The organism is Saccharobesus litoralis (genome assembly GCF_003063625.1).
GTDB lineage: Bacteria > Pseudomonadota > Gammaproteobacteria > Enterobacterales > Alteromonadaceae > Saccharobesus > Saccharobesus litoralis.
The window spans coordinates 980,413-1,038,083 of the sequence record NZ_CP026604.1; the positions used below are offsets into that span (position 1 = coordinate 980,413).

A 57,671-nucleotide genomic window follows, 5' to 3' on the forward strand; every position below is an offset into this window, starting at 1 on the left:
AGCCATACCAGCCCGCTGGCCATTTTAAGCCAATATTAGCAGTAGCCGTTGGCCCCCAGTGAGTATAAAGGCCTAATTTGGCGTCTTGAAACCATTCTGGGATATGGTTAACTTCAGCTAATGAATCCCAATCTTCCTTATAAAAGTCCCCTTTTTGCTCAGTTGTTGTAACATCAGCCGCTTGTTTTGTAGCAACGCCTGTTGTGGCGTTAGACGCTTTGTCAGCATTACAAGCAGTTAAGCCGATAACCAAAGCAAGTGTTGTTAAGCTTGTGCTCACGCTTTTTAAACTAGGTTGTTTATTTAGTACTTTCATCGTTATCTCTAAATTTTTTCTATTAATATTTTTATTAAACCCTGTTGGGCGCACTAGGCTCGGTTTTATACCGACTAACACTGCGTATCTATCCAAGCCTACATTCGCAGAAATAAATCCTGCCCTACATGCATACCTTGTAGGGTCGGTTTTATACCAACTAACACAGCGCATCTATCCGAGCCCACATTCGCAGGGATAAACCCTGCCCTTTTATTAAACCCTTGTAGGGTCGGTTTTATACCGACTGACACAGCGCATCTATCTAAGCCAACATTCGCAGGGATAAACCCTGCCCTTTTATTAAACCCTTGTAGGGTCGGTTTTATACCGACTAAAACAGCGCATCTATCCGAGTCCGCATTCGCAGGGATAAACCCTGCCCTACATGAATACCTTATAGGGTCGGTTTCATACCAACTAACACAGCGCATCTATCCGAGCCCACATTCGCAGGGATAAACCCTGCCCTTTTATTAAACCCTTGTAGGGTCGGTTTTATACCGACTGACACAGCGCATCTATCTAAGCCAACATTCGCAGGGATAACCCCTGCCTACAAAAAGAATGCGTAACAAATCACCATGACGACAACCAAGGCTAAGGACATAATGCGTGGGTCAGTTACACCTGATATTGGTTTTTCGGTTAGCACCATCATTGGACTCTTCCAACAGTAACGGGCAACAATTTCGCGATCAGGCTCTGGGGTTAAATAGCTAACCACAACTAAAATCGCACTGCTGATAACGAATAACCACCAAGCTTGGAGCATAAATGGAATACCCATATGGTCAGTAAAGAAACGGATCGCATCGCCATTGGCGTCATAGCCCATAAATAGTCCAGATACCGCAGGGAAGTCTAAACAGAAAACTAAAATACCGCAGGCAAAGCCACCAATCAGAGTCCAAAGGGCAGCTGTTGCTGTACCGCGCGCCCAGAAAATACCCCAAATAAATACCGCACTAATAGGTGGTGCTAATACGGCAATCATTTGATTGATTCCTTCAAAAATACCACCAAATTTTTCGCCTTGTGTTGACCACGAGATGGCAAGCAGAAGAACGATTGCAACCGTAACCCGACCATAGAAAACTAGCTTTTTATCTTCAGTATCAGGGCGCACACGTTTAATAATGTCGATACTCACCAATGTCGCGGTTGAGTTTAAGCCGCCAGCCACGGTACTCATTAACGCCGCTAAAAGCCCAGCAACCACAATACCCTGTAGGCCAATCGGTAATAATTCTTGGATCATGATGACCAAGGTTGCGTCTTTGTTATCAGCAATTTGTTCTTTAAATAACACGTAAGCAATAACACCCGGCAGTACCATAAATAGCACAGGCAAAATTTTAATAAAGCCAGCAAAAATAGGACCTAACTGGGCGTCTCTCTCGGTTTCGGCACCTAATACACGCTGCACAATGGTTTGGTCGCTACACCAGTACCAAATACCTAAAATGGGATAGCCCAACGCCATGGCATACCAGCTATATTCTCCTTCGGTACGCACCATACTTAGCTGATCTGGTTTAACCGCTTCTTTTAGCTCACTTAACGAGGTAATACCGCTGTCGCCTAATGCCATAAAAGCAAAGATCGCAACCGCACCAGAGCCAAATAACAAGGTCACTGTTTGCACAGCCTCAGTTACCACCACCGCTTTTAAACCACCTAACGCTGTGTATATAAGAGTCAGAGCAGAAATGATAAGAATTGACCAGATGATGTCGATATCAACAAAGCTTTGAAAAACAACGGCACCAGCATAAAGAGTAACGCCAATATGGATAAATAAGGCACCAATGACTCCCATAATAGCCAACACCGTTCGCGCACCCGGACCATATCGCCCTTCCACATATTCAGGTAATGTCGAAATTTTGCTACGGAAATAAAATGGCGCAAATACCAAACCAAGTAGAATAAGTAAGAAGGGCGCTAACCATTCAAAGTTACCGACAACCATACCTTGGTCGTAACCCGATGCAGCTAGGCCAATTAAATGTACTGTTGATATATTGGTTGCGAATAACGCCAAACCTATCATAGGCCAACGTAGTGAACGACCAGCTAAAAAGTAACTGCTACTGGAAGAAGCCGAACCTCGCCCAGAATAACAACCTAATGCCGTAATACCCACGAGGTAAACAATGATTATCGTTATATCAAGCCAATGTATATTCATACTCTCACCTGTTAAAAACCAATTGCTGCACCACCGTCAACCGGTATGCATTGGCCTGTTATAAATTTTGCGGCTGGCGAACATAAGTATGCTGCCATCTGAGCAATATCTTCTGGATCACCCATTTTTTGCATTGGCGTACGGGTAAGCACTTTTTCTTTTCGCGCCGGATCATTCGAGAAAGCTTTGTCTGTCATTGGCGTGTGGATCCAACCAGGCGCTATCGCATTCACCCGTATACCTTGAGATGACCACTCTGCCGCTAAACCACGAGTTAAACCTAAAACCGCTGACTTAGCAGTGGTATAAGCGATGACATTAGGTACACCCATATACGAAGCCATCGACGCTAAAAAGATAATGCTACCTTTTTGATTCTCGAGCATGTTAGGCGCTACCAGCTGTGATAAGGCAAATGCGGCTTTAACATGCGTATCTAAAACGGCATCAAAATCTTCAGCACTGACATCAAGCGCGGGCTGTTTAATATTTTGCCCTGCGTTGTTAACTAAAATCGAAATAGATTGGCCAAACTGTTCTGTCGTGTGAGTGACCATGGCAGTTCTATGTTCTGCACGGGTGACGTCACCGGCGTAAAACGTTACGTTTTCACCAGTCTTACCCAGCTCACTAATTGCCGATTCAAGCATGTTAGCGCGGCGGCCAGTAATACAGACTTTACAGCCGGCTTCGATTAGAGCTTTAGCAATCGCGAAACCGATACCACTACCACCGCCAGTTACAAGGGCGACTTCACCCGTTAATGAATGTTTGTCTGAAATATTAATCATTTTTCTAGTCTTACATTTGTAGGTTGGGCTGAAGAATGAAGCCCAACAAACCTAGGTAATGTTGGGCTTCGCAAGCTCAGCACCAACCTACGCTGATTCAAACCAATTAGCCTGAGCGAGAAGACTATACCCGTCTATAACCAAGCTCCGCACCACCCGATACATGCAAAATGTGGCCTGTCACAAAACGCGCATCGTTGGACAATAAATAAACTGCTGAAGAGGCGATCACATCACCTTCAGGGCAATAACCCAAAGCATGAATATCATTTAAATAGTCTTCCATGGCTTGCGGCTCTGCTTGTTCACTAACCCACTCTCTTAACATGGGTGTCCATACACCCGCTGGGCATATAGCATTAACGCGAACACCTATTTCGGCGTAATCCAAAGCCATGGATTTAGTCAAGGCGTTCATGCCGCCTTTGGTTGCTGTATAAGCGGCATGATTAGCTTGACCTAAAACCCCTGCCATGCTCGACGTATTAAGAATGCAGCCCTTAGTTGCTTTTAACGCCTCTAAGCCATGGCGGGTGGTTAAAAACACACTTTTAATATTGGTATTAAATACCTTATCCCACTCATCCATTGTCGTTTCATGAATGGGTTTAGTTGGCGCACCTACACCGGCATTATTATGAATAACATCTAAACGTCCGAACGCTTCTAAAACAAAAGTAATAGCCGCTTTAACTTCACTGTCATTTGACACATCACAACGAATACCATAGTGCGTTCCCGCTAGCTGGTTGGCTTTTTGCTGGGCGTACTGGGCGTCTAAGCCGCAAATGACAAGCTTTGCCCCTTCATTGGCATAAGCTTTGGCGCATTCCCAACCAATACCATCAGCGCCACCGGTTAAGAAAATAACCTTATCCTTTAACCTCATTTTTTACCCTCTAGCCCTGATGTCGTTATTGGTGTCGTTATTTGTGTCATTTGCGACCAGTTACCTTCACCATGCAGGTTAATTAGGCACTGTTCCGTGTGTTGCCACCATCTTTGAGTTGTTGGGTCTTTGGCCATTTTGGCGTTATCTTTTTTGATATTTTCGCCGATGTATTCTGTGTAAGTGAACAAATAGAGCTCGCCTTCTAGTTCAATCAAAAACGTTGTCCAGTTACGGTAATTTGAGTTAACCATGCCATCGACAACACCAGGCCAGTTCGCTTGATGTAGTTGGCGATATTGCAATTCCAATTCAGGTTTAAGGCCGCTCATTAAGCCCATTTTTTGTACATTGGGTTGGGTGTGCGGAAACACTTCTGTACTGGCAATTAAATTCATCCATTCCATGCGCAACCAAACTTGCCCTTTGGCAGCGCGTTTATGTGGTGTTAAATATTTAGTTAAATTGGCCAACTCAGGGCTAGCATTTGCCAATAACGCCTCCTTTCCTTGGATTGACTTGTCTAAACTTTCGAAATAGGCAAAAACCACAGCTCGATTATTCACTTCGCGCACATACATGGATAAATTAAATATGCCTTGCTGGCTTAACTTGGCATCGTGTTGGCTAACCTTGCTTACCAAGCTTTGCAGTTTTTGCGTTTGGCTGGGCTTAACAAATGCAATCAAACCTATGCGCTGGCGATCTTCAAAGCGCATACGGTTTTCATAAGGCGAAAAAGCCAACGCTTGTGCGCCAAGCAAAACTAAAAAGGTGAGTATCAGCAGTTTTTTCATCATGCTAGTCTTATCTAAAATTAAATTTTATTTATGGTTGCTAACGCTTCGGCGGTTGGTTCCATACCTGCACCCGCCGCTTGCGAAGCGACATAGTAACCGTCTTTCACTTGGGCTGGGTGTTTCATCCAATTGCTTAACCAAGGAATATATTCCAATAAATTACACGCAGGATGTGCCATACATAAGTGTTGATGCACTTGTCCCATATCGCCAACGTGTGGCACAACAGGTAAGTTATTAGCATGGGCCAGCTCAGCTACAGTCCACCACTCGGTAATACCCGCCAAGCGCACAATATCGGGTTGCACATAGTCCACCGCACCCGCTTGAACAAAGTCGCGGAATTGCTGCGTTAAGTATAGTTGCTCGCCAAGCGCGATTGGCGTTGACATGGCATTGGCTAAACGTTGATGACCTTTAACATCGTCAAAGCCCATTGGTTCCTCGATCCAGCTAATATCGAATTGGGCAAGCTGGTTACCTAAACGAATAGCATCGGGCAACGACCAACGGCCATTAGCATCTGTCATAATACGGACTTCATCACCTAATGCATGCCGAACCGCTTCGATGCGACGCAAATCTTCAGTGCCGGAATCACCACCAACCTTAATTTTAACCGCGCGGTAACCTTGCTCTTCCACCATACGTTTGCAGTCTGAAACTAAATCTTGTTTCGACCAATTTAACCAACCACCATCAGTGTTATAGGCTTCAAGTTTCTCTTTGCCTGATGCGCCTAATAGATGCCAAAGCGGCATATCTAACGCTTTACATTTTAAATCCCATAGCGCAATGTCAATCGCCCCTAAAGCTAGATGAGTAATGCCTGAGCGGCCAACCCAATAGATCTCGCTCGACTTATACATTTTGTGCCATAAAGCGCGAGTGGCTAATGCATCTTCACCGATTAACAAAGGGCCAAAACTATCTGTAATACATTCAACGATTAGCTTGTCAGTAGGCAAGTGTGCGTGTGTGCCTGAAAAGCCATAACCAACATGACCAGTATCAGTATGAATGGCCACACCCGGTGCTCCCCAATGGGTAATGGAATGAGTACTGTCTTTAATGCCACCGCGCGTAACCGGTGCATGTAAAATAATGGGTTCTAATTTAGTAATTCTCATGGTTTACCCTAATGTTTAAATTCTTTTCTCTTTCGTAGGTCAAGGTTCGACTTAATCCCCAATCATAATCAAACACATTCACCCTGAGCGAAGTCGAAGGGTCGTGTCTATCTAACATACTGAAACCCTTCGACTGCTCCGCGCTCAGGGTGAAAGTACAGTGCTGTATGGAACCAACCCTCAGTTCTCAAACTAATACTCAATTAATGCTTTGATTAACCCTGGCTGGCCAATTAACTCTAGTAGTTGAGTATCTAGCTGATCAAACTGCAAGGTTTGGCTGATCATAGGTGTGGGATCAATAGCCCCAGATGAAATCGCGTCGATAACCTGTTTAAAATCGTCTGAAATAGCGGCGCGACTTGCCGCCAAGGTAATGCCTTTATTAACAAAATTTTCAACGTCGATTTTGACTTGCCCTAAATGCAAACCAACAAAAACGACATGCCCACCCACTTCCACTAAATCAAAACAAGCATTCATTGAATGTTCGTTACCCGTTGCATCGATAATACGCTCTGGCAATTGGCCAAAATGCTGATAAATATCGTCTTGTAATGTCGCGCCCACTTTGTAGGCTTTACCTAATTGCAGTGTGTGTTCGGCAAACTGTAAGCGATTGTCATCAACATCAACCACAAGCAAATTAGCGCCCGCGGCTTTAGCAAATAATGCGGCCGCTAAACCAATAGTGCCCATGCCTAAAATCACCACAGGATCACCCTCGCTAATTTCAGCGCGTGACACGGCATGCGCACCAATAGCTAAAGGTTCGACTAGCGCGGCTTGCTCAGGAGTTAATTGATTAGCTTTATGTAAATATTGCGTCGGCACAGTCATAAATGGCGTATGACCACCATCAAAGTGAATGCCTAATACTTGCAGGTTAGAGCAGCAATTTGTTTTGCCAGTGCGACAAGCAAAACATTCGCCACAGAAATAATAAGGTTCGACGACACAACGGTCGCCCGCTGTGAGTTCACTGCCTTCAGCTGGGCTGACCACTTCAACACACAGCTCATGACCTAAACGGCGAGGATAAGAAAAGAAAGGTTGCTTGCCAGACATAGCATGAATGTCGGAGCCACACACACCACAACTTAAAACTTTAACTAAGGTTTCCCCAGCTAAAGCTTGCGGCATAGCAACCTCTTGAAAACTAAATTTACCCGGCTCAATAAGGTTTAAACTTTTCATTATTAGCGCAACTTATCTATTTCAAATTTAAATAGAGCTCTTCAACAATTGCGGCTAATGTTAACAGGAGGTAAAACTTACATCTTGCACTATTGAATTTATGGTAAATATTATAAAAAATAGCCAAAATTGAGCTGCAGGCCAATAAAATAGGGAGTTAAAGTCACTAGCTCAGCTAGTAAATTGCAACAAAAAAGTTCTATAAACCCAGTTTTCAATCACAAAAATGACATTAATTTAAATAACCTCGACTTACTCTCGACTTATTAGTGGTAATAAATACAATTAAAAAAAATCAAACGATTAACAAATAAATTCCTAGCATAGAGTCACAGCGCTAGGGTTATAGAGGCTGAACTCAAGTTTCAAACAAATCCTACGTACTTACAATCCATGTAACGCGCAACGCGATAAAATACACCTTTTTTGTTCATAAATTTAAAGATGCACTTTCATATTTTAAAGGAAATTTATTATTGTTTAAGGCAAACTATACTATCGGTATCGCATTCTTATATCCCAACAGAGCATGTATTTAGAGCTTAACAACATCACCTTTCAGTATTTTTTAATGCCGATCATCTCGTCGCAATTACTGTTAATGGTGTTGTTATACTTTGTGGTGATTTATCGTGGGGTGCTCAAAGGCCGTAATTTATTCAGTTGTTTTTTAGTCGTTTTTATTACCTTTTTACTTTGTCGCTCGGTGCAAGAGTTTGCTCAAGACACTACCAAGCTATTCTTATTGTATTTCCGAATAAGTTTGCTGTTTTCGATAGGTTTTCCCACATTAATAGCCGCACTTTTCCTGCAAAGCAAGATACAAGTAGATCGGCTGACTTGGGTAATTCTGTTCGGTGCCGGTTCGTTTATTTCTTTGTTTTATTCAATGTCACACGATGTTGCCCACCATGGTGTTTATTTTTCAAAACAAATAGCTAATTTTTTACCTTTTGAACTAAGTACCCATACCCACCGCTATACCTCGACAGTGGGTATTTGCGTGATGTTGCTATTACCTTGTTTGTACCTGCTATACAAACAACTGATGGATGAGAGAAATAAGATCACACTGGCGTTTTTAACAGGCGCTTTGTGCTTTGGCTTTTTCTTTTTAATGAGCATGTTCCTATTTCGCTTTTACTGGATCTACGGTATCGGCGCTGCATTACTGGCGGCATGTTGGAGTTATGCGGTCTATCTCGACATTACAGAGATGAAAGGTAAAACCTTTCTGCTAACCGAAGAGTTAAACCTGCTACTGCGTTCCGGCAATAAAAATATTCAACCTGAATTACGCCAGATGTTAGAAAACATCGAACTGCAATCTCAAGGCGATTTGGATCACTACAAACTTAAAGTTAGAGAAATACTTAGCCTATTAACAGATAGCACGATCGACGCGGGTGGTGATAAAAAAGCCTTGCTAGATCGTAACGAGCAAAAGATTAATGCCATTAGCCAAAGTCAGGATATTGCCGCCGTTCGCCAGCTTGCTACTTGTGAAGTTATTGAGCTGTCCGCGACTATTTCAGATATCCCAACTAAACGCAGTGAACAAGTTGTCGAGCAAGTCACTCGCTATATTCATGAGCAATTTAGTGGGCAGTTTGATTTTAGCGAGCTATCAAAACAGCTGGGCATGAGTGAATCCTACATTCGCCGTATCTTTAAAAAACAAACCAATCAAACTATCAATCAGTACTTATCTGACTATCGTATTGAGCAAGCAAAAATTCTACTGCAGTCGCTATCAGTTACCGACACCGCCTTTTCCGTTGGTTTTAACGATGCCAATTACTTTAGTACCGTATTTAAAAAGCTAACTGGGCAAAGTCCGACCGAATATCAACAGTCTTTGGTTTCGACTTAGATAGAGCCATCTTATACTAGAGCCAGAAGAAAATGGGCTGAAGAGCGCTTTCACACTGAGCGCGAAGCAGTCGAAGTGTCGGTAAGTTAAAAAGTAAGAAGACTTCGACGAGCTCAGCCTGAAGTTGTTTATATAATCGAAATATTTGTATAAACATCACATAGTTAGTCATTTCTGCTTGCCGAGCTGAAAAATCGAATTGTTCATTTCTTTTTTAAAAATCCCTAACACCAACAAACCACCAAATATTTTTTATATAAATCTACCATTTATATAAAAACCACAAACCGAAACAACTAGACGACATATCAATGTTATTTGTTAACAACAAATTAACTTAAGATACCTAATAATCCGCCAGTCTTAATTTAGAATGTTAAAGGTTTAACAATGAAACATGCCATCCAAATGTTGGTAAGTAGCTGTCTCGCATGCTTACTTACAACGGTAAATGCGTTTGCTGGGCAAGCAGATCAACAAAAAGTGCCAGATAGCCTAATGCTGTTCGATTTTGAAAAAGGCTTTGAGTTGGGCTCAGCCATCACTAACGATGCCAAAGTTAGCTTGGTCAACAAGCACGGTTCGCAACAGCTATTGTTGGAAACAGGTATGAAATCGGGCGCACCGGGTGTCACGATTAAAAGACCAAAAGGCAGTTGGGACTTAAACGCCTACTACCATGTAAAAATGGATATCACTAACGCTGGTGAGCACCCTGCTCGCATCATCTTTAAAGTTGGCGATCCTGCAGATGGTATGGAAGCATGGCAAATGGAGATCCGCTTTGATTTAGCGCCGGGTCAAACCAAAACCGTAGCCGACGATATTATTACCTCACCTTGGCGTTTCTCAAAGCCGCTTGAGTTAGTCGCCATGCGCGCCGCACCCGGCCAAGCAAAATCAGATTTAAGTGCGATTAATCAGGTTAAAGTCACCATTAACTATCCTGACAACAATCATAAACTATTAATTGATAATATCCGCGCTACTAACCCTGTACGCTGGGTAGACCCAGAAGGTTTCTTGCCGTTTGTGGATCGTTTTGGTCAATACAAGCACGCACATTGGCCGGGTAAAACCTTATCGGTTGATGATTTACGCCAACAAGCGATTGATGAAGATCGTGAATTAGCCGCGCAGCCTGGACCAAAACACTTTAATAAATACGGCGGCTGGCAAAACGGCCCACAGCTTAAAGCGACAGGGTATTTTAGAACTGAGAAATACAATGATGTTTGGTGGTTAGTCGATCCGCTAGGACGCTTGTTCTGGTCACATGGTGTTGGTGTAGTATTCCCCGGTACCGCGATCACTGGCACAACCGACCGCGAAAGCTACTTTGAATGGTTACCCGAAAAAGACTCTGCCTTTGGTGCTTTTTATGGCAAAGCTGGTCGCGCTTCACATGGTTACTATAAAACCTTAGCTGAACGCGAAACCTATAACTTTACCGCTTCTAACCTTTATCAAAAGTTTGGTGACAACTGGAAACAAGAATTTGACCGCGTCACCCATGCGCGCATTCGCAGTTGGGGCATGAACACCTTAGGTGTCGCGTCTAACCGAGAGCTAAGCAAACAGGGTAAAACACCTTACACAGAAACGGTTTGGGTTTGGGGCACCAAAAAAATCGAAGCCTCTAAAGGTTATTGGGGACAATTCCACGATGTGTTCGATCCTAGCTTTCGTCGCCAATTAAAGCGAGCTTTAGCAAACCGCGATCACGCAATCGATGATCCTTGGGTATTAGGTTTCTTTGTCGAGAACGAATTGTCATGGGGTGCTGAAGGTTCTTTAGCGATTGCAACGTTAGAAAGCCCAGCCAGTCAGCCAGCTAAAAAAGAGTTTGTGAAAGATTTAAAAGCCAAATACAAAACCATTAGCAAATTAAACAAAGTATGGGGTACTAAGCACAGCTCTTGGAACGCATTATTGCAATCGACAACCCCACCCAATAGAGCAAAAGCTTGGCAAGACATTAGCCGTTTTTACAAAAAGATAGTCGAAACCTACTTCGCTACTGTGCGTGATGAGTTAAAAGCCGTCGCTCCAAATGGCTTATATTTAGGCTGCCGCCTTGCTTGGGCAAATAGCGATACCGTAATTCGCACCGCCGCTAAATATACCGATGTTATCAGCATGAACAAGTACCAATACCATGTGACCAATGTGGGTTTACCTAAAGGTGTAGATAAGCCGATTATTATTGGCGAATTCCACTTTGGATCGCTTGATCGCGGCGCATTACACCTAGGTGTAGTTGAAGCAACTAGCCAATCGCATCGAGCGGAGTTGTATACGGATTACGTTGAGAGTGCGCTATTAAATCCCTATATCGTTGGTACTCATTGGTTCCAATACGGCGAGCAGCCCCCTACTGGCCGAGGCGATGGTGAAAACTACAATGTGGGTATTGTCGACTTAGCCGATAAACCTTTCCCGGAGCTGGTTAAAAGCATTCGAGAAATCGGTTATCGCATGTATAACTTCCGCAGCTCAGCAGCCGAAAATAACCAGATAGTTCAACCGAAAATGCCAGTGAAAAAAGATACTGTGCAAGTGGATGAAGACGCGCATACGCGCTCTAATTAGAAGGGATTTAGGAGCAATGGATTGCTCCTAAGCGCCGCGGGTCGCGACATTTAAATGGTGGGAGTCGTTCGTCTCCGGCCACCCTACTTGCTATATTACTTTTCAGTTTGCACTAAACTAAACCAGTTGCCGGAATTATCTAAGCCCATAGCTTCAACGCCATATAGCTGTTCTGTCGGTGGTTGGATAAACTCAACGCCTTTAGCCACAAGCTCTTCGTACGTTTTTTGACAATCTTTAGTTTTGAAAACGCCCGCACCAAACGCGCCTTCCTTTATCAGACTTCGTATTTTTTCAGCTGAGTCTTTGGTAAACATAGGTCCTTCTTTTGGCTCTGCTAAAACCAGCTGAAGTTGTGATTGAGATTTCGGATACACAGTTAGCCATCGGAAACCACCTTCCACTTTCATATCATCACCGACTTCAAAACCGAGTTTGTTCTTATAAAAATCAAGTGCTTCGTCTTGATTAAGTACGTATATTGTTGAATGCGCTATGGACGTGATCATTTAAATATTCCCTGTTGTTAAGTCATCGTTATCTTATAGCAATAATCAAAGTGATATTTCTCCAATATTGCTCACTTTGGCAATTTACCCCCAAAATAGGTACTTCTGATAATACTCGATGTTCATTATTTTCGAAGCCATGGAATGTATGTTACTTAAACAGCTAGAATTCATCTTCTAGACGTTCCAAAACAGAAAATACTTTCTTAAACAAAAAACTATGGCTGGCAAACCCAATTCGAATGATGACACCAAACGACCCTACATGCCCTTATATGTTGATGATTTCCAATGTTTATTTAAAGGGATATAAAGAGTAAACTCCATTGAAAAATGATTAAACGCTGCGTTTGCTGCAGCAAAATAATGTTTAAATGGAGCTTAACTTGAAAAATACCATGATTTGCTCACTTCTACTCTCTCTAGCTAGCTGCGGAGGCTCTGGTGGCAAAGATACATCTAACGATTACTCGGAACAATATAAGAACCTAGTAGGAAAATGGACTTCGAATTGTTTTCTTACACCTGAACAGCAATTTAAAGATCCTACAGAGCCCAAAGTGGTTGATATCGATTTGTACGTTAGAGAAACATTGGAATATACGGATACAACCTTCAAAGCAACAAGGCTATTTTATTCAGATCCTAGCTGCACTAATTCCGTTAATTATGTTTTGGATCCTGATTCGGGGCAGACTGGTGTCTATGATTTTAAAAACAGCTTTGAAAGTTCAGATGGATTAACGTCGAATTCATACAAAATGGAGTATTCGTTTGACTACAGCATAACTGGAGCCATTAAGTTGAATAGCAAAGGACAACCTGTACCGCGTTTATTTGAAAAATCATATTATTTTGACGTAGAGAAAATGTACCCGGTTTTACGTTCGCAAGAAAATTTATATGTTAATTTTCAAATTGAATATACTTTGCAGTAACAAAGTCTTTGTGAGGTAGCAAACCTCACTATTGTGTTGAAAACGTCTAAAAACCAAAAGCTAATCTGGTGTCCGAGCAGGCACCAGATAGAAATGCAAAAATGATATTGCTCACTTAGGCAATTTACCCAAAAAACGGTAGGCGAAACAGGCTGGGATCACTTGTGCGGGAAAACGGAACGGCTCAGCTGACATAGCCCAAAGTTTACGACGATATAAAGTCGGCACCATACCCACTTGTTTTAGAAACAATGAAGAAAAACTACCTAGGCTTGTGTAACCGACTTTTTCGCATACTTCTGAAACACTAAAATTTTCGGTTATCAGCATTTTCTTAGCTTCTGCAACTCTTAGCCGAATCAAGAATTCGTTAGGTGTTTCACCATAGGTATCTTTGAAAACACGTAAGAAATGATACTGCGACATATATGAATTCTTAGCGATGCCGGATAACTTGAGCGATGCTTGAAAATTATCCGCAATATAATCTCTACTAGCGTTTAGTCTTTCGAACTTATAGTTGGTAGCCATAAAAATCACTCATTAAGTCGAATAAAAAGCAATAGGGTCTTTATATTTGCATTAACCTCCTTTTACAATAAATAAAAGCCTAAATTCAAGATTCAACAGTTGGCTCTTTTACTTTAGACAGGATTTAAGCCATTGATTTTTATATAAAATTAATATGAAAGACCTAACCCTAGAGTTCTATTTCAATGTTCTACGGAATAATTATTCGCATGTACTATTTTGATAATCAGCAACACAACGTGCCTCATATTCATGTGCATTACCAAGATCACGCTGCAATTATAGAAATACCTGAAGGCAATATTTTGCAAGGCAAATTACCGACTTCTAAACAAAAATTAGTTGATGCTTGGATTGAGATTCATAAAGATGAATTGATGGCTGATTGGGAACTTGCCATTAATGGTGAATCTGTATTTAAAATTGATCCTTTAAAATAGGCTACCACCAAGCAAACAAATGGTTGATGAATTTATTAATGACCAAAGTGCCAATGCCTATGAAAACTTGGTAGAGCGTTTACTTAGTTCGAAACATTATGGCGAGCGCATGGCCATGGACTGGTTAGATGTGGTGCGTTATGCCGATACTTGGGGTTATCACAGCGACAACGAACGCGAAGTTTGGCCATATCGTGACTACGTTATTCAAGCGTTTAACGACAATATGCCCTTCTCTACTTTCACTAAAGAACAACTAGCGGGTGACTTGATGCCAGAAACGGGTTATCGCGGTTTAACGGCGTCAACCTACAATATGCTAATCAACATAACCCAAGAAGGCGGCGCGCAAGACAAAGAGTTTTTAGTTAAATCCTTGGTTGATAGAGTCACTAACGTTGGCACGACTTGGCTAGGTAGCACGACAGGTTGTGCGGTTTGTCATGATCATAAGTTCGATCCCTATTCCGCCAAAGATATATACAGCTTAGGCGCGTTTTTCGCCGATATCGACGAAAAAGGTTACTGGGGTAGCTCGCGTATTGGCAGCAATATTTTTAATAAATTCCCTGTCGCGATAGTCGGAAACCAGCAAGAACGCGATATGTTTAGCACACTGTTAGCTCAGCATGAGCAAGACAAAAAGCAACGCTCGATTAAACCTTTTGGTCATTGGCAACAAGCGAAAAAAACCGAAGAAGGCAAGCTAACACCTTCTTTACAGGCGTTTGATACCTTAGCCGGTATCACCATAGCTAAACCTTTAACTGGCTTTGAGCAATGGCTAACTAAGTTACGTAAATTTGCCAATTCATCAGCCAACACTACAAATATCAGTAACGAGAAAGACAACGACAAAAGCCTATGGCAACCAGTACATATAGACTCATTACAAACCGCCAATGCCAGCGCCAACTTAGAAGATAACAGCATTGTAAGAAGTGACTGGATTAAACCAACTCAGCCAGAACAATATGTTATTCAGAGTAACGGCAAATTCCCTAATCAAATCTCGGCACTACAATTTGATTTTTTAAGCGAAGAGCAAGATCCAACGAAAAACTGGGCAGCTAAAAATGTGCCATTTGCCATTAAGCAATTAACTGTCAGTGTCACTCGACCAAACGGTAAAAGTGAACAAAGCCAAGTCGAGTATCAAGTGCAAACCGACCAGCTTAAATCCTTGGACTTAGGTTACTACATGATCCCTCGTGCTGGGTTAGAAGTTAATTATCGCCATGAATATAACCTTGCCAGCCGTAAAAACTTGCTTGGCAAAGACATGGTACTGTTTTTAGAAAAACCGCTTAATTGGCAAGCCGGTGATAAAGTTGAAATCAAGCTCGATCTGACTTGGCAATATGGTGTCGAAAATATTGGCGCTGCCATTTTACCTTCAACCAAAATCAAAGCGACCCATGCCCAATATTTAGGGCCGCTACCGGATGAAATTTTAGCCTTAGCCAACCAAGCTAAACATACAGAGCTAGAAACCGAATACCTCACCAAGTACTACAACCTATACAGCCAACCCGCTGTCGCGCTAGAGCGAAAAGTAGTCAGTGGCGATGTTGAGCTCGTTAAATTAGGTAAGCAATTACCACGCACTTGGATCACTAAAACGCGCAAAGAACCGCGCCAAACCAGAGTATTACCACGTGGTGACTGGATGGATGAAACTGGTGAAATAGTCACACCAGCTATTCCAGAGTTTTTAGGTAAACTCGATATTAATGATCGCCGCGCTAACCGTCTCGATTTAGCTAACTGGCTGGTATCAGCCGACAACCCATTAACGGCTAGAGTGACAGTCAATCGCTTATGGAAAAAGTTTTACGGTATTGGGTTATCGAAAGTGTTGGACGATGTTGGCTCGCAAGGTGAATGGCCAACTCACCCAGAATTACTTGACTGGCTAGCGGTTGAATTTATCGAATCCGGTTGGGATATCAAACATATGGTGCGCTTGATGGTGACATCAGCCACCTATCGTCAGTCGTCCATTGTCGATTCTAAAACCCGCCAAAAAGATACGCAAAACCGTTATTTTGCGCGCCAAGCACAAGTGCGTTTACCAGCCGAAATACTACGTGACAATGCTTTAGCGATAGCAGGTTTGCTGGATAATCAGATCGGTGGCAGCAGTGTGCGCCCCTATCAACCAGCGGGCTATTTATCGGATTTAGAATTCCCTAAACGCTATTGGCGTACCGAGCAAGACAACCAGCAATATCGTCGTGGTCTTTATACCTTCTGGCAACGCACCCGCCTGCACCCTATGTTGCAAACATTCGATGCACCTGCGCGTAGTGAGGGCCATGCCGACAGAGTGGTATCTAATACGCCACTGCAAGCCTTAACCCTGTTAAATGATCCGAGTTTTGTCGAAGCAGCACGTGTATTTGCCAGCCATATAATGCAACAACCGGGTACAACCGAAAGCAAAATAGATTGGGCATTACAAACTGCCTTAGCTCGCACTAGCCAATCGCAGCAGGAACGCAATACCTTGGTTGAAGCCTACCAAACTAACCTTGATTACTTTACGCAAACACCGCATGAAGCCAGCGCGTTACTTGACCAAGGTAATCAAGCCAATCCACAAAATCTTGAGCAAAACCAGTTAGCCGCATGGACATCCGTCGCACGCATTATCTTAAATTTACATGAAACGGTTACCCGCCTTTAGGAGAAAATCATGACGATTTCACGCAGACATTTTTTAAAACTTTCTGCTGCCAGTGCGGCAACGGGCTTGGGTATGGCGAATGTTTTTCCGGCACTCGCCGCGGGAGACGCTAGCAAAATAGGTAATGGCCAGCTTGGCAACAACAATGGAAAATGGACTGGCATACTCAATCAATACCATACGACGCCACGTGCTAAACGGGTAATTTGGTTATACATGGCAGGCGGGCCATCGCATGTTGATCTATTCGATTACAAACCGGACTTAATCAAGTATCACGAAACCGATATGCCAGAATCGCTTACCAAAGGACAGCAGTTAGCTCAGTTGCAAGGTAAAGCGTTGAAGGTGCGAGCACCAACTTTCGAGTTTAAACGCTACGGCCAATCAGGGTTACATATGTCGACCCTATTGCCGCATATCGGCGAAAACCTCGCGGATAAAATGTGCTTAATCAACTCGATGAAAACTGACCAAATTAACCATGCCACAGCGCATAATTTTATGAATACCGGCCATGGGGTGGCAGGCCGACCCAGTGTTGGTTCTTGGGTAGATTATGCATTAGGGGCGGACGCTAATGATCTACCACCTTATGTGGTGATGGTCTCTAAAGAGCTAGCAGGTAGCCCACAACCTTTGGCGGCCAACCAGTGGCATTCCGGCTTTTTACCCAGTCGTTTTCAAGGTATTGAATTTCAATCGGGTGCAGTGCCGGTTCATTATTTACAAAACCCGGGCACAGCTCGTCCGCATCAAGGGCGATTGATTGACTACATTAAACGCATGAACAAAATGGCTGGAGATCGCCTGCAAGATCCAGAGCAAATCACCCGCAGCTTGCAATACGAAATGGCGTTTAAAATGCAGCAAAGTTTACCGCAACTCGCTAACCTAGAAACCGAACCCGATTACATTAAAGATATGTATGGTATAGGCCAAGGCAACGACAGCTTTGCGCGCAACTGCTTGTTAGCGCGTAAAATGGTTGAAGGCGGCTCGCGCTTTATTCAGCTTTATCACCGCGGCTGGGATCATCATGGCAATATTGACGGTCAACTGCCAAACGTGTGTAAAACTGTCGACCAAGCGTCAGCCGCACTAGTATTGGATTTAGAGCAACGCGGCTTATTAGAAGACACCTTAGTGATTTGGGGTGGCGAATTTGGCCACACGCCGATGTCGCAAGGTACTGGCCGCGACCATCATATTAATTGCTTCTCAATGTGGATGGCTGGTGCTGGCATTAAACCGGGCATGGTATACGGTAAATCAGACGATTTTGGTTATGGTATTGTCGAAAACCAAATGCATGTGCACGATTTACACGCGACCTTGCTGCATTTACTCGGTATTAACCATGAACAGCTAACCTACCGCAGCCAAGGACGCGACTTTAGATTAACTGATGTTCATGGTCATGTGGTTAATAAAATATTGGCTTAAAGACTAGTACATTTTCAATTTAATTTTGATTAGTGGAAAACATTAGTGATCACTTTCACACTGAGCGCGAAGCAGTCGAAGTGGCGGTAAATTAGAAAGTAATAAGACTTCGACACCAAAAGTAGGCGCCTTAAGCGAGCTCAGCCTAAAGTTGTTTATTTAATCTAAATATGGTTAAAAACATCACGAGTGATAGTAAATTATGCGAGTGATTCACCTGATCATTTTTTCTGGAAACACTACTATTGGCACAAGAAAAATCAGTCAGTATCCATAGTATTGAAACTAAGATAGTTAAGCGCAGTACCTAGACATTCTTAGTTTCCGACTTTGAAGCAAGGCGTTAAGTCGTGTGCTACGACTTAACATTAAACTTAAGCACCCTGCCCCATTTACTGTATTCAGTAATCAGTAAATTGCCTTTGGCATCAAACGCAATGCCATGCGGTGACGTAAATATGCCGTCTTGCCAGTCTTTTGGAGCGGTACGATCATGGCCAATTTGCTTAGCATTGTCATTAGTGCCTATGGTGTTAACTATCTTGCCATTAATATCGAGAATACTGACACGACCGCGGATCTCAGCAACTGCTAATTTATCTTTATAAAAAGCCACAGCACTCGGTTTACGTAGGTCGGTGGCATAATCACCAATCAAGGTGCCGTCTAATTGCATATGCACCAAACGATCGTTATTGCGATCAGTACATAACAAGCGTTTGGGTGTGTAGCGCGGATCAATAGCTATTTTGTGGCAATTGCTAAACTTCCAAGGTTTGCCTTTACCCGCGAAGGTGGTTAGATAATTGCCTTTGCCATCAAACTGGTGAATAAAATCACGGCCATAACCATCGACAATATACATCTCGCCGCTATCTGCTACGGCTATTCCCGACAAGCGTAACTTACGTTTATCTGTCCAGTTTTTATGTACCGTAATTTCATTATGGTAACGCTCAGGAATAGTTTTAAGTGCATCAATTTCTAGCACTTTATTACCTTGTAAATCCATTTTAAGGATTTTGTAGCTAAACATAGTGGGCGCGTAGATAAACTCTTTATCACCTTCTTGTTTAATCACTAATGCATGAATATCCCAAGGGGCTTTAGGTAGATTGCGCAAGTATTTACCTTGTGGTGAAAACACTTGAATACCACCTTGCTTACCCATCACGCTAACGTAAATATCTCCATTTTTAGATACGGCGATCTCACCATGTGACTGGCCAATATGTTTTTGACCTTCGGCGGGTTTTAACCAGCCTTTTTCATGGCTATAGCCATGATGCTTGTCATGTGCCGCAACATTAAACGCGGTAATAGGAGCCGTTAAAGTAGCGATTAGCAGTAGTGCTAAGCGACGGGTAATGAATTTCATAAATTGTTGCCTTTTTGTATTTTGTTGTAGGTGAGCATTTATGCTTACAGAACCAAACCTTATCTTTGTAGGCGAGCATTTATGCTTGCAGAGCCTGCAAACCTTACCTTTGTGGCGAGCATTTATGCTTGCAGAGCCTGCAAACTTTACCTTTGTAGGCGAGCATTTATGCTTGCAGAGCCTGCAAGCCTTACCTTTGTTGCGAGCATTTATGCTTGCAGAGCCTGCAAACCTTACCTTTGTAGGTGAGCATTTATACTTACAGAACTTGCAAACCTTACCTTTGTAGGCGAGCATTTATGCTTGCAGAGCCTGCAAACCTTACCTTTGTAGGCGAGCATTTATGCTTGCAGAGCCTGCAAGCCTTACCCAAAAGAGCAAGACTAAAGTCTCTCTACAAGTTGGTATTAAAGGTATTAATTTTTAAGTTAGATCGCTCAGTAAAAGCCGCTAAACCTTGCTTGCTGATTTGCGTATTGGATAAATCTAGCTGGGTTAGTTTTTTCATCTCAGCTAATTGCTTTAATTGCTGGTCGGTAACTGAGCTTTTCGCCAGTTTTAACCATTTAGTTTGCGCTTTAGCTTGCAATAAAGTAGCTATAGTTTGCTCATGAATATCTTGTTTAACCTTGGCGTAAATCAAGCTGACATAAGGTTTGCCTTGCTGAATACGGCTAACGTGAAAACCAGCTTGTTCAAGCTGAGCAACGACATCAGCCGGTAGTTCAGCGATCTGCTCTTGCTCCTTTTCTGCAAATTCACCAAGTTTTAACTCTTGAGCAATTAGGGTATTTATCTTGTCCTTGGGTTGTAATTCAGCCACGCTCACTTCGTTTTGTGCACCGTTTTCAATCCACCAAGCAATCAGTTGCACTTGTTTTTCCGTTAGAGGTGTTTTGCCCTCAGCAGGCATAAACTTTTTGTCATGGCTATCAAGCGTAATGCGTTTATACAGTTCACTTTCAGCACTGTTATTGGCGACGACAACGTGTGCCATGGTTGCTTCATAACTCGCAACACTAAGCTTACCTTTGGCTTTTTGATCGTTATGACAACCACTACAGCGTTGCATCAGTATTGGTTCAATCACATCAGGATAAATTTGCGCTTGCGCTACCGATGTCACTGGCTCACGCACTTTGAGCCCTGCCATTTTTTGCACAAAAACCGGGGCATGCTCAACAAGGTAGGTTTCACCATGCGTCATATTGGCACCATAATGGCCAGTCGAGAACAACAGAAATAGCTGCAGCACACTAAGCGCAACGATCTGTTTACCTTGTCCTTGTTGCTGCCCTGCTTTCTGTCCATCTTGCTGTCCTTCTTTCTGTTTTAGGGTTAAACGCCCTAAATAAAACCAACAGAAAAACGAACAAACAATCACACCAATTGCCCAGTTTCTGTGAGTCGCGATAGCGTCTTCACTATAGCCACCGCCAAGTGATAACAGATAACCTAAAAATGCCGCGCCTATGGCGCTAACCGCACCCCATAACCAAACCGTTTTGATTAAAACATTACGTGGCTGTTTTTTATAAACCCAGTAAATCTCGATAAAGGCCGCCATAAACAAAATGCCAATCGGCAAATGCAGTAGCAATACGTGAAAACGACCTAAAAATTGGATGATATCCATTGTGAAAAACCTCTTTGTAGGTCGAGATTTGCCTGCATGGATGCAGGTACTTAGGATTTGTCGGGAACAAAATCCTGTATCTCGACAATCTAACCAGTCGAAATAAATTTCGACCTACAGTAATTAAGCGCTCAGTGTGAAAAATCACGCCAATAAATCTTTAACCACGTGGCCATGAACATCCGTCAAGCGAAAGCGGCGGCCTTGATACTTGTAGGTTAAACCTGTGTGATCGATCCCCATTAAGTGCATAACGGTGGCTTGCAAATCATAAATATGCACGGCACCCGGCACATAGTGATGCTTGTCAGCGGCGATAGGCTGACCACTGTCATCAACAATGTTGTAGCCGTAATCGTCAGTTTTACCGTAGATCAAGCCAGACTTGGTGCCGCCGCCAGCCATAAACATGGTGAAACAGCGAGGGTGGTGATCACGACCATAGGTCTTGTCGGTAAGTTCACCTTGGCAGTAACTGGTGCGGCCGAATTCGCCGCCCCAAATCACTAGCGTGTCATCCAATAAACCACGTTGTTTTAAGTCCTTAATTAAGCCCGCTGTGGCTTGGTCGGTGTCTTTAGCTTGTACCGGCAGTTTTTCTGGGATCTCTTTATGTTGATCCCAACCTGTGTGATAAAGCTGGATAAAGCGTACATCGCGCTCGACTAAGCGTCGCGCCATTAAACAGTTGGCAGCGTAAGTGCCAGGTGTTCTGGCATCTTCACCATACAAGTCAAAAATATGATCCGGCTCTTCACTGAGGTTAGTCGCGTCCGGAATCGATTCCTGCATGCGGTACGACATTTCGTATTGAGAAATACGCGACAAGATCTCAGGGTCGCGACTGCGTTCATACTCTTTCTCATTGAGCTTTAATAAACGATCTAGCGTGCGACGACGTTTCGCACCATCAATGCCATTCGGGTTATTCAAATACAGCACCGAATCAGCACCCGGTCTAAATTGTACGCCTTGATAAACCGAAGGTAGGAAACCACTGCCCCATAAGCGTGAATACAAGGGCTGACCTGCAGGGCGACCACCTGGGCTAGAAGTCATAACAATAAATGGTGGCAAGTTGTTATTGGTCGAACCTAAACCATAACTGACCCATGCACCTAAGCTTGGCCGTCCTGGGATCATAAAACCGGTTTGCATTAAGGTTATCGCAGGGTCGTGGTTAATGGCATCCGTCGCCATCGAGTTAATCGTACACAGCTCATCCGAGATACTTGCCATATGCGGCATTAGCTCACTGAACCAAGCACCATTTTCACCATATTGCTTAAAGTCCCACTTGGAACCACATAGCGGGAATGAAGCTTGATCCGACGACATACCGGTTAAACGCTGACCATTGCGCACCCAATCAGGCAATTCTTCTTTGTGTTTCTCTCGTAGCAGCGGTTTGTAATCAAACAAGTCTTGGGTCGACGGCGCGCCACTTTGGAATAAATAGATCACCCGCTTGGCTTTAGGTAAATGATGCGGCGCACCTAATACACCGTGATCCATAGCAGCATTCGCAGTAAAAGACGACCCCAATGCCGCGCCACCGAGACAGCCAGCTGAAAGCCTTAAGAAATCTCGACGATTTAAATCTTTATTAAAAGTCATGATTTATCCTTTTACCCATCTTCCGTACTTTAATCTCAAATGTTGAAAATTTAGCAAGTCACTTTATTGTGCGAAATAGATCACAAGCATTGAAGTAAAAGATCACCCTTATTCACGCTACAGATCACACAGTATTTCAAACAGCTTCGCTAAGATAACAATATCCTTGTCATTATATTTATCAGATCCATTAATGCCCCAAATCAAACAAGTCTCTATTCAATCTATGGATCACCTTGGTTTAGTCGCTGCGTTATTGAAAAAGTACAAAATTGCACAGCGAATTGACCTGATGCTGCCGATTAAATTGGATAAACGAACCAAGTCTACGTATGGGCAGCGGATCTGCGCGCTAATCCTGAATGGTCTTGGGTTCACCAATGCGACTTTGTATATGACCCCAGACTTTTTTAAAGACAAACCGATAGAGGCATTGATAGCGCCAGGGCTTTGTGCCGATGATATGAATGAGGATGCGCTGGGTCGATGTCTTGATAAACTGAATCAACACGGGACGACACGTTTATTTAGTCAGTTAGCTTTTGAAATTATTCAAGAGCATGGCTTATTAAGCACCAGCCATCATTTAGATAGCACCAGCTTAGCCTTATTCGGTGAATACAATGGTGATTGGAAGCATGCCCCAATACCTAAACAAGGGTATTCCAAAGACCATCGCCCCGACTTGAAACAAGTGGTTGTTAATCTCATTACCAACGGCCCAGCAGGACTTCCGATTTATTATGAAAGTTATGACGGTAATGCAGCAGACAAAACGATATTTCATGACAGCATTGCTTATATGCGTAACTTCATTGAAGAACTCAATAATAGCGAAGACATGTTATGGGTAGCTGATTCAGCGCTGTACAACACGAATAAGCTTCAAAATGCCAACGTGAATTGGCTGACACGCGTGCCAGCCACCTTAAACATAGTTAAGCAAAATAGTGCGAAAAGCGATGATGCTTTTGAATGGTGCGAATTAGATAACGGTTATCGTTACGCCAAAATTAACGATGAAGACAAAGACAGCCCGAATGAAAACTGGGTGCTATACAGCTCTGAGCAAGGTAAAGCTCGCCAACTGAAAACATTGGAAAAGAAAATCGATAACGCACATCAAGCATTAACTCGCGCATTGAAAAAAGTATCAGGGACATTGTATGCGTGTGAGCATGACGCGAGACAGGCACTTAAAAATACCGCTAAAAAAGCGAAGTATCACCAAGTTGTTGAACGCGAAATAGAGGCTCAATGGGGATACGAAAAACGAGGAAGACCGAAGCCAGAAGATAAAAAACTCAAAGGTTACCGGGTCATAGCAGACATTGTAGAAAACGCAGAAGCCATAGCCCAAGCGAAGCACCCACTTGGTCGATTCGTCTTAGCCACAAATAAAACGAGTTTAACACCCGCGCAAATGCTTAAGGAATACAAGCAACAATCTCAAGTTGAAAATGGTTTCAGGTTCATGAAAGACAAATCCTTTCAAAGCAATCGCATTTACCTGCAAAACCCACAACGGATAGACGCATTACTGATGGTCATGAGTTTATCGTTGCTGGTTTACAACTTAGGTCAATACGAATTGAGAGCGAGATTAACAAAAGAAGACGAAACCTTGCCCAATCAGTTAGGGCACCCCACGCAATCGCCTACATTACGCTGGGTCTTTCAAATGCTGCGAGGGATAAGTTATGTTGATTTAGGAACACAAGGCATTGGGGTCGCGAATATCAGTGAAAGAGAAGAGAAAATCATTCGCTTATTTGGCAAAGAAGCTTTAGATATATATCAACTGAGCTAGCCATCACTTGAAGAAAAATACACTGCTATGCGGTGGCATTTGTCGTGCGCGTAAAACAGGATAAGCTTATCGAACAAACAGATCTACTTAAAAATTTAGGGCCGCAACCACACAAAATATCCTGTATCTATAATTAAGTGCGGAAGATCGGCTTTTATTTATAGTCAAAGCAATCGGATTTTAGGCAAAGCCGTCAAGCTTCGAGACCCCATGAGCTTATGCTCTTATAAGTGATTGGGGCGAGAAGCGCTGACAATGCAGTCCTAAAGTTCGAGTGAGAAGACTATTTATTGGCGAGTTATAAATTCGCTCAGATTCATTACCGCGGAAGATACGACGGCATAAGCCGCTACTTCAGCAAAGCTGGCTTCATCAACCGCAGCCTGCTTAGCACCTACCGAGAACAACTGTTTCGCTTGTTCAGGTTCAGCTTGGTAACCGACCAACATTTCATCGAGTAACGACGTGAGTTCGGCCAGTTCACTGCTTTCTAGCGAGCGGTTTAATAAGCTGCGCGCGATATAGTCGATACGCTCAACTGGCGAAGTAAACTGGCTATAGGCTTTTTCTGCTAAAGCGCGCGAAGCTTCAACATATTGCGGGTCGTTAAACATCACTAGCGCTTGCAACGGCGTGTTAGTGCTTTGCCGACGCGATACACAATAGTCTTTGGTTGCTGCATCAAAAATAATCATTGAAGGTACGCCAGCGGTGCGTTTCCAGTAGCTATATAAACCACGGCGATATAGGCCATCACCCGTATCTTCCTTGTAAGCGACCTTAGCGTTAATCGACTGCCAGAAATTAGCCGGTTGATAAGGTTTAACACTCGGCCCGCCGATGGTGTTGACCAACAGACCCGACGCTTGCAATGCGCTGTCGCGAATTTGTTCCGCTGTCATGCGATAGCGACCACCGCGTGATAAGTAGATGTTTTCTGGATCTGGTATCACGTCCGCAATAGGAAAATCTGAGCTTTGCTGATAGGTGCTCGACATCATCATCAATTTAAGCATGTACTTAATATCCCAACCCGACTGCTTAAATTCGATAGCTAACCAATCCAACAGTTTCGGATGCGTCGGCAAGTCGCCCTGATTACCAAAGTTTTCAGAGGTGTTAACAATGCCACGCCCAAACACCAGTTGCCATAAACGGTTAACCATGACGCGTGCGGTTAGTGGGTTTTCATCAGATGCCAACCATTTAGCTAACCCTAGGCGGTTTTGCGGATAATTACCGGTTAAATCACCAAAGTAGCTTGGAATATTGGCTGTCAAAGCTTCTTCTTTTACTGGCTTATCGTAGCTACCACGATCTAACAAATAGGTAGCACGGATTGGCTTATCAAACGGCGCAGCATCTTGCATCACCATAATCTGCACTGCTCTATCATCAATTAAGCGTTGCAGTTTTTCCTGTGTCTTTAATAGCTGAGTTTTATCTTGTATGTACTGCTGATTATCAGCCAAGTATTCGCTTGGATATTCTTTAAATTGTCCGCCAGCGATCTGCCAAGGTGATGATGTCGCCAGTAACTGAATTTCTTTAGCGGTTAGCACTTTATCTAACAAACGAAACTCATCTAGATCACGCCCCGTATACAGCCCTGATTCAGCTAAACGCGGCGCGCCGAACTCTATATCGCCAAAGCGAATAGCAGTGGATTCACCCTCCAAGTTATCCTGCACAATCTGGCTTTTCAGCTTTTTACCATTGAGATAAAGCGATAAACCTTTAGCTTGTTCTGAGCCGTCGTATTGGGCGTAAATATGCTGCCAATCAGTGTTTTTCGGTAAAACTTCAGACACCACTTTTATCGCGTGCTTAGGCCAATCACCAACAATAGCAAATTCCAGCTGGTTGTTAGCATTAATGGCTAAATCAAAGCCTTTCTTCTTTTTGGTATTCTTTTGATACTCAGCGGCTAAACGAAAGCCGCTGGTTGGCAAGTTCGCTAATGATTTTGTCGATAGCGGTTGTTCATCAATGTAAGTCGGCAAATCATCAAACACTTTCAAGTCTTGCGCTGTCGCTTGACGTGTCCATATACTTAAACCTAAAGGCTTTTTATTAAATACTTTTGGTCGAACGCGTGAATTAGCAAAGCCCGAGTATTTGCCTTGGCCATTAAAACGCAATGCATTACCAAATTTACCCGGCACGACTGCGGTATTAGCGATACTGACTTTGTCCGGATCTTTGCCAAAGCGACTTTCAAAACTAATGTAGTTTTTACCTTTGGCGACCAGATTTTTATATTTATCAGCATTGCTGCGATCAATTGCGGCTTTAGCTTGCTGTTTAAGCTTGGCGCTTATGTCTGCTTTGTGGGCCTTTTCCACTTTGCTGACCTTGGCCTCTAATTGAGCAATTTCTTTTTCAATATAAGCTGCCAATTCGCTGTCTTGTTTATCTGGGTAGTAAAAGGTATTGGGTTTTGCCCAGCTTCCGGCGCTAATACCGGTCTCGCGCGTGTTATTAAAGAAGGCAAACATCTTGTAATAATCTTTTGCCGACAGCGGATCATATTTATGGTCATGACAACGTGCGCATCCCATAGTATGAGCAAGGAAGGTAGTCGAGGTCACATCAACTTTATCGGCAATATATTCAACGCGAAACTCTTCATCGATAATCCCGCCTTCAGCGTTTAGCGGCGTATTACGGTTAAAACCTGTCGCGAGGATCTGGTCTTTAGTTGAGTTTTCTAATAAGTCACCGGCAAGCTGTTCAATCATAAATTGATCAAACGGCATATTGTGATTGAAAGCATCAATAACCCAATTACGCCACGGCCACATATTGCGCTCACCATCGTTTTGGTAACCGTCGGTATCGCCATAACGCGCTAGCTCGAGCCAATAGCTCGCCATTTTTTCGCCATAACGCTCTGAGGCGAATAAATCGTTTAGCATTTTCTCGTAAGCATTTTCAGATTTATCTGCCATGTACTTGTCGAATAGCGTTGGCGAAGGAATAACGCCCGTGATATCCAAAAACGCACGACGAATTAACTTAGCTTTATCGGCTTTCTCTGCAGGGGTTAGACCATGCTGAACCATCTTGGCTAAGGTAAAGTTATCGATAGAATTAGATGGCCATACTTGGTATTGATCATCTTTATCATTTGCAGGCACTTTAGGAAGCTTGGGTGGAATATAAGCCCAATGTTTCTCGTATTTCGCGCCTTGGTTGATCCACACCTTAATAATTTCAGCTTCTTCGGGCGTCACCACGGTATGTGACGATTTGGGCGGCATCACAAAATCAGGATCGGTAGAGATAATACGCTGATAAACCACACTTTTCTCGGCATTGCCAGGCACGATAGGTTGACTACCGTCTTTGAACTTTTTATACGCTGACTCTGCATTATGTAATTGTAGATCCGCTTTGCGATTCGCTTCGTCTTGGCCATGACAACCAAAACAACGATCTGACAAAATGGGTTTAACTTGAATGCTATAACTAATTGGCTCGTTAGGATCTAACGCGATTTTAGTGGCGACGTTCTCATCACCATTTTCATCGCCACCGCAGCCAGCTAAAAAACTAAAAATCAGGCTCGTAAAACCAATTTTTAAAAATCTTGATAGTTTATCTAGTTTCACCCTGAGCCAACCTAGCGGCTCATCAAAATTAAACAAACTATTAGAAAACCGTCTCATTTGTTTTCTCTCTCTACTCTGTCAACTCTGTCAACTCTGTCAATATAACGTTCGGCTTAATTGCTAATTAACTGCTGCACTAAAAATCGACATACTGTTAACAATATTCAATGAGCGAAAGAGATTATCAATTGCGAAATATTTAGCTTGCACTATGTGCCAAATGGTAAATAGTATAATTTCGAGGATATGGTGGGGTTTTAGACCTAAGCCTTGATATTAAAGGGGTTAGCGTAGTTTTTACCACTGGCAAGATGGAATATTTTTACACTATTTAACACTTAGCAAGGTGTAAAAATTACCCATTCACACGGACAAAATGCCGCCCGACTGGGTTTGAATTTGTATTTGAATTTAACCAAGATTAGATTGCTGTTATCTATGGCGATGCCGAGGTTTATACCATGGCAATGTAAAACCGTATTGTTTTACGTAAATAGCAGTCTAATGAGAGATGTTCACTGGCGGAGTCATTAGGCTGCTAGAATGTGCAGCCTAATACAAGCTGTATATTTAATTAACAGTGACTTTAACACTGTCAATATCAATCCATTTAGATTCGCCTTGTTGATCATCTAACGAATCATTATGAACTTGACCACTAACATTATCGACAAAGCCCGTGACATTTGCGCTTGTTCTAATAGGATCAGGATAAGCGTCTGCGTGTCCGTCCGATGTCCAGTTCCAAGGTCCTTCATCGCTTAACGATAAGTTACCATACAGCGCATTATCACTCGCTGGGTGGATCAACTCAGCTGTTACCTTAATCGGTGTCGTGCTATCAATATAACGTAAAATAGCATTGTCATTGCTATCGAAACTGTACTTTAACGTATTACCAGAAACAGTGACTTTACCTGCTCTATTTAATGGTGCGCGGCCTGAAACTGTATCGGCTTGGCTTTGAAAAGCAATATACAAATTAGGTACTGTGTCTGTCACATTAACAACCGTTTCATCAGCCGATTGCATAGCCGCTACATGACGATGTAAAAAGGTTAAGTCACCAACGTCGTATTGATTATTTTTGTTGATATCAAAAAATATTTGCCACTGTAAACGAGACCTTGGGTTACCCGCTTTTAATAATTTGATGGCTTGAGGTAACTCTTGAACAGCAATTTCGACATCAACAGTTTTGGTTGGTGCCAGTGGGTTGTCACAAATATTTTTAGTGGTAAAGTCATTAACCGTGGCTGGCACAAATACTTCTGTTAATGTTGGGTCTTTATAAAAGAGCCCATCACTGGTAGACGACTTATTTAAAGTTAAAGGGAAGCGAAAACCACTATATGCATCTTCACCAATATAATCGTCACCATCTTGATGAGCGATATGAAACATGACTTGATGCCAGCAATCATCCACTGAATCATTAATGTAAACATTGTAGGATTTTTGGCCAACAAATAAGAAAAACTGCTCATTAACCGTTTTCCACACGCCTACCATATCACTAGGTAAACCGGCATTTTTATCAGCCACACTAGCTCTAATATCTAATTCATCAATCAAATAGTTAACTTGACCGCTATTAAAACCAACATCAGCTAGCGCTTTTTTAACAATGGCAACTTGTTGCGTACTCAGGTGAGACAGATTGTCATAACCCAAATCTGACAGGTTTCGTTTAACCTGATTGAGTTCAGCAGCAGAGACTTTTTGTGACTGTTCTGAGCTTGGATCGCTCGATGAACTTCCGCCTCCACAAGCAGTTAATAATGCGGCAATACTTAAGGCTAATAGATTACGCTTCATGCGCTTCCCTTCCATTTTATTAAAAACAAGCATTAGAACTACAAAATGGTCAGCAATCAATCTGTTTACCTGTATAGACATTATTTGTGCAATGAATATAGGTTCAGCTAGACCACTGCAAAACAATAAAAGCTGCTTTTCAAGCGCGCACCGGTTTCCATTTACAGCTGAAAGCCAACAAATATAACAATTCGATAGCTTTTCTATCTACCTGGGCTGTACTTAACCACAGGTTTAATGTCATTCGAAATAGATAAAGAAAAGTGGCAACCAAAAGATTTAAGCTCTTTACACATATAAAACAATCTCCATGTTGGCTTACCCGCCATTCTATTACCTTGATGCCAAGTAGCTTGGCGAAAATTAATTGAACTAAGATAATATTTAGACAACGAATTAGCTTTGTTTTTATCTAGGTAGCTATGGGCAATTTGCATAATTTCGCTTGCGGTATACACCGGCTTTACCGTTTCTGAATTAGGTACTTCTTGAGAAAAGCCCCTCACCATAAACAAAACGTTTAATAGCACTAGATAGATAATTTTCATATCGACAAATCGACTTAAGAAATCAATACAACTAGCGCTTATCGCCTGGTACTGGCAATGGCGAGCCTGCAAAAAAGTCTGGCGCAGACACTGTTACCGAATCGCCTGTGGCCAATTTGAACAGCAAATAAACATCTCGATTATTGCCGTAAGCTTCACGCAAAAATGTTTCAGTGCGCGCATTATTGATAATCATACTGTTATCACGCAGTAACAAGGTGCCCATTAACATGCCATCTGGACTATCGCGGCGGACTTCAATATGTCCGTTGCTAACCGTTTTATGAACCGTCATGCCAAAATAATAGTAACCCGTACCGAGATCCAACTTATTAAACTTAACCACATCACCGTTTTTTGCAGTCAATAGGCCTTGTTCACTGTTATCTAATTTAGGCTTAATACTAAATGGCTGCGCAATTTTAACAGCGTCAACCCCAGTTAACGTTTGCTTAACCGGTATTGCACTACCGTCTTCATTATAATTTAAGTAATCAACCGCAACAGAGCGCTGTGTCCATGTACCTTCAGCTTTAAACTTATCTTGACGCCAAGAAGAGACCGCTGATGTGTGATAAAAAAAGTATTCTTGACCATGATATTCTAATACTGCGCCATGGTTTGATTGAGTTAAACGCCATGGTACATAATCTTTTCCGGGAAATTTAGGTGCAAAATTTTCACTGATATTAGACCCCAATTCATAATTAATAGTGCCCATATACTTTAACGGGCCTATAGGAGAATCCCCCATTGAATAATCTAAATGTGACTTTTTACGAGCGGGATCATCTGGGTTATTACGATCAACCTTTCCATTATATTTAGTGTGATAATTATAATAATACTTTCCACGACGTTTATGCATCCAAGCCGCTTCCATAAAGTTATCACTACCATAATCTAACTTAAACATTTTGCCATCAAGGCCTAGCATATCATCACGCAGTTTAGCCATTAACGCCTGATTCCAGTACAAATAGGCACTACCATCGTCGTCGATAAAAACAGATGGATCTAAACCGGCGCGAGTAATACCTTTCATGCGCTCAACTGTAATATCAAATTTTTTATTCATACGCTCGCTAGTAGCAATTGCCACATACCTGTCGACACCGCCCTTGCGTTGTTTTTTTGCATCTAAATAATTGCGCATTGGATAGTAGATGTAATAAGTCCCGTTGCGGTACACCACGTCTGGCGCCCAAATTGCCCAATCTTGTCCTTGGGGTTCTGGCATATCTTCGGTATGCAGAATAGTGCCGTGATCAACCCAATGTTTCATGTCAGCGGTCGAAAAAGCATGCAAAGCCTCCATATTGTGATAACCCTTTTTATGTTCATGGTCGACTGAAGTCACCATCCATACTCGGCCATCAGGCATCACTTTGGGCGCTGCATCCGCGGTATACATATGTGAGATAATTGGGTTACCAAAGGGATAAGGAGCCGTATTGATGTTTTGTTTATTTTTAGCCCAAGTTAAATGAATAGGTGTTACAAGCACGGCAGTAAGAAGACAGGAAGACAATTTTTTCATTAGTTACCTCATGAATAGGAAAAACAGCCACAAACTAGGGACTTTTATACACAACAATTGGATAAACTGGCCTCCCTGCACAAATCACTCAACAATTTGTAATATATTAATATCTAATATAAATATAGCAAGCAAGCACCAATGACATGGTTTCTCAAAAGTAATGTCTTACTGCTTTAAATCGCCTATTTTCATAAATGACTACCGCTCATTAATATTGAAGTAGCAATAATTTGATAAAACTAGATTATTTTGCCAGTGCCAAGCACAAGATGTCTGAACTCATACTAGTTTTTAATAAGAGCGCTTGATGCCAACGCATAAATAGAACAGTTTTGTAGGTCGTGCCTTTAGGCCAACCTACAAGTTACAGCTAGATAGGTTTTAACTGGAATGTGATTGAAAATTAAGGCATTTTCAAATTGTGTTTTAAGGTCAATGGCTACTTAAGTATCACGCGAAAATATAACTTACGGGGTTACTAAGACCAAGATGCCCGCAACAAAAATCAATGCCCACAGGCGAAATTTACGACGCTTAAACTCAATACAAGTTCTTAATAATAGCGTTTGATGCCTACGCATAAATAGAACAGTTTTGTAGGTCGTGCCTTTAGGCCGATGGGTACGCAAAGTCTCACGTTAAAAATATAACCTATGGGCTTACCAAGGCTAAAATGAACACAACAAAAATCAATGTGGCAACCAACAGCTACAAAGCCAACAATAAAATATCAACCGGCATAAAAATAATTAGCCAACATACGTAGTCCTGTGATCAGTAACACTAAAGCAAAGATTTTTTTCAACTTAGTCGCATTTAACTTAGCAGCTAACGCCGCTCCAACAGGCGCAAACAAAACGGTTAAAGGTACAATGCAAACAAAGCCAAGCCAATTTACCAAACCGACAGTACCAACAGGGGCATCGGCTGGAGTATGGCCAAAGATCAACATAGTTAACGCCCCAGGCAACGAAATGATTAATCCTATTGCGGCGGCGGTGCCAACCGCTTTGTGAGCAGGGTAGTTAAACAAAGTTAACAAAGGTACAGACAGCGTACCGCCACCAATACCAACCATTGAACTGAAAAACCCGATACTCGTCGCCATTGCCGATTGCCCAGCTTTATTAGGTAATTGAGTAAAAAGCGCTGACTTTCCGGTTCTAAATAACATGTTTAATGCCGATAAAATCGCGATAACAGCAAACAACAGGGTTAAGCCAGCACCATCCACTTGGGTGACTAGTCCACTACCTAGCAATACGCCAGCTAAAATAAACCAGAACCAACGCTTTAGCAGATCAAAGTCGACATTGCCTTTATTATGGTGAGAGCGAATTGAGCTAATAGAAGTTGGCACTATAGTGGCTAGTGAAGTCGCTGTTGCTACCAACATGGCAGACTCAGCCGAGACTCCAAAGCTTTGAAATAAAAAAAACAGCACAGGCACAATAACAATACCGCCACCAACCCCTAATAAGCCAGCTAAAATACCGGCAAAGATACCCGTGGTGATTAATGCTAAAAAGGACGACAAATTTTGCGTGAGTAGTTCAAATATATTCATTAACAATATGACTTAAAAAGGTAGTGGGCTTTAAAAACGAGGTGATTGTAACGGCAGTATATTAATGAATAAAAGTGATATAATTTCATTATTACATGAGAATATCTCATCATTAGTTAATCGCGCCGAGGCAAACCATGTTAGAACGAATTCATTTAGAAATTCTCACCGCCATAAAACAGCAAGGAACCTTGACCAAAGCTGCTGACTCATTGCATTTATCACAATCCGCATTAAGCCACAGCATAAAAAAACTAGAAGGTCAGTTGGCGACTCCAATATGGCAAAAAGACGGCCGAAATTTACGCTTAACCGCAGCGGGAGAACGCATTCAAGCCCTTGCGAATAGAATACTGCCGCAATTTCTCCACACCGAACTCTTGCTCAAACACATTGCCCAAGGCGAAATGGGCTCGTTAAGAATAGGCATGGAGTGCCACCCTTGTTACCAATGGCTGCTGCGTGTGATCCAGCCTTATCTTGTTGACTGGCCGGAAATTGATATCGATGTTAGACAAGAATTTCAATTTGGCGCATTAGGGGCATTGCTCAGTTACGAAATCGATGTATTGATCACGCCAGACCCATTATTCAAACCGAAAATTGACTATATTCCTGTATTTGATTACGAACACCGTTTAGTCGTGGCTTCATCGCATCCGCTCGCTAAACAAGACTTTGCTTTACCAAAGCAACTTAGCCAAGAAGTGTTATTTAGTTACCCAGTCGAACCGCAGCGCCTAGATATATTTAGCCAATTCCTTAATCCTGCCAAGTGCTCAGTAAAAAAACACAAAATCATCGAAACAACCGAAATTATGCTGCAAATGGTCGCCGCGGGCCGCGGAGTTTGCGCCCTCCCCGGCTGGTTAGTCGATGAGTACGCCAAAACAATGCCAATTAAAAGCCTTGGCTTTGGTGAGCAAGGTATCAGCAAACAGATATTTGTTGGGATCCGCAAAGAAGATCAGCAAATCGACTATTTAAATAGCTTTATCGAACAAGCGAAAAAAACTCAGTAGTCATCCGATCAAACAAATGCCCCAGATAACGGGGCATTTAAAAAACCAAATGATTAATCACCAAATTGAAAACGCACACCCGCGTTCATAATAAAACCATCGTTACGTGACCAAATATCAGTGGTCCATCGACCACTGGCTGCTTGTTGCGGCAACAATAACGGGTCTTGTTTTGTTTGCCTTATGTTCAATAAATTTTCAGCATTGATAAACCAGCTAAAGCGACCTAAGGTTATTTGCCCTAACAAGCCAAGATGCCAATACGCCTCACTTTTTTCACGATAGGGATTATTTTCAAGGTGCTGCGTGCCTGTATAGTAGGCTTCAAACCCTACCAAATGGCTACCGTGTTCTTCCCACATAATGACCAAACCGGCTGAATGTTCAGGTGTTAAAAACAAAGGTTCGCGAGTGCTATTTGTTTTATTCGCTTTTGTTGCATCGGTATACAAGTAGCTGCCGGTAAATTTTATATCTCGCCAGCGATAACGTAATAGTAATTCAGCGCCACTTATTTGACTGGTACCAGCGGAATTAACAATCTGCACCTGCTTATCTGATGACTGTGTCGTGCCGTTAATCACTTCTAGTTCAGTCACGTTTTCAATATCTGACGCAAACAGGGTCATGCTGGTTTCTATTTGACCAAATGTATAACTAATATCGACTGAGGCGGTACTCGCTTGCTCAGCTTCTAGGTTATCTAAAGGTTGCAAACGCGATAACCCCGCTTCATCAATATCTTCTATAAACGGGCTAGGTGCGTAAAAACCTTGACCATATGCCCCACGAATTGTCCAATTGTCTGGGCTATATAATAGCGAAACCCTTGGGCTAAACTGGCTGCCGTATTCATTATGCCAATCCGCTCGTGCACTTAACGAAACATAGACATCGTCACTGGCTTCATAGTCTATTTGCGAGAACAAGCCTGGCACTTGGTAGGCATAATTAAAATCAGCAAAAGTATCCGATGCAAATTGCTCTGATTGATAGGCAACTCCCACTAACCAAGCAATTTGGTCGCTATTAATAGATACACTCGACTCCAATAAATAGCTTTGATGGTTATCTTGCTCAATCAAGTTTCCAAACTCATGCTCATGATTTTGCTCCATTGCTGAACCACGAACATTCAAATCGATATTGTCGCTTAAAGGTCGATCAAATATAAAACCGACATCGTTGCGGTCTGAATGTTGATTTTGCTTAAAAACATTACCATCGGGCAACTTAAATTCGTTATGGCTGCCGCCGTGTCGCCGCTCTGTCATTGTGCCTAACGTTACGTACAGACTAGCCCCACTGTCATCTTGCCAATAAAGTCGCGGTCTAAGGCTAGTGCGATGAACACCCGCCATATCGATCCAACCATCGTCGTCTAAATCTTGTTCGGTTTGATGATGTACACCGCCAGTTAACGAGGCACTAACGTCATCGGAAAAACGCGACGCCATATAAGTGGTAATATCCTGCCCATCTTTAGTGGTGGCATTGGCGAGTATTTCACCTTGAAATTTATCTGACGGCGTACGTGAAATCAGATTGATTACACCACCTAAAGCTGAACCGCCATATAGCGACGAAGCTGAGCCTTTAATAATTTCCACGCTAGCTAGATCCGTTGGCGGTATTTGTAGTAAACCGATTGATGCGGTTTGTCCACCATACAAAGGTAAACCATCGCTTAATAATTGGGTGTAACGGCCATACAGGCTTTGTAAGCGAATATTGGCACTGCCCAAAGCGGGTGACGTATTTTGCACTCTAACTCCACCGGTTTCGGCAACCAACATTGAAATATTGCCAGGGCGCATAATGGCTTTTTCTTGTATTTCTTCGGCGTTAATCACTTCCGTTCTAGTGGCAGATTCAGTGACAATTCGCCCTAAACGCGACGCCCTAACTTGAATCGTTTCAATACCTTGTTCTTGGTGGTCATGATGCTCATGCTTGTCATGATGTTGTTCTGAGTGCGAACTCTGTTTATGACTGTTTTCGTCATGAGTAGAATGTGTTTGATGTTTTTCATTTGCGTTGGCAAATGCTGGCAACAAGGCAATTACGAGTGCCTTTTTAGAAAAATTGAAAAGCATTTTTACCTCAAGAATGCTTAAACGCGCTGTTTAGCGTTTTAAAAATAGAAATTAGAAAATAGGTTATTAAGTGCAATACGGGCGCACTGAGCCTAAGAGGTAAAAATAGGGGGGCGAAAAACGCTAGAGGTAACTGAATTAGCTTGTGCAAAATAAGATGAGTCAATACTTTCACTCATCGGCATCATTATTGTCGGATTAAATGAAAATGGTATATACACCACTGACGAGCAAGCACTGCCGACACACGGGCAACTCACATCACAGCATTCAATATCACAACAATCGTCTTGGCTGGTACTAAGACTGGTCTTATCTGCCATTTGTTGCGAATGATTATCTTGTTGATGAAGCGCGGCAGGGGCAAATTCGCTAATTTCAGCATGATGTGTGTCATCCGGCGCTTCACAAGGCGTAGCCATAACATAAGCCATTGTTTGCCCAATAAAGGCAAACAACACTAATATGATAATAGCTATTTTATGAAGGAATTGACGCATACTGAACTCGAAAAGTCGGTTGCTAGCCATTTTAAATACTTTAACCCGACATGTGAACAGCCATTTTTTATTAATTACTTTAACGTACTCAAATAGCTAATTAAGGCTTGGCGATCTTGCGCTTTAAGCAAGCCAGCAAACCCCATTTTATTACCAGGAATAGCTTTATCGGGTGCGGCTAAGAATGAGTCGAGCTTTTCGCTGGTCCAAATAGCACTTTGCTGCTGTTTAAATGCATCTGAATACGCGAAGTTTAAACTGGCAACTGGACGATTAAGAATACCGTTTAAGCTTGGAGCTAAGTTATTTTGTTGATGACAGCCAGCACATAACTTAAATAACTGTTTACCGCGATCTAACCCAGCCAAGTTCTCGGTCGTTTTACTATCAATGATATAATCGCTGCGTAAAACCATCATTTGCGCTTGCTGCGCCTCTGACATAACAGCACGAACCTTACGATAACTTAGCGCTTCAATAATAGCGCAGCGGATCTCAACTACACCAAGCTTATAGGCAAGTTGCTTATACTCTTCTAAATCAAAGGTTTGCTGATTGCCGAATCTAACCCGATCCATATACAACATAAGCTCACGACGTAGCCGTTTAAATTGCTTAATCTCAAGCAGCAAGGCATTAGTCGCTTTGTTTAAATAAGTAAGTTGTTCACGACTTAATAACTTATCAAACTGTTTGGATATTTTGCCACGCTTGGCACCACGACCGCTTTTATGGCGAATAGAAACAAAACCAAAAAATTGCGCGGGTTGCCCTAACGGGATCACTTCTCTATCTTGCAATGTGCCAGTTAGGTAACTAAAGCACTTAGCAAAAATATCCTCATAGCGCGCAGCCAAATCCTTACTATTGTCTGGTATGTTCTGCTCTAGCTCGCTAGAAAAGTCCAGCCTAGCTTTGTTATCGCGACTGGCCAGCGCTGGATCTTTACGCAATTGTTTAAGCTTTTGCCATTGTGCCGCCGTTAAGTGCTGTTCAATACTGGCACAGGCTTGTGCCTCAATTAAGCCAGCATGGGCATTAAGCCAACCAAACTCTGCGCTTAACGTTAACAACTCAGTTTCATTAATCGCCTCGCCGGTATACAGGTGATACTCAAGTTGTCGTAAAATTTGCTTGCGCACCGTCCACCAATCTTGCATAACCTGTGTTTCTTGCTTGGCCGCTTTTAGCACAGCCGCTCGTTGCTGCTCGCTTGCCAAATGATGAAATACTCGACCTAAATCACCGCGCCTTGCTGCTCGGTCTGACTGGTAACGCAATGCCACAAAACCAAAAAACTGCGCCGATTTACCAACCGATAACTTTTCATTATCAGCAGGTGAACCACTAAGCCAAGAGAACGCTTTAGACGCCACCGCCATACGAATATTTTTCTGATTATGGCGGCCACTGTATTCATCCGCATATTTTTCTACGTTTTTTGTTTTAGCGGGCTTTTCCGCAAGCGCGGTTCCGCTAACTAAAACAAGACTCAACAACGCAATGACTAGAGAACTCGGTTTGAACATACAATACCTTTACAACTAAAAATCTAAACTCGATATTAGGTATTGTTTGAAGATGGTAAAAACGGGACAAAAAATTGTAGTCAGAGCGTTAGAGAACGACAAAACCGAGGGCAAAGGTAAAATCATGTTGGCAAAAACGGCTTTTTCACCCTGAGCGCGAAGCAGTCGAAGGGTTCAAGTTACCTAAGATACTCACGATCTTTCGACTTCGCTCAAGGTGAAGTGGGTAGAGCTCTTTATCACTATCCTAGAACATATTAGTTAACGCTAGGTTTAAAAGGTACACCTTCACCCTGAGCGCGAAGCAGTCGAAGGGTTCATTTTACCTAAGATACTCACGACCTTTCGGCTTCGCTCAAGGTGAAGTAGGTAGAGAGCTGCATCGCTATCGTAGAACATATTAGTTAACGCTAGCTTTAAAAGGTATACCTTCACCCAGAGTACGATGTAGTCGAAGGGTTCAGGTTACCAAAGATACGCACGACCTTTCGATTTCGCTCAAAGTGAACTAGCTTGTGTGCCAAATCTGGTATCCAGTAACTTTTCAAAAATATAAAAAATAAATGTCCCCTTTTGCTAACTAGCGAACAATAATTAAAAACAACATCAACAATACGAGTAAAAATGCAAGCCAAACAGGTTTTCGAAATACTAATGCGAGAGAACAGTCAGATGCTGTTAACTTATTTGCGCGCCACTGCCAAAGCGCCGCATTTGGTAGATGAGATATTTCAGGAAACCATGGTCACTGCTTGGCACAAACTCGATGAGTTCGATTCGTCGCGGCCGTTTGCGCCTTGGCTGCGAGGTATCGCCAAAAATCATTTGCTGTGCCATTACCGTAAATCAAAACGGGAAATGCTGTTGTGTAATGATGAAGTATTGGATTTTCTTGAACAACATATCCATGCCCTAGAACAAACACCCGGCGATAGTTGGGATGATAAAATCGCGCCACTTAAAGACTGTATAGAACAACTACCCGACAAATATCGCCAAGCAGTGGAAGTACGCTATATACAAGAGCAAAAGCCAATGCTGGCCAAACTGCAATTGGCCATTTCAGCCGAGGCACTAAAAAAACGCCTGCAACGCGCCAAACAAGTATTGTTTGACTGCTTAAGTAAAAAGATCGCAATGGCAGGTGAACATGACTAAGCCAAAGCAAAACCAAGCCACAAAAGAACAATATCAGGAGCACGCCAAACAGCAATTGTTGGACGCCTTGCTACACCATACCTATCAAGATAAACAGCAAGCAAAGCAACAGAATGAAGACAGAATAGCCAAAGTGATGGCGGCAATTGATAGTCAAGCAACCGAACAACTAGATTCAACTAACGACACTCGTGAGCGCCCGCACAGCAATGTTTTTACTTTGCCATTTGGTAAAAATAGTTGGATGGGTTTAGCGGCTTCCGTTTGCCTATTTGTCGTAACCTTGTCGTTTTGGCTATTGCCCGCAAACACCGCCATAGCTGAAGTAAAAAACCTAATAGAGTATTTAGAACACTTAAGTGACAGGTTATATCAAGTTCATGTTGAGGCTATCGAAAATAAGCAGAATTTAAGCCCTGAACAGCTTGCGCTTAAGCAAAAAAAACAGCAGTTAAAACAAGATCGGCAAAGCGACAAGCCCAGTAAAACGCTCATAAAACCAGCAGCTCAATGGCTCGATGGTGCCCAGCTGTATATGCGTGGCAGCGACCAATACTTACTAGTGGCGCAAACCGAAAAAGGCCAATTGCTACGAGGTCGCAATCAGGATACTAGCTGGAAGTTAGATCATAAAAACCAAATTAAACACTACTCAGACTTTAGCAAAATCAAGCTGCCATTTGCTGGTGATGCCGTCAATATGGCCTTTATGGATCTGCCTTTATTATTGGTCACTCTAACAGAAAAATATCAACTTACTTATCAAGCTGACGCCCACACTAATATTCAAACTTCAGAACTAGCCAATAGTAAGCTATCACTAATTATTGCCGATAAAAAAGACCAGCAAAAAGGCGTTAAACAAGTACTCATTTACTATCAAGCCGACAGCTATCAAATCGAGAAAATCGTGTTTAACCGCGTGCATATGCAAGGCAGTGATCAGCGTTATCAAGTGAGTTTACAAAGGGTAGAAACCGAGGCGTTAGCGGAAGAGTTTTTTAGCCCTGAATATCATTGAGAACAAATGTAGGATAGCCGGAATCGTACGACTCCCACCATATTAACACTCTCCTCCAAATCAAATTAGCTTAACTTACCCAAGCAACAAACTTGATACTTTGCATGGTGCGACTCGTTGCACTCGGGGCACCCTACCAAGAGTTTGAAATAAGATAATAATTGAACGGTGAAAAACTAACCGAAATTAGTTATGAACAACTTGCAGCTCTTGTTGTTGCTCCACCTTCGCTAAATTGCGAGTCAGATCATCTAACAAAGCACTGTGTTTTTTATGAATGTAGGAATATACAGGCAGTTTAATTAATTTTTTCACTTCTCGAATTTGGTCAAATTTAACCCAATCTTGAATTAGCTGATTTCCTTCGCGACTGGTTGTGATCACAATATCCACCCGCTTCTTCGCTAGCAGCTCGAACGCTTGCAGATCACTATTCAATTTAACTAGATTGTCAGGTTGCACTAGAGGTGCAAAAACGTCATCAAAATATTTGCGACCATTGGTAAAGCAAACAGTGTATTGACTGATATCCGATAAATTATCTATCTCGATATCTGGATTATTTGTGAATATAGCAATCCATACTGAAAACATAACATGGTCTATTCTAACCAGGTTACTGTACCTATGCCCTGTAATCTCGTGCAGATTGCTAACACGACTCAAATCGCCATCAATAACCCCTTTGTGGGCTAACTGTAATGAACGATTGCTCGGCACACTAATCGCATTAAATTGCACACCGCTCATTGCAAAGGCTTTTTCAAGCTTGGCGATAATTGTTGCAGGCTGGTAACTGTTTAGTGGTAAATCGGCACCAAAGGTCAGTTTGAGATCCTGAGCAGGGCAAGCAAAGCTCAAAATCATACTAACAATAAATAAAGATAGTTTAGGATTTAGCATGGTTCACCATGATAATACTACTCCCATATCTATAGTGGCACTAAAGTGCCACTATCACGACATACGTTTATTTAGCTAAGGTTTTACAGCGCGTTAACGCCTCCAAGTAGTAGTAATCACCATAGTTAAGTGCGGAGTTTAACTCGTCAACGGCTGGATAATTACCGGTCGCTTGCTTAAGTAAAAAGTGGCCATTTTCACCACGGCCAGCTAAATAAGCGGGTGACGATAAACTACGTAACATCTTCATTGCTGCTTGATGATAACGCTGAGATTCAGCACCTTCTACGTAAGTCGCTAATTCTAATAATGCACTCGCAGCGAGTGAAGCCGCTGACGAATCTCGGTAGTTAACTATGTTTGGATCATCTGGCGCGTCATAATCAAAATATGGCACGAGATCGTCTGGCATATTTTTATGAGTTAAGATGTAATTGGCAATATTGCGCGCATGGTTAAGAAACTTCTCGTCTTTGGTGAAACGATAAACCATGGTGTAACCATATAAGCCCCAACCTTGGCCACGTGCCCACGATGAATCATCGGCAATACCTTGGAACGTTTGCTTAAAGTTAGGTAGACCTGTGGTGCGGTTATAATTCACCAAGTGATAAGAGCTATGATCATCTCTAAAATGATGCTCCATAGTTACGGTCGCATGGCTAACTGCGGCGTCGTAATAGGTTTGATCACCCGTGGCAAGTGAAGCATTAAACAACAATTCTAAGTTCATCATGTTGTCGATAATGACCGGAAATTCCCACGTACCCCAACTCCATGAAAATGTTGTGCCTATTTTAGGGTTATAACGCTCCATAAAGGTTTTAGCGGCATTGATTTGCACAGGCTCATAGGCTTTTTTACCCGTTAATCTTTGGCCATTACCGAACGTGCTATTGATAATGAATCCAATATCGTGAGTTCGACGGTTAAACTGTTGTGGCTCAAGCGCTTCAGTCCATTCTGTTGCCGTATCTAACCAGCTTTGATTACGGTTGTGCTCGTAAACGTACCAATAGCTGCCGGCAACAAAGCCAGCTGTCCAGCCCATAGGTCCTTCTAGTCTAGGCTTACCTTGGCTAAAAGAACGTGGGATCTGTAATGGATCTGTGTAAGCTTGCCTAAAATTGTCAAGCTGCTCTGTTGCCTTATCAAGCGCTGCGTGACAAAACGCACCATCCTGCTGCGGCCAATTAATGGCTTGACTGTAAGTGACCGTATTAGGCACTAACTTTTTCTGGTTTGAGGGCGCTTCTGTACTGACACAAGCGGTTAACGACATGGCTAAACAAGCACTTAAAACACTGATATTTCTATTCATATTTTTGCTTAAAATTCTCTAAATAAATTAAACAGCCACCTAAAGGGTAGCTGCTGCAAAACAACACGGCGCTAGCCGTATCGAGATAACTGACAAAAACCTATAAAACGACTAACTAAAAAGATCCATTTACAAGCGCCTGATGAGTAACAAATGTCAATGTGGCACTTTCTTGATAACCAATACGATGAGCGACCACTTTAAGCTTAGCTCCCGCTAGATCGGCTAGCGCCAAAGGTTGCTGATAAATCGACCAACTTGCGGGTTGATGATGGTTACGGATCACCTGATAAGCCAAAGACGCCCCCTTAGTTGCCGAACTAAAGCTTATAAAACCATTTTGCACTTTCATTGTGGGTTTTTCGGTGATCGGTTGCTCAGCAGCCCCCGCCCAAAGTTGCTTAATTAATTCACGCTCGGCTAACAAGGGGTTGTCGCCTATTTCTAATAACCATGTATCCATTTCTTGACGCAAATCCTTCAGGCGAGTTTGATACTGTGGCGAATCAATTACATTATGGAGTTCATGTGGATCGTGTAAGGTATCAAATAACTCTTCATTTGGTTTTTGCTCACGAAACCACTGGGCTTGGTAAGGCGTTAACTTATCCTTTAAGCGCAGTAACTCTTGCATAGTGGGAATTTTCTCGCGATAGGCCACTGGCAAGTAATAGCCCTGCTGAGGGCGATAGTAGCGAATATACTTAAATCGCTTATCTTTCACGGCACGAATGACATCGGTAAAGCCATCAAAACGATCCGCTGCCGCGTGGATATATTGCCGAGAATAATGTCGATCAACAAAGCTTTTACCCTGCATATGTTCGGGTACTTTGGCTCCTGCTAACGCTAACGTCGTTGGCGGAAAATCAACAAAACTCACTAACTTGTCATCGGTTGAACCTGCATATTTCGCCTGCGGATAACGTACAACAAGTGGCACTTTTAAACCACTATCATAGATCAAACGCTTTTGACGAGGTAATGGGCCACCATGGTCGGCATAAAAAAAGATGATTGTTTTATCGAGCAAATCGTCGTCGATAAGCTGTTGTAATATAGCGCCGATCTGGCGATCCGTTTCGACTAAATTATTGTACATTTTCCACAGATCACGCCTGACTAATGGAGTGTCTGGCAAATAAGGCGGTATATCAAACTCAAGGTCTTTAGCAATATGGATAGGCGTTGTACTTTCTGTTGACTTAACTGAGTGGTGCTGAGGTAACTTTGCGATCCGCGCGACATCATCTGCAAAGTAATGACGCTTTTCTATTTCTCGTACACCATAAGGCTCAAACAACCCTGACTCATGAGTTGTCGTAAAATTAAATACCGAAAAAAACGGTTGTTCACTTGGTCGGTTGCGCCAATGCGCATAAACCCCATTCTCATGCCATGCGGTTTTAGGCGCGTTAAATTGATAATCGGTTTTATAATTGTTGGTGGTGTAATAGCCGTGTAAACGCAGGTATTCACTTAACATTTTGGCATTGGCTGGAGGTACAGCTTCGTATTTAGGCAAGCCGGTTTCAGCGGTATTTGATGAGGTACGCATATGATTGGCACCAAATGATGAGGGATACATGCCCATTGCCAATGCCGCTCGGCTAGGCGCGCACACACCTGATGGTGAATACACGTTAGTGAACTTTACCCCTTCTTTCACTAGCCGACTAATATTAGGTGTTTGAACGGTATTATCACCATAATCTGGCAATATCGGGCTCATATCTTCAACCACAAGCCACAAAATATTGGGTTTATCTGTTTCTTGAACAGCCGTTTGCGCAACAACATTGGCACTTAAACAAGCGGCTAACGCTAAACAAATCGTGATCAAACAAAAGCCACGAGTTAAAAATTGTTGAGTCGCCGCAATAATGGCCTTTCTTAAATCATCTAGCATTAAATTAATTCAATGTGTATTTAACTAAATTGATACTTATTTGTTACACCAATAGCATACATGATTATTTATGAATTAAAATGATTCACTATGATAATTTAGTTATCAAAAATTATTTTTCATTCCAAATGAACAATCGAAATACGAGTAACGTTTTTTTTAGACTTTTGTTCAGGAAAAGAATATTAGGTAAATACAAAAACAGCCATATTCAGAATAAAGTGGAATAGATAGCAAGAGGCAGATAGCAAAATGGGTAAGGAAAAGCTAAAACAAAAAAGCCCCGCACTAGTCACGTGCAGGGCTTAAAAAACAAATTAAATCACTTAGCGTAAGCTGTGTGATGGTTAATCCTAATATAATTAGAGTAGAGACTTAACGTAAGCTTCAAGCTCTTTATCTTGACCATTTTCAAATAAGCAAGCTTGGAAACGTTCGCCAGATACAGCGGTTTTAACCAATTCTTGATCAAGGTTTTTCAATGAATCGATATAGCTAGTGCCTAATAAAGCCGTTTTAACTTCAGATAAAATAGAAGCATTACGTACTTGAGGCTCACGTCGTTCAACGGGATAACCCGCGCCGCGCTCACCAGTTAATGCTTTTTCAAAGATATAACGCGCGTTTAATTCAGCGCCCCAACCAAAACCTTTCGCAAAAGGTAAAGCTAATGCGTTGCCGTTATTAACTTGGTTAAACAAAAATGCATCGGAAGGATCAATACAATAGCCGCAGTAAACGCCAGCGTGAGCATTTAACGACATCATAGCGCCTTGGCCTGTACCACAACCTGATACAACAAAATCAACGGCTTTAGCGTTAATTAAAATACCAGCCATTATGCCCAAGTGAATATAAGTTAAATGATGGTCGTTCTCACCGTCCATACCCACATTAAAAATATCGTGGCCTAATGGACCAGCAACGCCTTCTAGCTCTTTTAAGATAATAGGGTTTTTAGCCGCTTGGCTATTTTCCATCATCAATGCAACTTTCATGATTATTCCCAGTTATTACGTGACTAAATTTGATTAATTATAACATTAAAACAGCAAGATAAAACCATCTTAAAAAATGTGGATTAGTAGACTGTACATCACGGTTAAAAAATTACCTCTTTCCTGCGAAAGTATAAACCTAGTGTCTTTTGCTTAAACCTGGCGATATTTATCCAACAATAGTCGCTAGATCCCCGCATGCGCAGGCTTCATGTTCCCGACGAAACCTAAGTACCAGCATCCCTGTCTCTTCTACACAAATATTAATTAACTTAAAACAATCAAAAAAAGTCGATGAAAAATGCGATTAGTAGGTAGTACTTAGTGCTTAAAAAAGTATCGTCTTTCCTGCGAAAGCAGGAACCCAGTGTCTTTTGCTTAAACCAGACTATGTTTATCCAACAATAGTCGCTAGATCCCCGCATGCGCGAGGATGACGAGGGTATTTTCCTAAGCTTCGGTGATAAAACTTCCCCCCTATTGACCGAAAAAAGCGCTTCTGAAACTTGTATTCAAGAGACAGACTCGCTTTCCTGCTGGCACTAATTCAATCACCAAACCCAATCTTGATTGATTATTTATGACAATTAAAACAAAGTTGCATATAAATAGAATAAGGCAATGAAAACCTACCAGTTTAGATTCAACACCCGAATACCTACATATATCCTTTATATTCAGCGTTTTAACAAACGACAAAACTAATAAACCACATCAACTTATTTCAAATAAGATAAAAATAATAAAATTCATAACCAATCAATATAAATCATTTATTTAACAAACCAATCACTATTGTGTATATTATTTAACAACAAGTGAGGTTCGAAACGGATAACGCACCACTGAGGTGGCAGGAGCAGCAAACCACTGCAAAGCCTGAAATTAAACAGAGTTATTAGTTAGATATAGAGTTGAAAACAATGAAAAATAGTTTATCTAGTGGTCAATTAATCAATGCCTTTTTCTTACTACTCATCACCTTTGCTGTCACTTCAGTGCAAGCGATGGATTTGGTCGTGCCACTAGCCAAAAACGTCAATGATCAATACAAAAGCCAATTATTAGAATTGGTTATCAAACATGCCGATGCTAAAAATATCAACGTAATTCCAACAAGAGCAGGGAACCGTCGCCAACAAATAGCTAAAGTGAAAGCTAATGAGCTCGATTTACTCTGGGCACCGAAAAGCCAAGACCTAGAACAAGAATTATTAGCCGTCGAGTTCCCTATTTATCATGGTGCAATGGGTGTTAACGCCCTCATAGTGAGATCAACTGACATAGAGCGATTTAACTCGCTAGTGGATTTAAACCAGCTTAAAACCTATAAAGCAGGTTCGCAACGCGCTTCCGTTACTCGTAGAGTATTGGAACAAAACGCATTTAAAACGATATCAGTTGTTAATGGCCACTTTGGTCATATGCTTGACGGCTCAAGATTTGACTACTTTCCTATTACCGTAACCAGAGCTGAAAACGTATTAAATCAATGGCGCGCAGAAGATAATTTAGACGTAGTTATTCACCCCAACGTGTTAGTTAAACTGCCTTTACAAGTCTATTTTTATGTAAATAAAGACAATACTAAGCTCGCTACTTTAATAAAAACCAGTTTAGAGCGCGCAAAAAACAGCGGTGAATTTGATGCCTTAGTGCAAAGCAGCTATGAGTTTCAAAAAGCACAAAGCTTTTTAGATAAAGAAAACAGCAAAATTTTTGAAGTCGCAAAGGCCATATAAAAACCATATACATAAGGCTAGGAGGCGCTTACTAACGCAAATGCCTCCTAGCCTTATGTATTAAACTTTTTGAGACTCGCAGTCCTAATCAATAATAATTCTCCACTTGATATGTATATCGGGTGCCAACAAAATCCCAATTACACCATAGCGTGATCATGAAAAAACGATTAAAAACATTTTTACCCGGCGCAGTTATCGCGACCAGTTTATTACTAACAGCATGCAACACAACGCCAGTCGCCAATTCAAACAAAACTGAAACTGTCGATTACTTCGCCAACGATGGTCTAGGTAACGCCCTAGCCATTGTGCAGCATCCTGCTGGCGTACATGTTGATGGCATCACTTACGTGTCCTATCAGGGGCCGTTAGAAGATCCTTATGTCGCGTCTTACAATCACAAAACTAAGCAGTGGTCTGGGCCCTTTAAAGCGGGTGTCAGTACCATGGGTAAAGATCCCTCTCGCACTAAAATAGATAATCATGGTAAACCAACCATGATTATTGATGATCTCGGATATATCCATATTTTTTACGGTGGCCATGGGGGCACCGACCGACACGGCGCTAACCCGTTAGGCAATAAGCATTATGGTGAAAACCGCCATAGTGTGTCCAAACGACCATACGATATTAGTGAATGGCAAGAAATGTATACCATTCCTGTATTTGGCACCTACAACCAAGCAGTAAAAATGGACAATGGCGACATTTATTTATTCTATCGCCACGGTGCGCATCGCAGCGACTGGGTTTACCATAAATCAACTGATCATGGCCGCACATTTGAACCGGCGGTTTCCTTTCTTAAACACAAGAAGCGTACAGATATAAGAGCCGACGACAGCTGGTATGCTTGGGTCAGCAAAGGCCATGGCGACGATATAATTGTCTCGTACGACTATCACGTTTGCTGGGATTACGACGCAGGTATTAACGGCCGAGGCCACACCACACAACGCCACGATGCTTACTATATGGTGTTTAATACCAAAACTAACACTTGGCGCAATGTGAAGGGCGAGCCGGTGACTATTCCTGTAACTCGTGAGCATGCCGATAAAACCACACTTGTGGCACGCACCGGTAAAAACTGGACCTTTAACGGCTCTGCTCATTTAGATGAAAATGGCTACCCACATATCAGTACTAATATTGGCCGCGATTTGGGACACAAAACTGGCGGGCCTAAACAAACTAGCTACTTCCGTTGGAACGGCAGTGAATGGCTAGGCGGTAATCCGGTTAATACTCAAGCTCGCAAAGACAACCTAGATACACGTGGTGATTTTAAAATACATTCACCCACTGATATCACCTTTACTTTAGGTTATGAAGAAAGCAATACTGGCATTATCGCCGACTTTAATAGTCAAGATGGCGGCAAAACCTTTACCAAAACCAAAGAATTATTGCGTCGCCCTGGGGCGCAATGGGCCCTCTCGGCACTTATCGATAATGCTCATCCAGATGCCCGCATGATAGTCGCAGAAAAACAGCGTAACTCTAACTGGCACCGTATTTATCTAGTTGGCGACAAGGGGCCAATTGGCCGCACCAAAAGCGATGCCAATGTGCTTAAACCGGATGCCGTTATTAATATGACCAAGAAAAAGTAACTACCCTCTTCCGTAAGAGCAAAAAGCCTTAACTTGTCATTTCAAGTTAAGGCTTTTTTATTGCTTGTTGTTTTTAATGGTTTGGGTCTTCTAACTCTAGGTCGGTCTTTAAGACAGAAAGGGTTGCAGGCTCTGCAAGCATACAAGATTTTTATTCCCGATAAATCTTAAGTACCTGCATCCCTGTCTCTTGATCACAAGTTTCAAAAGCGCCCATTCGGTCAATGGGGGTGAAATTTTATCACCGAAGCTTAGGAAAATACCCTCGTCTTCCTCGCGCATGCGGGGATCCAGCGACTTTCGTTGGATAAACATAGTCTAGTTTAAGCAAAAGACACTGGGTTCCTGCCTACGCAGGAAAGACGGTACTTTTTTAACCGCTATGTACAATCAGCTAATCCACATTTTTCATCGACTTTGGGTTGTTTTAAGTTAATTAATATTTGTGTAGAAGAGACAGACCTGCATCCATGCAGGCAAATGCTCGCCCACAAAAGTCGGAATATTAATTACCTTCTGCGAAGGTAAGTTTACTTAGCGGTATTAAGGTTCGTCTTCCAAACCATTACCACTGAGAACAACCAATCTCCACTCACCTTAAATCACAAGGCTTTAAAGGTTTTAGTGGCTGAAATGAACCGTTTTAAATACCGGACTTTTGACTTGTTTTTGCCAAAAATTTAAGGCGTTGGCGCGGGTTTCGGCGCTAAGTTGTGGGTTTTTTAGATAATAGAAATTACGTTTATCAAAATTTAAACCAGACGGGATCATTTGGTAAAAGGCGTCAAAAACTTTATCAAACTCGCCATTGTGCGCTGCCTTTACCAGCCCAGTGTATATCTTTTTTGCCAGTTCAGGTCGTTGCTTAGATACAAAAAAATAGACAGGTAACTCAGTGTAAAAAATGGTGTTGTCTTCAATTTTCAATTTGGGGTAGTTTTTATCTATTGCTTGTAAGGTTTCAGGCGTTTCTATTATTCCGCGGGTAGTATATTCAAAGCGTCCTATATCCAACATTTTAAGTAAGCTAGATGTTCTTTCCGCTGTGATATATTTAAACTCATGGTGGGCTAATACTTTGGTAGTGCGCCACCTTGATCCTGCGCCTTGTAGTATGTTTTTAAACTGTTTGAGTGAGTGCAGGTTATCAAACTTGCTTTGGTTTTTAGCTTGGATTAGTAGAGTTCTGTACCCCATTAACCCCTTGTACAGAGGAATACGGATAGGTAACAACTGAGTTTCAACTTCAGTATTGGCAGGAAAATAAGTTACATCGACTTTACCTTTTTTCACTGCATAGGTACTGGCACTATATCCCGTGTTCGTCGGAATTGAAGTCACCCTTGTTTCTTGACTAGCGCTAGTTGTCTCTTTTAGCGCTAACACTAACAAATCATAAACGTATTTTTGCCGTATCTCACTTATGCCAGAAGGTGAAGTCAAAGTGACTTCAGCCCTAGCAACATTAAGACTAAACACACAGATAAATAACGCACTGACAAATAACGCGCGGATATATAACGTAAAAAGGCGGATCACAAGGCGACAAACCAACATATAAAACAGCTAATTTAACACTAGTGTATGGACAGTAGATCAGCAATTTTTAAATCGCCAAAAAGCAAAAAAGCTAGCGCATAGGCTAGCTTTTTGGGTGACAACACACTAAGTATAAAGGCAGCTTTACCCAGTTTAACAGCAGCAAACCACCTTTACTGTAAAGATTAGTCGTCTGTATTTTCGCCAGCAACATAACCGAAGTTAGCTATGATACCGCCATCAACATAAATAACCTGACCATTGATAAAGTCAGCCGCTTTTGACGCTAAAAATAACGCTGCTTTACCGATATCTTCTGGCTCACCCCAACGGTTAGCAGGTGTACGCGTCATTACTAAGTCGTTAAATGGATGACCACCTACACGAATTGGTGCAGTTTGTTCTGTCGCGATATAACCAGGGCCAATCGCATTAACTTGAACGTTATGTTTAGCCCACTCACAACATTGGTTTTGGGTAAGCATTTTTAAACCGCCTTTAGCTGATGCATAAGCTGAAACGTTTTGACGGCCGTAAACACTCATCAATGAACACATGTTGATGATTTTACCTTGACGACGAGCGATCATGTTAGGCGCAACACGCTTAGACACAATAAATTGCGCCACTAAGTCGATATCGATAACTTGACGGTAATCTTCAACCGGCATATCTAAAATAGGTACACGCTTAATAATACCCGCGTTGTTAACCAAAATGTCGATTGGACCAACTTCGTTCTCTATTTGCGTAATACCGCGGTCAACTTCTTGCTCATCCGCAACGTTAAAGGTAAGCGTATAAACGTCGATACCTTCTTCTGCATAGGCTTTTTTACACTCTGCTAGCTTATCTTCAAAAATGTCGTTAACAACCAAAGTGGCGCCAGCTTTAGCAAGCATTTTACCGCAAGCCATACCGATACCGTGTGTACCACCCGTTACTAACGCTACTTTACCTGTTAAATCAAATAATTCATTGACCATGTTCTTGTTTCCTATCTGTAATAAGAGTGAAAACGATAAAAACAAACATTTGGCAGCGCCCAATATTTGTTATTACCTAGAAAGAAAAAAGCCCACAAATCGCTTTTTAGCCGCAAGGTGAAAACAGCAAAAATTCAAACACGATTGTGAGCAAACGAGGGCACTAATAATGAAGCTGACCTTCATCAATTTTACTAATACCCTTTCGCACTAAAATCATATCCGAGTATATTAACTCACATAATATATTTTACAATCACTTTAAATCACCATGTGACTTGTATTGACTATTTTATAAAAGTTTCGAAAGGCAGTAATCACAATCACATAAATACGAACATAGCTGAAAAGGGTTCGAGTGATGATTTTTTAAAAAATTATGTTGATAAACCCAATGAACTGACATTTTTAGTGTGGAGTGGTTAAACGTATTGATATCTCACCGCACCTGATTAAGTTTTTTAAACGGTTTGGCACTTAATTAGCCATTACGTGACAGCCTGTGGTCATAGCGGCTAAGTATTTATCTCTTGGTAATATGCTGCTATTAACGTCCACGCATAGGCGGCATCTATATTTGAATAACACTGGCAAGAAATTCAGGAAATAAACTAGTAAGGGTGATCAAGACCGGAACCACGACAAAGTAGGCTAACATCAGACCGCGAATAGTGGGGCGAGCATTATTTAGTCCCATCAATCTATCAATAACAAGTTGGCCTTTAAGACTTACAGCAATCATAACAAGGCAAATGCTTAATTTGGTTTGATTGTTCTCGGCAAACAGCACACTAAACAGAGTTAAGCCAATTAACACTAACCAGACAAATTCTAGCTTGCAAGCCTTAAGTCTAAGTAGCATACGATGCTCCTCTATTTAGCTGACAATATATAACAAGGGAAACATAATGATCCAAACTAGATCTATCATGTGCCAGTAACTAGCAGCACTGTCTAAACCTTGATGTTGCTCGGCATTATAGCCGTCAAAATAATAGTGCAAGCCAACGCAAAACAGACTGCACATGCCCATCACTACATGGAGTAAATGATTAAACGTTAAGTAGTAATAGAGTGCGAAAAATGTGTCGGTTGTCGAGTGGATCGCCTGACTCTGATTCCAAAAATATTCCCAAATTTTAACACCACAATAGCTAGCGCCAGCTACTATAGTTAAACCAAGCCATCGCAAGGCTCGACGCTTATAATTGCTCTTAACAGCGGTCATAGCTTTAGCAACAAAAAAGCTGCTGGACAATAACAACAGGGTATTCCAAGTACCCGCGAATGTATTGAGTTGACTCGGCCCTTGAGCGAACTGTTGCGGGTAATGTAGTTTGGCAATCAAAAATGCGATAAAAAAGAATGCAAACTCAGTTAGCTCGGCAGCAATCAATATCCAAATCGCAATACTGCCAGGAGTATGCTTGGTTTTGTTCTGTGCTGCCGCGCTAACGGACACCGCAATTGCTTCACTATTCATCGTTAAAAAGACGCATCAATCAAACGCTCGATGGCTTGTTGAGTTTGGCTGTCATCGGTTAATGGTTGAGCTAAGCAAGCGTAGCAAGCTTGCTTGATCTCAAGGCCAGATTTGATCATAAGGGCTGTATAGATTAGCAAACGAGTTGAAGCGGCTTCTTCCAGATCATGATCAGTGAGTCGGCGTAGCGCTTGTGCCAACGACACAAGTTGCGTCGCTAAGGATTTATCTATACCCGACTCTTGGCAAATAATCACAACTTCATGTTGAGGCTCGGGATAATCAAAGGTTAGACCAACAAAGCGTTGCCTTGTGCTGGGCTTTAATCCCTTAAGCATATTTTGGTAACCCGGGTTATATGAGATCACCAACATAAAATCCGGATGCGCGTTGAGTACCTCACCGGTACGTTCTATCGGCAAGATCCGTCGATGATCGGCAAGAGGGTGAAGAACAACAGTAGTGTCTTTACGCGCTTCAACCACTTCATCCAGATAGCAGATCCCGCCTTCGCGTACCGCACGTGTTAACGGCCCGTCTTGCCAAAAGGTGCCTTGTGCACCTATCAAATGGCGGCCAACCAGATCAGTCGCGGTTAAATCATCATGACAAGCAATAGTATAAATTGCACGATTAAGTTTTTGCGCCATGTATTCTACAAAGCGGGTTTTACCACAACCGGTTGGGCCTTTGATCATAACCGGTAAATTGTTATTAGCGGCGTGCTCAAAAATCTCGACTTCGCGATCTTGAGACAAATAATGGCAATGTTGAGTCATTGTCGTGTCCTACAAGTTTATTAGTTAAGCATGAATGCCGGTTAAATTTAAATACAATTTGGGCAGCAAGGTGGGTAAGCGAGTCACATCATCAATAATGGCATAGCCTTTTTCTCCAAATAGATACGGTAAATAGTCATTGCCTTTTTCGTCGATCGTCACACAAAAAGGCTGTAATCCCGCTTGTTTGGCCTCCAAAATTGCTTGCCGAGTATCTTCAATTCCATAGATACCTTCATATTGATCAATGTCATTAGGCTTGCCATCCGATATGATTAGCAGCAGCTTTTGTTCGGTTTGCTGCAATTTTAAGATGTTGGTTGATTGACGGATCGCAGCACCGATCCGGGTATAAAAACCAGGTTTTATGGCACAAATACGACCTCGTGCGTGTTCGGTGTATTTTTCAGCAAAATTTTTCAATAAGTGATAACGCACCTGTTTGTTTTTAACCGAGGAAAAACCATATATCGCAAACTGATCACCACTACTGGTTAACGCCTCGGCAAACAGCAACAAAGTATCGCGAATAACATCTATGACTTTTTGCTGCGCATTTAGCGCCGAGTCGGTCGACATAGACAAATCGGCAAGTAATAAACACGCCATCTGGCGCGAATTGGCGATACGGGTTTTAAAAACATTTTGCGGTTCTTGACTACGTGTTTGTTGTGTTAAGCAGTCTAACCAAGCATCAATATCTAATTCTTCTCCAAATGGTTGCCGCTGTAACCATTGGCGTTGCGGTTTTAAACAACTGAATTGTTTGCGTAAGGTTTGTGCTATTTGCTTTAAGTGCTGGGGCAATTGCGCTGGCTCGGCATCATCGGCTAGAAAGGGTTGTAACAAGCAATAATGGTTAACGAGCTGGTTTTTCTTATAGTGCCATTCCGGCAACTTAATACCATTACCCAATGGCAAATCATCTTGTTCTGCAGCGGGTAAATCGAGATCAAACTTGATTTTAGCTGCTCCAGCACGACGTTGACGCGACAAGGTAATAATATCCAGATCGTCTGCCACCGAAGCTACATCTTCGTCTAGGCTTTCATCTTGGCAACGATCCAATTCAACTTGTTCTGCCCAACTAAATAAGCTTTCTAATTGAAAAATCAGTAAGCCATCGGTTTTCTTGGCATCATCAATACGCTGTGCGGTTTTACGGCTTTGTTGTCGACTAACACCTTGCTTAGCGGCTGATTTACCAAAATCATCAAGCCGATCATCACTATTTACGGCGACTAAGTGCAAAGGTGCTGGATACAACCATAAAAGAACAGGTAAAGGATCACCTGGGGCCAGTGGCAAATTACTTACGCTACCTGGGCTTATTAACGCTTGCTGAATTGCTTTTTCACGCGTCAATTGGGCCGGATTTAAGTTACCGGTAATAGTTTGGCGTTGGCTTAATAAGGCTTGCACGACATTTTGATATTGTTGGCGTAAGCCCGGTTTACTGTTTAATAACTCACTACTGGCATTTTGATTATGTATAAACCATTGGTTGACGAGTGATTGCTGCAGATCTATCGTGGTTTGGCAATGATACGCCGCTAATGCGGTAAGCCAAAAATACACAAACTCATTAAGCTCAGATTGCGAGAATAATGCAATTGTCGTTGGTAAACGCAGACTGCGTTCATCTTGCCAACTAACGCTAAAGCGTTTATGACTACCCGCGATACGCTGCAACCAACGGCGCTGAATATTAAATTTTCGCGGTTGCGCACCTTCAATTACTTTGGCTGCCCCCCCCCCCATAGCTCGATACCAAGGTGCCAGTTGTTGGCTTAGCGTGGTTAGCTCCACACTGGCCTGAACACAATCCGTATTGACTTGGCGAGTGAGCATTTTGTGCCAAATTTCACCAACAAACTCTTCCATACGGTTTCCTCGTAGCTTTTCAACTTAGTTTTGGTTAGTTGACATTTTGGTGTAGGTCGGTCTTTAAGCCGATGGGTACGTGAGTTACATCTTTTTAAATATTGGCCTAAAGGCCAACCTACAAGAGCTTTGACTGATAATTTCTTGCTAAAAACTGTACTAATATTGCCATCCGACAAATGACATAAGGGATCACCATTGACTTTAATACATCTGCTATCAATGGAGATCTGTGATTATTATTGCCTCTGTCTAGCGACCAAAAGTTTTAACGGGCTGACTCTGGAGTTAGTCCTTCAAGATCACTGGCCTCTTCTTCTGTTTCACCGACAAAGAAGCTACAAAAATAGGCAATTAAACCAAGTAGGAATACCACACCAAAGATCTGTCTGAGCCAAAATACTGGGGCTAATTTATCTTGCACAGCCATAAAGCCCAAAGCTTCGCCCGATTCAGGCAGTCGCTGTAAAGCAACTTGCCATGCACCTGCAGCGGTTAACGCCAGTGTGATCCCTAGCATACTGATACACATAGTCCAAAAGGCAAAACGTTCGATTTTTTGTGCGGCAATAGAGTTACCTTGCGGTCGCCCTCGCATGATAGGCATAGTGTAAGAAATGATGGCTAACACGATCATGGCATACGCACCAAAGAACGCTAAGTGACCATGAGCAGCAGTAATTTGCGAACCGTGAGTGTAGTAATTAACCGGGGCTAACGTGTGAATAAAACCCCAAACACCAGCGCCCAAGAAAGCCATTACCGCGGTACCCAAGGCCCAAGTGGTCGCTATTTTATTACCATGCTGGTGTTTGCGCTCCGCGACCATACGAAACGCGAAAACCACCATCATAAAGAAAGGTAAAGGTTCGATTGCAGAAAAAATTGAACCTAACCATAACCAGTAGGTACCGGGACCGATCCAGAAATAATGGTGGCCCATACCGATCAAGCCAGAAATTAGCGCCATGGCAATGATCACGTATAACCACTTCTCAATGACTTCGCGGTCAACACCAGTCACTTTAATCAATACAAACGCTAAGATCGCACCTAAGATCAGTTCCCACACGCCTTCAACCCATAAATGCACCGTCCACCACCAGAAATACTTATCTAGTGCAAGATTACTTGGGTTATAAAAAGCGAATAAAAAGAATACGGCTAAGCCAATTAGGCCAGTGACCAACACCATATTAATAACGGTTTTTTTACCTTTTAAGATGGTCATGCCGATATTAAAAATAAAAGCCAAGCAGACAATTACAATACCAATTTTGGTTATCGTCGGTTGCTCTAAAAACTCCCGCCCC

Annotated in this window: 44 protein-coding genes and 1 pseudogene (2 of these 45 only partly in view); 14 read left to right on the forward strand and 31 right to left on the reverse strand. The window is 42.2% G+C overall.

The window, feature by feature from the left end; translation table 11 throughout:
• The 7 genes from C2869_RS03600 to C2869_RS03635 form a co-directional block, all read right to left on the reverse strand.
• Positions 1-316, reverse strand: the beginning of a protein-coding gene (locus C2869_RS03600; RefSeq protein WP_108604952.1) for an alpha-L-fucosidase. 1,355 nt of this gene lie to the left of the window's left edge; only the first 316 of its 1,671 coding nucleotides appear in the window; the start codon lies at positions 314-316; the stop codon falls past the left edge of the window.
• Between the two features lie 556 nt (positions 317-872).
• Entirely contained in the window at positions 873-2,510 is a 1,638-nt protein-coding gene (locus C2869_RS03610) for a sodium:solute symporter (RefSeq protein ID WP_108601652.1), read from the reverse strand.
• Between the two features lie 11 nt (positions 2,511-2,521).
• Positions 2,522-3,301, reverse strand: a complete 780-nt coding sequence (locus C2869_RS03615) for an SDR family NAD(P)-dependent oxidoreductase (protein ID WP_108601653.1) — start codon at positions 3,299-3,301, stop codon at positions 2,522-2,524.
• A gap of 124 nt (positions 3,302-3,425) precedes the next feature.
• Positions 3,426-4,190 carry an SDR family NAD(P)-dependent oxidoreductase gene (locus tag C2869_RS03620; protein WP_108601654.1) on the reverse strand — a complete coding sequence of 255 codons (765 nt, stop codon included), beginning with the start codon at positions 4,188-4,190 and terminating at the stop codon, positions 3,426-3,428.
• Positions 4,187-4,990, reverse strand: coding sequence for an L-rhamnose mutarotase (locus C2869_RS03625; protein WP_228710755.1), 804 nt, complete (start codon positions 4,988-4,990; stop codon positions 4,187-4,189). Before C2869_RS03625 ends, C2869_RS03620 begins: the two co-directional genes overlap by 4 nt.
• Before the next feature lie 17 nt (positions 4,991-5,007).
• Complete coding sequence (locus tag C2869_RS03630; RefSeq protein WP_108601656.1) at positions 5,008-6,120, reverse strand: mandelate racemase/muconate lactonizing enzyme family protein; 1,113 nt, start codon at positions 6,118-6,120, stop codon at positions 5,008-5,010.
• A 192-nt stretch (positions 6,121-6,312) separates the two neighbouring features.
• Positions 6,313-7,317: an alcohol dehydrogenase catalytic domain-containing protein gene (locus tag C2869_RS03635; protein ID WP_108601657.1), complete on the reverse strand. Its 1,005-nt coding sequence runs from the start codon at positions 7,315-7,317 to the stop codon at positions 6,313-6,315.
• A 571-nt stretch (positions 7,318-7,888) separates the two neighbouring features.
• On the opposite strand from C2869_RS03635, the gene C2869_RS03640 reads away from it, so the two are divergent.
• Together C2869_RS03640 and C2869_RS03645 are read left to right on the forward strand one after the other, a co-directional pair.
• Entirely contained in the window at positions 7,889-9,190 is a 1,302-nt protein-coding gene (locus C2869_RS03640; RefSeq protein WP_159084016.1) for a helix-turn-helix domain-containing protein, read from the forward strand.
• A 390-nt stretch (positions 9,191-9,580) separates the two neighbouring features.
• Positions 9,581-11,782, forward strand: coding sequence for a beta-galactosidase (locus C2869_RS03645; protein ID WP_228710756.1), 2,202 nt, complete (start codon positions 9,581-9,583; stop codon positions 11,780-11,782).
• Between the two features lie 95 nt (positions 11,783-11,877).
• Here C2869_RS03645 and C2869_RS03650 read toward each other — a convergent pair whose 3' ends face one another.
• Positions 11,878-12,291, reverse strand: a complete 414-nt coding sequence (locus C2869_RS03650; RefSeq protein WP_108601659.1) for a VOC family protein — start codon at positions 12,289-12,291, stop codon at positions 11,878-11,880.
• Positions 12,292-12,689: 398 nt separating this feature from the next.
• Here C2869_RS03650 and C2869_RS03655 point away from each other — a divergent pair, with 398 nt between their 5' ends.
• On the forward strand, positions 12,690-13,229 hold the full coding sequence (locus tag C2869_RS03655) for a hypothetical protein (RefSeq protein ID WP_159084017.1): 540 nt from the start codon (positions 12,690-12,692) through the stop codon (positions 13,227-13,229).
• 111 nt (positions 13,230-13,340) lie between these two features.
• Here C2869_RS03655 and C2869_RS03660 read toward each other — a convergent pair whose 3' ends face one another.
• Positions 13,341-13,760 carry a helix-turn-helix domain-containing protein gene (locus C2869_RS03660; protein ID WP_108601661.1) on the reverse strand — a complete coding sequence of 140 codons (420 nt, stop codon included), beginning with the start codon at positions 13,758-13,760 and terminating at the stop codon, positions 13,341-13,343.
• 185 nt (positions 13,761-13,945) lie between these two features.
• On the opposite strand from C2869_RS03660, the gene C2869_RS03665 reads away from it, so the two are divergent.
• The 4 genes and pseudogenes from C2869_RS03665 (at position 13,946) to C2869_RS03675 (ending at position 18,335) form a co-directional block, all read left to right on the forward strand.
• Positions 13,946-14,200, forward strand: coding sequence for a DUF4160 domain-containing protein (locus tag C2869_RS03665; RefSeq protein ID WP_108601662.1), 255 nt, complete (start codon positions 13,946-13,948; stop codon positions 14,198-14,200).
• Between the two features lie 13 nt (positions 14,201-14,213).
• A pseudogene (locus C2869_RS23100) lies at positions 14,214-14,702 on the forward strand (DUF1549 domain-containing protein); the annotation flags it as partial.
• A gap of 102 nt (positions 14,703-14,804) precedes the next feature.
• Positions 14,805-16,889 (forward strand): DUF1553 domain-containing protein, encoded by a 2,085-nt coding sequence (locus tag C2869_RS03670; RefSeq protein ID WP_408011896.1) that lies wholly within the window; start codon positions 14,805-14,807, stop codon positions 16,887-16,889.
• A gap of 9 nt (positions 16,890-16,898) precedes the next feature.
• The gene (locus C2869_RS03675; RefSeq protein ID WP_108601664.1) at positions 16,899-18,335 is read left to right on the forward strand and encodes a DUF1501 domain-containing protein; all 1,437 of its coding nucleotides are present in this window, start codon (positions 16,899-16,901) and stop codon (positions 18,333-18,335) included.
• 355 nt (positions 18,336-18,690) lie between these two features.
• Here C2869_RS03675 and C2869_RS03680 read toward each other — a convergent pair whose 3' ends face one another.
• Positions 18,691-19,713, reverse strand: a complete 1,023-nt coding sequence (locus C2869_RS03680) for an NHL repeat-containing protein (RefSeq protein ID WP_108601665.1) — start codon at positions 19,711-19,713, stop codon at positions 18,691-18,693.
• A gap of 40 nt (positions 19,714-19,753) precedes the next feature.
• On the opposite strand from C2869_RS03680, the gene C2869_RS03685 reads away from it, so the two are divergent.
• Complete coding sequence (locus C2869_RS03685; RefSeq protein ID WP_108601666.1) at positions 19,754-20,002, forward strand: hypothetical protein; 249 nt, start codon at positions 19,754-19,756, stop codon at positions 20,000-20,002.
• A gap of 105 nt (positions 20,003-20,107) precedes the next feature.
• On the opposite strand, the gene C2869_RS03690 is transcribed toward C2869_RS03685, so the two are convergent.
• Positions 20,108-21,349: a c-type cytochrome domain-containing protein gene (locus C2869_RS03690; protein WP_108601667.1), complete on the reverse strand. Its 1,242-nt coding sequence runs from the start codon at positions 21,347-21,349 to the stop codon at positions 20,108-20,110.
• 144 nt (positions 21,350-21,493) lie between these two features.
• The gene (locus tag C2869_RS03695) at positions 21,494-22,966 is read right to left on the reverse strand and encodes a DUF1501 domain-containing protein (RefSeq protein WP_108601668.1); all 1,473 of its coding nucleotides are present in this window, start codon (positions 22,964-22,966) and stop codon (positions 21,494-21,496) included.
• Between the two features lie 193 nt (positions 22,967-23,159).
• Here C2869_RS03695 and C2869_RS03700 point away from each other — a divergent pair, with 193 nt between their 5' ends.
• Positions 23,160-24,776, forward strand: coding sequence for an IS1634 family transposase (locus C2869_RS03700; RefSeq protein WP_159083991.1), 1,617 nt, complete (start codon positions 23,160-23,162; stop codon positions 24,774-24,776).
• 287 nt (positions 24,777-25,063) lie between these two features.
• On the opposite strand, the gene C2869_RS03705 is transcribed toward C2869_RS03700, so the two are convergent.
• From C2869_RS03705 to C2869_RS03725, 5 genes are all read right to left on the reverse strand, one after another.
• Positions 25,064-28,447 carry a DUF1553 domain-containing protein gene (locus tag C2869_RS03705; protein ID WP_108601669.1) on the reverse strand — a complete coding sequence of 1,128 codons (3,384 nt, stop codon included), beginning with the start codon at positions 28,445-28,447 and terminating at the stop codon, positions 25,064-25,066.
• 513 nt (positions 28,448-28,960) lie between these two features.
• Positions 28,961-30,208: a hypothetical protein gene (locus tag C2869_RS03710; RefSeq protein WP_159084018.1), complete on the reverse strand. Its 1,248-nt coding sequence runs from the start codon at positions 30,206-30,208 to the stop codon at positions 28,961-28,963.
• 203 nt (positions 30,209-30,411) lie between these two features.
• Positions 30,412-30,756, reverse strand: a complete 345-nt coding sequence (locus C2869_RS03715; protein WP_108601671.1) for a hypothetical protein — start codon at positions 30,754-30,756, stop codon at positions 30,412-30,414.
• A 31-nt stretch (positions 30,757-30,787) separates the two neighbouring features.
• Positions 30,788-32,296 (reverse strand): family 43 glycosylhydrolase, encoded by a 1,509-nt coding sequence (locus C2869_RS03720; protein ID WP_108601672.1) that lies wholly within the window; start codon positions 32,294-32,296, stop codon positions 30,788-30,790.
• A gap of 733 nt (positions 32,297-33,029) precedes the next feature.
• Complete coding sequence (locus tag C2869_RS03725; RefSeq protein ID WP_108601673.1) at positions 33,030-33,866, reverse strand: sulfite exporter TauE/SafE family protein; 837 nt, start codon at positions 33,864-33,866, stop codon at positions 33,030-33,032.
• Between the two features lie 137 nt (positions 33,867-34,003).
• On the opposite strand from C2869_RS03725, the gene C2869_RS03730 reads away from it, so the two are divergent.
• Complete coding sequence (locus tag C2869_RS03730; RefSeq protein ID WP_108601674.1) at positions 34,004-34,888, forward strand: LysR family transcriptional regulator; 885 nt, start codon at positions 34,004-34,006, stop codon at positions 34,886-34,888.
• 53 nt (positions 34,889-34,941) lie between these two features.
• Here C2869_RS03730 and C2869_RS03735 read toward each other — a convergent pair whose 3' ends face one another.
• The 3 genes from C2869_RS03735 to C2869_RS03745 all read right to left on the reverse strand — a co-directional run bounded on the left by C2869_RS03735 (position 34,942) and on the right by C2869_RS03745 (position 39,013).
• Entirely contained in the window at positions 34,942-36,984 is a 2,043-nt protein-coding gene (locus C2869_RS03735; RefSeq protein WP_108601675.1) for a TonB-dependent receptor plug domain-containing protein, read from the reverse strand.
• Positions 36,985-37,076: 92 nt separating this feature from the next.
• The gene (locus C2869_RS03740) at positions 37,077-37,484 is read right to left on the reverse strand and encodes a hypothetical protein (protein WP_159084019.1); all 408 of its coding nucleotides are present in this window, start codon (positions 37,482-37,484) and stop codon (positions 37,077-37,079) included.
• Positions 37,485-37,558: 74 nt separating this feature from the next.
• Positions 37,559-39,013, reverse strand: a complete 1,455-nt coding sequence (locus C2869_RS03745) for a c-type cytochrome (RefSeq protein WP_108601677.1) — start codon at positions 39,011-39,013, stop codon at positions 37,559-37,561.
• Between the two features lie 624 nt (positions 39,014-39,637).
• On the opposite strand from C2869_RS03745, the gene C2869_RS03750 reads away from it, so the two are divergent.
• Both C2869_RS03750 and C2869_RS03755 read left to right on the forward strand, forming a co-directional pair.
• On the forward strand, positions 39,638-40,171 hold the full coding sequence (locus C2869_RS03750; RefSeq protein WP_108601678.1) for a sigma-70 family RNA polymerase sigma factor: 534 nt from the start codon (positions 39,638-39,640) through the stop codon (positions 40,169-40,171).
• Entirely contained in the window at positions 40,164-41,192 is a 1,029-nt protein-coding gene (locus C2869_RS03755) for a hypothetical protein (RefSeq protein WP_108601679.1), read from the forward strand. The genes C2869_RS03750 and C2869_RS03755 overlap by 8 nt, the downstream gene beginning before the upstream one ends.
• Before the next feature lie 186 nt (positions 41,193-41,378).
• On the opposite strand, the gene C2869_RS03760 is transcribed toward C2869_RS03755, so the two are convergent.
• From C2869_RS03760 to C2869_RS03775, 4 genes are all read right to left on the reverse strand, one after another.
• Positions 41,379-42,095, reverse strand: a complete 717-nt coding sequence (locus tag C2869_RS03760) for a type 2 periplasmic-binding domain-containing protein (protein WP_108601680.1) — start codon at positions 42,093-42,095, stop codon at positions 41,379-41,381.
• A gap of 67 nt (positions 42,096-42,162) precedes the next feature.
• Entirely contained in the window at positions 42,163-43,416 is a 1,254-nt protein-coding gene (locus C2869_RS03765; RefSeq protein WP_108601681.1) for a glycoside hydrolase family 88 protein, read from the reverse strand.
• Between the two features lie 115 nt (positions 43,417-43,531).
• Positions 43,532-45,325, reverse strand: coding sequence for a sulfatase family protein (locus C2869_RS03770; protein WP_108601682.1), 1,794 nt, complete (start codon positions 45,323-45,325; stop codon positions 43,532-43,534).
• Positions 45,326-45,687: 362 nt separating this feature from the next.
• Positions 45,688-46,323, reverse strand: a complete 636-nt coding sequence (locus C2869_RS03775; RefSeq protein WP_108601683.1) for an RpiB/LacA/LacB family sugar-phosphate isomerase — start codon at positions 46,321-46,323, stop codon at positions 45,688-45,690.
• A gap of 923 nt (positions 46,324-47,246) precedes the next feature.
• Between C2869_RS03775 and C2869_RS03780 the strand changes: the two genes are divergently transcribed.
• Together C2869_RS03780 and C2869_RS03785 are read left to right on the forward strand one after the other, a co-directional pair.
• Entirely contained in the window at positions 47,247-48,065 is an 819-nt protein-coding gene (locus C2869_RS03780; protein ID WP_108601684.1) for a type 2 periplasmic-binding domain-containing protein, read from the forward strand.
• 158 nt (positions 48,066-48,223) lie between these two features.
• Positions 48,224-49,687, forward strand: coding sequence for a BNR-4 repeat-containing protein (locus tag C2869_RS03785; RefSeq protein ID WP_108601685.1), 1,464 nt, complete (start codon positions 48,224-48,226; stop codon positions 49,685-49,687).
• Positions 49,688-50,308: 621 nt separating this feature from the next.
• On the opposite strand, the gene C2869_RS03795 is transcribed toward C2869_RS03785, so the two are convergent.
• From C2869_RS03795 to C2869_RS03825, 7 genes are all read right to left on the reverse strand, one after another.
• Positions 50,309-51,244, reverse strand: a complete 936-nt coding sequence (locus C2869_RS03795; RefSeq protein WP_108601687.1) for a hypothetical protein — start codon at positions 51,242-51,244, stop codon at positions 50,309-50,311.
• Between the two features lie 167 nt (positions 51,245-51,411).
• Positions 51,412-52,212 (reverse strand): gluconate 5-dehydrogenase, encoded by an 801-nt coding sequence (locus tag C2869_RS03800; RefSeq protein ID WP_108601688.1) that lies wholly within the window; start codon positions 52,210-52,212, stop codon positions 51,412-51,414.
• 571 nt (positions 52,213-52,783) lie between these two features.
• Entirely contained in the window at positions 52,784-53,074 is a 291-nt protein-coding gene (locus C2869_RS03805; protein WP_108601689.1) for a cytochrome C oxidase subunit IV family protein, read from the reverse strand.
• Positions 53,075-53,089: 15 nt separating this feature from the next.
• Complete coding sequence (locus tag C2869_RS03810) at positions 53,090-53,695, reverse strand: cytochrome c oxidase subunit 3 family protein (RefSeq protein WP_108601690.1); 606 nt, start codon at positions 53,693-53,695, stop codon at positions 53,090-53,092.
• Between the two features lie 2 nt (positions 53,696-53,697).
• Positions 53,698-54,474 carry a CbbQ/NirQ/NorQ/GpvN family protein gene (locus C2869_RS03815; RefSeq protein ID WP_108601691.1) on the reverse strand — a complete coding sequence of 259 codons (777 nt, stop codon included), beginning with the start codon at positions 54,472-54,474 and terminating at the stop codon, positions 53,698-53,700.
• Positions 54,475-54,498: 24 nt separating this feature from the next.
• On the reverse strand, positions 54,499-56,358 hold the full coding sequence (locus C2869_RS03820; protein WP_108601692.1) for a nitric oxide reductase activation protein NorD: 1,860 nt from the start codon (positions 56,356-56,358) through the stop codon (positions 54,499-54,501).
• Between the two features lie 268 nt (positions 56,359-56,626).
• Positions 56,627-57,671, reverse strand: partial view of a cbb3-type cytochrome c oxidase subunit I gene (locus C2869_RS03825; protein ID WP_108601693.1) — the 3' portion only. 374 nt of this gene lie beyond the right edge of the window; 1,045 of the gene's 1,419 nt are visible here — the last part of the coding sequence; its start codon lies beyond the right edge, outside the window — the gene reads right to left on this strand; its stop codon occupies positions 56,627-56,629.

Excerpts from the sequence above, each read along its gene's own strand:
- C2869_RS03610 (WP_108601652.1), bottom strand. The coding sequence starts at position 2,510 with ATGAATATACATTGGCTTGATATAACGATAATCATTGTTTACCTCGTG.
- C2869_RS03615 (WP_108601653.1), bottom strand. The coding sequence starts at position 3,301 with ATGATTAATATTTCAGACAAACATTCATTAACGGGTGAAGTCGCCCTT.
- C2869_RS03620 (WP_108601654.1), bottom strand. The coding sequence starts at position 4,190 with ATGAGGTTAAAGGATAAGGTTATTTTCTTAACCGGTGGCGCTGATGGT.
- C2869_RS03625 (WP_228710755.1), bottom strand. The coding sequence starts at position 4,990 with ATGATGAAAAAACTGCTGATACTCACCTTTTTAGTTTTGCTTGGCGCA.
- C2869_RS03630 (WP_108601656.1), bottom strand. The coding sequence starts at position 6,120 with ATGAGAATTACTAAATTAGAACCCATTATTTTACATGCACCGGTTACG.
- C2869_RS03635 (WP_108601657.1), bottom strand. The coding sequence starts at position 7,317 with ATGAAAAGTTTAAACCTTATTGAGCCGGGTAAATTTAGTTTTCAAGAG.
- C2869_RS03640 (WP_159084016.1), top strand. The coding sequence starts at position 7,889 with ATGCCGATCATCTCGTCGCAATTACTGTTAATGGTGTTGTTATACTTT.
- C2869_RS03645 (WP_228710756.1), top strand. The coding sequence starts at position 9,581 with ATGAAACATGCCATCCAAATGTTGGTAAGTAGCTGTCTCGCATGCTTA.
- C2869_RS03650 (WP_108601659.1), bottom strand. The coding sequence starts at position 12,291 with ATGATCACGTCCATAGCGCATTCAACAATATACGTACTTAATCAAGAC.
- C2869_RS03655 (WP_159084017.1), top strand. The coding sequence starts at position 12,690 with ATGATTTGCTCACTTCTACTCTCTCTAGCTAGCTGCGGAGGCTCTGGT.
- C2869_RS03660 (WP_108601661.1), bottom strand. The coding sequence starts at position 13,760 with ATGGCTACCAACTATAAGTTCGAAAGACTAAACGCTAGTAGAGATTAT.
- C2869_RS03665 (WP_108601662.1), top strand. The coding sequence starts at position 13,946 with ATGTTCTACGGAATAATTATTCGCATGTACTATTTTGATAATCAGCAA.
- C2869_RS03670 (WP_408011896.1), top strand. The coding sequence starts at position 14,805 with ATGTTTAGCACACTGTTAGCTCAGCATGAGCAAGACAAAAAGCAACGC.
- C2869_RS03675 (WP_108601664.1), top strand. The coding sequence starts at position 16,899 with ATGACGATTTCACGCAGACATTTTTTAAAACTTTCTGCTGCCAGTGCG.
- C2869_RS03680 (WP_108601665.1), bottom strand. The coding sequence starts at position 19,713 with ATGAAATTCATTACCCGTCGCTTAGCACTACTGCTAATCGCTACTTTA.
- C2869_RS03685 (WP_108601666.1), top strand. The coding sequence starts at position 19,754 with ATGCTTACAGAACCAAACCTTATCTTTGTAGGCGAGCATTTATGCTTG.
- C2869_RS03690 (WP_108601667.1), bottom strand. The coding sequence starts at position 21,349 with ATGGATATCATCCAATTTTTAGGTCGTTTTCACGTATTGCTACTGCAT.
- C2869_RS03695 (WP_108601668.1), bottom strand. The coding sequence starts at position 22,966 with ATGACTTTTAATAAAGATTTAAATCGTCGAGATTTCTTAAGGCTTTCA.
- C2869_RS03700 (WP_159083991.1), top strand. The coding sequence starts at position 23,160 with ATGCCCCAAATCAAACAAGTCTCTATTCAATCTATGGATCACCTTGGT.
- C2869_RS03705 (WP_108601669.1), bottom strand. The coding sequence starts at position 28,447 with ATGAGACGGTTTTCTAATAGTTTGTTTAATTTTGATGAGCCGCTAGGT.
- C2869_RS03710 (WP_159084018.1), bottom strand. The coding sequence starts at position 30,208 with ATGAAGCGTAATCTATTAGCCTTAAGTATTGCCGCATTATTAACTGCT.
- C2869_RS03715 (WP_108601671.1), bottom strand. The coding sequence starts at position 30,756 with ATGAAAATTATCTATCTAGTGCTATTAAACGTTTTGTTTATGGTGAGG.
- C2869_RS03720 (WP_108601672.1), bottom strand. The coding sequence starts at position 32,296 with ATGAAAAAATTGTCTTCCTGTCTTCTTACTGCCGTGCTTGTAACACCT.
- C2869_RS03725 (WP_108601673.1), bottom strand. The coding sequence starts at position 33,866 with ATGAATATATTTGAACTACTCACGCAAAATTTGTCGTCCTTTTTAGCA.
- C2869_RS03730 (WP_108601674.1), top strand. The coding sequence starts at position 34,004 with ATGTTAGAACGAATTCATTTAGAAATTCTCACCGCCATAAAACAGCAA.
- C2869_RS03735 (WP_108601675.1), bottom strand. The coding sequence starts at position 36,984 with ATGCTTTTCAATTTTTCTAAAAAGGCACTCGTAATTGCCTTGTTGCCA.
- C2869_RS03740 (WP_159084019.1), bottom strand. The coding sequence starts at position 37,484 with ATGCGTCAATTCCTTCATAAAATAGCTATTATCATATTAGTGTTGTTT.
- C2869_RS03745 (WP_108601677.1), bottom strand. The coding sequence starts at position 39,013 with ATGTTCAAACCGAGTTCTCTAGTCATTGCGTTGTTGAGTCTTGTTTTA.
- C2869_RS03750 (WP_108601678.1), top strand. The coding sequence starts at position 39,638 with ATGCAAGCCAAACAGGTTTTCGAAATACTAATGCGAGAGAACAGTCAG.
- C2869_RS03755 (WP_108601679.1), top strand. The coding sequence starts at position 40,164 with ATGACTAAGCCAAAGCAAAACCAAGCCACAAAAGAACAATATCAGGAG.
- C2869_RS03760 (WP_108601680.1), bottom strand. The coding sequence starts at position 42,095 with ATGCTAAATCCTAAACTATCTTTATTTATTGTTAGTATGATTTTGAGC.
- C2869_RS03765 (WP_108601681.1), bottom strand. The coding sequence starts at position 43,416 with ATGAATAGAAATATCAGTGTTTTAAGTGCTTGTTTAGCCATGTCGTTA.
- C2869_RS03770 (WP_108601682.1), bottom strand. The coding sequence starts at position 45,325 with ATGCTAGATGATTTAAGAAAGGCCATTATTGCGGCGACTCAACAATTT.
- C2869_RS03775 (WP_108601683.1), bottom strand. The coding sequence starts at position 46,323 with ATGAAAGTTGCATTGATGATGGAAAATAGCCAAGCGGCTAAAAACCCT.
- C2869_RS03780 (WP_108601684.1), top strand. The coding sequence starts at position 47,247 with ATGAAAAATAGTTTATCTAGTGGTCAATTAATCAATGCCTTTTTCTTA.
- C2869_RS03785 (WP_108601685.1), top strand. The coding sequence starts at position 48,224 with ATGAAAAAACGATTAAAAACATTTTTACCCGGCGCAGTTATCGCGACC.
- C2869_RS03795 (WP_108601687.1), bottom strand. The coding sequence starts at position 51,244 with ATGTTGGTTTGTCGCCTTGTGATCCGCCTTTTTACGTTATATATCCGC.
- C2869_RS03800 (WP_108601688.1), bottom strand. The coding sequence starts at position 52,212 with ATGGTCAATGAATTATTTGATTTAACAGGTAAAGTAGCGTTAGTAACG.
- C2869_RS03805 (WP_108601689.1), bottom strand. The coding sequence starts at position 53,074 with ATGCTACTTAGACTTAAGGCTTGCAAGCTAGAATTTGTCTGGTTAGTG.
- C2869_RS03810 (WP_108601690.1), bottom strand. The coding sequence starts at position 53,695 with ATGAATAGTGAAGCAATTGCGGTGTCCGTTAGCGCGGCAGCACAGAAC.
- C2869_RS03815 (WP_108601691.1), bottom strand. The coding sequence starts at position 54,474 with ATGACTCAACATTGCCATTATTTGTCTCAAGATCGCGAAGTCGAGATT.
- C2869_RS03820 (WP_108601692.1), bottom strand. The coding sequence starts at position 56,358 with ATGGAAGAGTTTGTTGGTGAAATTTGGCACAAAATGCTCACTCGCCAA.